Annotated in this window: 58 protein-coding genes and 4 pseudogenes (2 of these 62 running past the window's edge); 49 read left to right on the forward strand and 13 right to left on the reverse strand. The window is 31.9% G+C overall.

From position 1 onward, the window contains the following. The 7 genes in view from ACYVEC_RS15415 to ACYVEC_RS15445 are tightly spaced (at most 49 nt apart) and all read left to right on the forward strand, a layout consistent with a single transcriptional unit that may run on beyond the window. Nucleotides 1–340, forward strand: partial view of an acyl-CoA dehydrogenase gene (locus tag ACYVEC_RS15415; RefSeq protein WP_460507153.1) — the end only. Its footprint begins 806 nt before the window's first position; 340 of the gene's 1,146 nt are visible here — the last part of the coding sequence; its start codon lies off the left edge, out of view; the stop codon is at nucleotides 338–340. 15 nt (nucleotides 341–355) lie between these two features. After that, the gene (locus ACYVEC_RS15420; protein ID WP_063224866.1) at nucleotides 356–1,693 is read left to right on the forward strand and encodes an acetyl-CoA carboxylase biotin carboxylase subunit; all 1,338 of its coding nucleotides are present in this window, start codon (nucleotides 356–358) and stop codon (nucleotides 1,691–1,693) included. A 26-nt stretch (nucleotides 1,694–1,719) separates the two neighbouring features. Further along, nucleotides 1,720–1,935 carry an acetyl-CoA carboxylase biotin carboxyl carrier protein subunit gene (locus ACYVEC_RS15425; protein ID WP_001985297.1) on the forward strand — a complete coding sequence of 72 codons (216 nt, stop codon included), beginning with the start codon at nucleotides 1,720–1,722 and terminating at the stop codon, nucleotides 1,933–1,935. Nucleotides 1,936–1,956: 21 nt separating this feature from the next. Then, complete coding sequence (gene mvaB / locus ACYVEC_RS15430) at nucleotides 1,957–2,868, forward strand: hydroxymethylglutaryl-CoA lyase (RefSeq protein ID WP_063224867.1); 912 nt, start codon at nucleotides 1,957–1,959, stop codon at nucleotides 2,866–2,868. A 4-nt stretch (nucleotides 2,869–2,872) separates the two neighbouring features. Continuing rightward, complete coding sequence (locus tag ACYVEC_RS15435; RefSeq protein ID WP_063224868.1) at nucleotides 2,873–3,661, forward strand: enoyl-CoA hydratase; 789 nt, start codon at nucleotides 2,873–2,875, stop codon at nucleotides 3,659–3,661. Nucleotides 3,662–3,663: 2 nt separating this feature from the next. Further along, complete coding sequence (locus ACYVEC_RS15440; protein ID WP_000886753.1) at nucleotides 3,664–5,205, forward strand: acyl-CoA carboxylase subunit beta; 1,542 nt, start codon at nucleotides 3,664–3,666, stop codon at nucleotides 5,203–5,205. A 49-nt stretch (nucleotides 5,206–5,254) separates the two neighbouring features. Beyond that, entirely contained in the window at nucleotides 5,255–7,195 is a 1,941-nt protein-coding gene (locus ACYVEC_RS15445) for an AMP-binding protein (protein WP_063224870.1), read from the forward strand. Between the two features lie 280 nt (nucleotides 7,196–7,475). On the opposite strand, the gene ACYVEC_RS15450 is transcribed toward ACYVEC_RS15445, so the two are convergent. Continuing rightward, nucleotides 7,476–7,733 carry a hypothetical protein gene (locus tag ACYVEC_RS15450; RefSeq protein WP_063224871.1) on the reverse strand — a complete coding sequence of 86 codons (258 nt, stop codon included), beginning with the start codon at nucleotides 7,731–7,733 and terminating at the stop codon, nucleotides 7,476–7,478. 599 nt (nucleotides 7,734–8,332) lie between these two features. Between ACYVEC_RS15450 and exsK the strand changes: the two genes are divergently transcribed. From exsK to ACYVEC_RS15475, 5 genes are all read left to right on the forward strand, one after another. Further along, nucleotides 8,333–8,662, forward strand: coding sequence for an exosporium protein ExsK (gene exsK / locus ACYVEC_RS15455; RefSeq protein WP_063224872.1), 330 nt, complete (start codon nucleotides 8,333–8,335; stop codon nucleotides 8,660–8,662). 120 nt (nucleotides 8,663–8,782) lie between these two features. After that, entirely contained in the window at nucleotides 8,783–9,322 is a 540-nt protein-coding gene (locus ACYVEC_RS15460; protein WP_063224873.1) for a GNAT family N-acetyltransferase, read from the forward strand. Nucleotides 9,323–9,373: 51 nt separating this feature from the next. Continuing rightward, nucleotides 9,374–9,934 carry a nucleoside/nucleotide kinase family protein gene (locus tag ACYVEC_RS15465; RefSeq protein ID WP_063224874.1) on the forward strand — a complete coding sequence of 187 codons (561 nt, stop codon included), beginning with the start codon at nucleotides 9,374–9,376 and terminating at the stop codon, nucleotides 9,932–9,934. Then, on the forward strand, nucleotides 9,927–10,667 hold the full coding sequence (locus ACYVEC_RS15470) for an alpha/beta fold hydrolase (RefSeq protein ID WP_098556710.1): 741 nt from the start codon (nucleotides 9,927–9,929) through the stop codon (nucleotides 10,665–10,667). The genes ACYVEC_RS15465 and ACYVEC_RS15470 overlap by 8 nt, the downstream gene beginning before the upstream one ends. A gap of 2 nt (nucleotides 10,668–10,669) precedes the next feature. Beyond that, nucleotides 10,670–11,128, forward strand: a complete 459-nt coding sequence (locus tag ACYVEC_RS15475; RefSeq protein ID WP_098556708.1) for a DinB family protein — start codon at nucleotides 10,670–10,672, stop codon at nucleotides 11,126–11,128. Between the two features lie 58 nt (nucleotides 11,129–11,186). Here the strand turns inward: ACYVEC_RS15475 and ACYVEC_RS15480 are convergent, their stop codons facing one another. The 3 genes from ACYVEC_RS15480 to ACYVEC_RS15490 all read right to left on the reverse strand — a co-directional run bounded on the left by ACYVEC_RS15480 (nucleotide 11,187) and on the right by ACYVEC_RS15490 (nucleotide 14,227). Further along, on the reverse strand, nucleotides 11,187–12,203 hold the full coding sequence (locus tag ACYVEC_RS15480; protein ID WP_063224876.1) for a D-alanyl-D-alanine carboxypeptidase family protein: 1,017 nt from the start codon (nucleotides 12,201–12,203) through the stop codon (nucleotides 11,187–11,189). Nucleotides 12,204–12,384: 181 nt separating this feature from the next. Then, nucleotides 12,385–13,542 (reverse strand): sensor histidine kinase, encoded by a 1,158-nt coding sequence (locus ACYVEC_RS15485; RefSeq protein ID WP_098556706.1) that lies wholly within the window; start codon nucleotides 13,540–13,542, stop codon nucleotides 12,385–12,387. After that, nucleotides 13,532–14,227 (reverse strand): response regulator transcription factor, encoded by a 696-nt coding sequence (locus ACYVEC_RS15490; RefSeq protein ID WP_063224878.1) that lies wholly within the window; start codon nucleotides 14,225–14,227, stop codon nucleotides 13,532–13,534. Before ACYVEC_RS15490 ends, ACYVEC_RS15485 begins: the two co-directional genes overlap by 11 nt. Before the next feature lie 192 nt (nucleotides 14,228–14,419). Here ACYVEC_RS15490 and yqeK point away from each other — a divergent pair, with 192 nt between their 5' ends. The 15 genes and pseudogenes from yqeK (at nucleotide 14,420) to ACYVEC_RS15565 (ending at nucleotide 30,533) form a co-directional block, all read left to right on the forward strand. Then, complete coding sequence (yqeK, locus tag ACYVEC_RS15495) at nucleotides 14,420–15,028, forward strand: bis(5'-nucleosyl)-tetraphosphatase (symmetrical) YqeK (RefSeq protein WP_098555476.1); 609 nt, start codon at nucleotides 14,420–14,422, stop codon at nucleotides 15,026–15,028. Between the two features lie 31 nt (nucleotides 15,029–15,059). Beyond that, nucleotides 15,060–15,683, forward strand: a pseudogene (locus ACYVEC_RS15500) (DUF3885 domain-containing protein). Beyond that, nucleotides 15,680–16,417 (forward strand): phosphorylase family protein, encoded by a 738-nt coding sequence (locus ACYVEC_RS15505; protein WP_142332712.1) that lies wholly within the window; start codon nucleotides 15,680–15,682, stop codon nucleotides 16,415–16,417. Before ACYVEC_RS15500 ends, ACYVEC_RS15505 begins: the two are co-directional and overlap by 4 nt. A 16-nt stretch (nucleotides 16,418–16,433) precedes the next feature. Beyond that, complete coding sequence (locus ACYVEC_RS15510; RefSeq protein ID WP_098555473.1) at nucleotides 16,434–17,066, forward strand: SDR family oxidoreductase; 633 nt, start codon at nucleotides 16,434–16,436, stop codon at nucleotides 17,064–17,066. Nucleotides 17,067–17,158: 92 nt separating this feature from the next. Continuing rightward, entirely contained in the window at nucleotides 17,159–18,007 is an 849-nt protein-coding gene (locus ACYVEC_RS15515; RefSeq protein ID WP_275719351.1) for a GNAT family N-acetyltransferase, read from the forward strand. 108 nt (nucleotides 18,008–18,115) lie between these two features. Then, a complete protein-coding gene (locus ACYVEC_RS15520; protein WP_063224884.1) occupies nucleotides 18,116–18,490 on the forward strand; it encodes a hypothetical protein in 375 nt (124 codons plus the stop codon). Between the two features lie 170 nt (nucleotides 18,491–18,660). Further along, nucleotides 18,661–21,342, forward strand: coding sequence for a M4 family metallopeptidase (locus ACYVEC_RS15525; RefSeq protein WP_199677728.1), 2,682 nt, complete (start codon nucleotides 18,661–18,663; stop codon nucleotides 21,340–21,342). A gap of 278 nt (nucleotides 21,343–21,620) precedes the next feature. After that, the gene (locus ACYVEC_RS15530) at nucleotides 21,621–22,181 is read left to right on the forward strand and encodes a class I SAM-dependent methyltransferase (protein ID WP_063224886.1); all 561 of its coding nucleotides are present in this window, start codon (nucleotides 21,621–21,623) and stop codon (nucleotides 22,179–22,181) included. 173 nt (nucleotides 22,182–22,354) lie between these two features. Then, nucleotides 22,355–23,092, forward strand: a complete 738-nt coding sequence (locus tag ACYVEC_RS15535) for a hypothetical protein (protein ID WP_098555468.1) — start codon at nucleotides 22,355–22,357, stop codon at nucleotides 23,090–23,092. A gap of 89 nt (nucleotides 23,093–23,181) precedes the next feature. Next, nucleotides 23,182–23,661 carry an SRPBCC family protein gene (locus tag ACYVEC_RS15540; RefSeq protein ID WP_063224887.1) on the forward strand — a complete coding sequence of 160 codons (480 nt, stop codon included), beginning with the start codon at nucleotides 23,182–23,184 and terminating at the stop codon, nucleotides 23,659–23,661. Nucleotides 23,662–23,740: 79 nt separating this feature from the next. Continuing rightward, nucleotides 23,741–26,911 (forward strand): ATP-binding cassette domain-containing protein, encoded by a 3,171-nt coding sequence (locus ACYVEC_RS15545; protein WP_063224888.1) that lies wholly within the window; start codon nucleotides 23,741–23,743, stop codon nucleotides 26,909–26,911. Between the two features lie 432 nt (nucleotides 26,912–27,343). Further along, nucleotides 27,344–27,649, forward strand: coding sequence for a PadR family transcriptional regulator (locus tag ACYVEC_RS15550; protein ID WP_306475078.1), 306 nt, complete (start codon nucleotides 27,344–27,346; stop codon nucleotides 27,647–27,649). Next, the gene (locus ACYVEC_RS15555) at nucleotides 27,646–28,176 is read left to right on the forward strand and encodes a DUF1700 domain-containing protein (RefSeq protein ID WP_063224890.1); all 531 of its coding nucleotides are present in this window, start codon (nucleotides 27,646–27,648) and stop codon (nucleotides 28,174–28,176) included. Before ACYVEC_RS15550 ends, ACYVEC_RS15555 begins: the two co-directional genes overlap by 4 nt. Then, the gene (locus tag ACYVEC_RS15560; protein ID WP_063224891.1) at nucleotides 28,157–29,602 is read left to right on the forward strand and encodes a serine hydrolase domain-containing protein; all 1,446 of its coding nucleotides are present in this window, start codon (nucleotides 28,157–28,159) and stop codon (nucleotides 29,600–29,602) included. The genes ACYVEC_RS15555 and ACYVEC_RS15560 overlap by 20 nt, the downstream gene beginning before the upstream one ends. Before the next feature lie 121 nt (nucleotides 29,603–29,723). Then, entirely contained in the window at nucleotides 29,724–30,533 is an 810-nt protein-coding gene (locus ACYVEC_RS15565) for a MerR family transcriptional regulator (protein WP_063224892.1), read from the forward strand. A 92-nt stretch (nucleotides 30,534–30,625) separates the two neighbouring features. Here the strand turns inward: ACYVEC_RS15565 and ACYVEC_RS15570 are convergent, their stop codons facing one another. After that, nucleotides 30,626–31,855: an MFS transporter gene (locus ACYVEC_RS15570; protein WP_063224893.1), complete on the reverse strand. Its 1,230-nt coding sequence runs from the start codon at nucleotides 31,853–31,855 to the stop codon at nucleotides 30,626–30,628. Between the two features lie 125 nt (nucleotides 31,856–31,980). Between ACYVEC_RS15570 and ACYVEC_RS15575 the strand changes: the two genes are divergently transcribed. The 5 genes and pseudogenes from ACYVEC_RS15575 to ACYVEC_RS15595 all read left to right on the forward strand — a co-directional run bounded on the left by ACYVEC_RS15575 (nucleotide 31,981) and on the right by ACYVEC_RS15595 (nucleotide 35,562). After that, complete coding sequence (locus ACYVEC_RS15575) at nucleotides 31,981–32,529, forward strand: HAD-IIIA family hydrolase (protein WP_275719346.1); 549 nt, start codon at nucleotides 31,981–31,983, stop codon at nucleotides 32,527–32,529. Nucleotides 32,530–32,586: 57 nt separating this feature from the next. Beyond that, nucleotides 32,587–33,162, forward strand: coding sequence for an NUDIX hydrolase (locus ACYVEC_RS15580; protein WP_063224895.1), 576 nt, complete (start codon nucleotides 32,587–32,589; stop codon nucleotides 33,160–33,162). Between the two features lie 103 nt (nucleotides 33,163–33,265). Next, nucleotides 33,266–33,364: pseudogene (locus tag ACYVEC_RS15585) on the forward strand (winged helix-turn-helix transcriptional regulator); the annotation flags it as partial. Nucleotides 33,365–33,725: 361 nt separating this feature from the next. Next, the gene (locus tag ACYVEC_RS15590) at nucleotides 33,726–34,478 is read left to right on the forward strand and encodes a class I SAM-dependent methyltransferase (RefSeq protein ID WP_275719345.1); all 753 of its coding nucleotides are present in this window, start codon (nucleotides 33,726–33,728) and stop codon (nucleotides 34,476–34,478) included. 289 nt (nucleotides 34,479–34,767) lie between these two features. Further along, the gene (locus tag ACYVEC_RS15595; protein ID WP_275719344.1) at nucleotides 34,768–35,562 is read left to right on the forward strand and encodes a VOC family protein; all 795 of its coding nucleotides are present in this window, start codon (nucleotides 34,768–34,770) and stop codon (nucleotides 35,560–35,562) included. A gap of 41 nt (nucleotides 35,563–35,603) precedes the next feature. Here the strand turns inward: ACYVEC_RS15595 and ACYVEC_RS15600 are convergent, their stop codons facing one another. Next, complete coding sequence (locus tag ACYVEC_RS15600; protein WP_275719343.1) at nucleotides 35,604–36,011, reverse strand: tautomerase family protein; 408 nt, start codon at nucleotides 36,009–36,011, stop codon at nucleotides 35,604–35,606. 110 nt (nucleotides 36,012–36,121) lie between these two features. Between ACYVEC_RS15600 and ACYVEC_RS15605 the strand changes: the two genes are divergently transcribed. Beyond that, the gene (locus tag ACYVEC_RS15605) at nucleotides 36,122–36,994 is read left to right on the forward strand and encodes a LysR family transcriptional regulator (RefSeq protein WP_242253312.1); all 873 of its coding nucleotides are present in this window, start codon (nucleotides 36,122–36,124) and stop codon (nucleotides 36,992–36,994) included. Between the two features lie 150 nt (nucleotides 36,995–37,144). Then, complete coding sequence (locus ACYVEC_RS15610) at nucleotides 37,145–37,897, forward strand: phosphotransferase family protein (protein WP_275719342.1); 753 nt, start codon at nucleotides 37,145–37,147, stop codon at nucleotides 37,895–37,897. Nucleotides 37,898–37,979: 82 nt separating this feature from the next. On the opposite strand, the pseudogene ACYVEC_RS15615 reads toward ACYVEC_RS15610, so the two are convergent. Next, nucleotides 37,980–38,081 (reverse strand): annotated as a pseudogene (locus ACYVEC_RS15615) (protein kinase); the annotation flags it as partial. A gap of 324 nt (nucleotides 38,082–38,405) precedes the next feature. Between ACYVEC_RS15615 and ACYVEC_RS15620 the strand changes: the two are divergent. Beyond that, nucleotides 38,406–39,479 (forward strand): helix-turn-helix domain-containing protein, encoded by a 1,074-nt coding sequence (locus ACYVEC_RS15620; RefSeq protein ID WP_275719341.1) that lies wholly within the window; start codon nucleotides 38,406–38,408, stop codon nucleotides 39,477–39,479. A gap of 40 nt (nucleotides 39,480–39,519) precedes the next feature. Here the strand turns inward: ACYVEC_RS15620 and ACYVEC_RS15625 are convergent, their stop codons facing one another. After that, nucleotides 39,520–41,211 (reverse strand): M3 family oligoendopeptidase, encoded by a 1,692-nt coding sequence (locus ACYVEC_RS15625; RefSeq protein WP_275719340.1) that lies wholly within the window; start codon nucleotides 41,209–41,211, stop codon nucleotides 39,520–39,522. 182 nt (nucleotides 41,212–41,393) lie between these two features. Between ACYVEC_RS15625 and ACYVEC_RS15630 the strand changes: the two genes are divergently transcribed. The 3 genes and pseudogenes from ACYVEC_RS15630 to ACYVEC_RS15640 form a co-directional block, all read left to right on the forward strand. Next, nucleotides 41,394–42,764: an aminotransferase-like domain-containing protein gene (locus ACYVEC_RS15630; RefSeq protein WP_431168517.1), complete on the forward strand. Its 1,371-nt coding sequence runs from the start codon at nucleotides 41,394–41,396 to the stop codon at nucleotides 42,762–42,764. 113 nt (nucleotides 42,765–42,877) lie between these two features. Continuing rightward, nucleotides 42,878–43,123, forward strand: coding sequence for a carboxypeptidase regulatory-like domain-containing protein (locus tag ACYVEC_RS15635; protein ID WP_242253558.1), 246 nt, complete (start codon nucleotides 42,878–42,880; stop codon nucleotides 43,121–43,123). A 17-nt stretch (nucleotides 43,124–43,140) separates the two neighbouring features. Next, nucleotides 43,141–43,284 (forward strand): annotated as a pseudogene (locus ACYVEC_RS15640) (short-chain dehydrogenase); the annotation flags it as partial. A gap of 245 nt (nucleotides 43,285–43,529) precedes the next feature. Here ACYVEC_RS15640 and ACYVEC_RS15645 read toward each other — a convergent pair. Beyond that, nucleotides 43,530–45,209: a DUF6044 family protein gene (locus ACYVEC_RS15645; RefSeq protein ID WP_460507181.1), complete on the reverse strand. Its 1,680-nt coding sequence runs from the start codon at nucleotides 45,207–45,209 to the stop codon at nucleotides 43,530–43,532. 703 nt (nucleotides 45,210–45,912) lie between these two features. Here ACYVEC_RS15645 and ACYVEC_RS15650 point away from each other — a divergent pair. After that, nucleotides 45,913–46,116, forward strand: coding sequence for a hypothetical protein (locus ACYVEC_RS15650; protein WP_000290885.1), 204 nt, complete (start codon nucleotides 45,913–45,915; stop codon nucleotides 46,114–46,116). A gap of 27 nt (nucleotides 46,117–46,143) precedes the next feature. On the opposite strand, the gene ACYVEC_RS15655 is transcribed toward ACYVEC_RS15650, so the two are convergent. Further along, nucleotides 46,144–46,386: a hypothetical protein gene (locus ACYVEC_RS15655; protein ID WP_460507185.1), complete on the reverse strand. Its 243-nt coding sequence runs from the start codon at nucleotides 46,384–46,386 to the stop codon at nucleotides 46,144–46,146. 110 nt (nucleotides 46,387–46,496) lie between these two features. Between ACYVEC_RS15655 and ACYVEC_RS15660 the strand changes: the two genes are divergently transcribed. The 5 genes from ACYVEC_RS15660 to ACYVEC_RS15680 all read left to right on the forward strand — a co-directional run bounded on the left by ACYVEC_RS15660 (nucleotide 46,497) and on the right by ACYVEC_RS15680 (nucleotide 51,266). Then, entirely contained in the window at nucleotides 46,497–47,423 is a 927-nt protein-coding gene (locus ACYVEC_RS15660) for an alcohol dehydrogenase catalytic domain-containing protein (protein WP_460507189.1), read from the forward strand. Between the two features lie 223 nt (nucleotides 47,424–47,646). Continuing rightward, entirely contained in the window at nucleotides 47,647–47,814 is a 168-nt protein-coding gene (locus ACYVEC_RS15665; protein ID WP_242253321.1) for a hypothetical protein, read from the forward strand. A gap of 372 nt (nucleotides 47,815–48,186) precedes the next feature. After that, nucleotides 48,187–48,816 (forward strand): class I SAM-dependent methyltransferase, encoded by a 630-nt coding sequence (locus ACYVEC_RS15670; protein ID WP_275719338.1) that lies wholly within the window; start codon nucleotides 48,187–48,189, stop codon nucleotides 48,814–48,816. Nucleotides 48,817–49,097: 281 nt separating this feature from the next. After that, nucleotides 49,098–50,579, forward strand: coding sequence for a UDP-N-acetylmuramoyl-L-alanyl-D-glutamate--2,6-diaminopimelate ligase (locus ACYVEC_RS15675; RefSeq protein ID WP_242253325.1), 1,482 nt, complete (start codon nucleotides 49,098–49,100; stop codon nucleotides 50,577–50,579). 54 nt (nucleotides 50,580–50,633) lie between these two features. Beyond that, nucleotides 50,634–51,266, forward strand: coding sequence for a type 1 glutamine amidotransferase family protein (locus ACYVEC_RS15680; protein ID WP_242253326.1), 633 nt, complete (start codon nucleotides 50,634–50,636; stop codon nucleotides 51,264–51,266). Nucleotides 51,267–51,412: 146 nt separating this feature from the next. Here ACYVEC_RS15680 and ACYVEC_RS15685 read toward each other — a convergent pair whose 3' ends face one another. Beyond that, nucleotides 51,413–52,114, reverse strand: a complete 702-nt coding sequence (locus ACYVEC_RS15685) for a class I SAM-dependent methyltransferase (protein WP_275719337.1) — start codon at nucleotides 52,112–52,114, stop codon at nucleotides 51,413–51,415. A gap of 224 nt (nucleotides 52,115–52,338) precedes the next feature. Between ACYVEC_RS15685 and ACYVEC_RS15690 the strand changes: the two genes are divergently transcribed. Then, on the forward strand, nucleotides 52,339–52,509 hold the full coding sequence (locus ACYVEC_RS15690; protein WP_000551042.1) for a DUF2197 domain-containing protein: 171 nt from the start codon (nucleotides 52,339–52,341) through the stop codon (nucleotides 52,507–52,509). 119 nt (nucleotides 52,510–52,628) lie between these two features. On the opposite strand, the gene ACYVEC_RS15695 is transcribed toward ACYVEC_RS15690, so the two are convergent. Continuing rightward, a complete protein-coding gene (locus tag ACYVEC_RS15695) occupies nucleotides 52,629–53,057 on the reverse strand; it encodes a cell wall hydrolase (protein ID WP_460507196.1) in 429 nt (142 codons plus the stop codon). Between the two features lie 156 nt (nucleotides 53,058–53,213). On the opposite strand from ACYVEC_RS15695, the gene ACYVEC_RS15700 reads away from it, so the two are divergent. The 3 genes from ACYVEC_RS15700 (at nucleotide 53,214) to ACYVEC_RS15710 (ending at nucleotide 55,941) form a co-directional block, all read left to right on the forward strand. Then, the gene (locus ACYVEC_RS15700) at nucleotides 53,214–54,128 is read left to right on the forward strand and encodes an acetamidase/formamidase family protein (protein ID WP_275719336.1); all 915 of its coding nucleotides are present in this window, start codon (nucleotides 53,214–53,216) and stop codon (nucleotides 54,126–54,128) included. A 125-nt stretch (nucleotides 54,129–54,253) separates the two neighbouring features. Further along, nucleotides 54,254–54,961, forward strand: coding sequence for a response regulator transcription factor (locus ACYVEC_RS15705; RefSeq protein WP_063224909.1), 708 nt, complete (start codon nucleotides 54,254–54,256; stop codon nucleotides 54,959–54,961). Then, the gene (locus ACYVEC_RS15710; RefSeq protein WP_063224910.1) at nucleotides 54,958–55,941 is read left to right on the forward strand and encodes a sensor histidine kinase; all 984 of its coding nucleotides are present in this window, start codon (nucleotides 54,958–54,960) and stop codon (nucleotides 55,939–55,941) included. Before ACYVEC_RS15705 ends, ACYVEC_RS15710 begins: the two co-directional genes overlap by 4 nt. A gap of 322 nt (nucleotides 55,942–56,263) precedes the next feature. Here ACYVEC_RS15710 and ACYVEC_RS15715 read toward each other — a convergent pair whose 3' ends face one another. Continuing rightward, nucleotides 56,264–56,890 (reverse strand): DUF6518 family protein, encoded by a 627-nt coding sequence (locus ACYVEC_RS15715; RefSeq protein ID WP_063224911.1) that lies wholly within the window; start codon nucleotides 56,888–56,890, stop codon nucleotides 56,264–56,266. Nucleotides 56,891–57,257: 367 nt separating this feature from the next. On the opposite strand from ACYVEC_RS15715, the gene ACYVEC_RS15720 reads away from it, so the two are divergent. Then, a protein-coding gene (locus tag ACYVEC_RS15720) for a LysR substrate-binding domain-containing protein (RefSeq protein ID WP_063224912.1) crosses the window boundary here: on the forward strand, nucleotides 57,258–57,671 show its beginning. The gene runs 486 nt beyond the window's last position; 414 of the gene's 900 nt are visible here — the first part of the coding sequence; the start codon lies at nucleotides 57,258–57,260; its stop codon lies off the right edge, out of view.

Genomic DNA, 57,671 nt, shown 5'->3' on the forward strand with positions numbered 1-57,671 from the left:
TCAACAATTTGGAAAATCCATTTCTAATTTCCAAGCGATTCAATTTAAATTAGCTGATATGGCTACTGAAGTAGAGTTAGCGCGCAATTTAGTACATAAAGCAGCTTGGTTAAAAGATAACGATAAACCTTTCGGTAAAGAAGCGGCTATGGCAAAACTTTTCGCATCTGAAGCAGCAAGCCGTATTGCAAATCAAGCAGTACAAATTCACGGTGGATACGGCTATATGCGTGAATATGAAGTGGAACGACATATTCGTGATGCAAAACTATTAGAAATTGGTGAAGGAACTTCTGAAATTCAACGTCTCGTAATTGCAAGACATTTAGGATGTAGATAAAAAGGAGGAATCACTATGTTTCAAAAAATATTAATTGCAAATCGCGGAGAAATCGCAGTTCGTATTATGAAAACTTGTCAAAAACTTGGTATTCGCACAGTTGCTATTTATTCTGAAGCAGATGAAAATGCACTCCATGTAAAGATGGCAAATGAAGCTTACTTAGTAGGTGGGCCACGTGTCCAAGAAAGTTATTTAAACCTTGAAAAAATTATTGAAATCGCTAAGAAGACAAACACTGAAGCAATTCATCCGGGATATGGATTATTATCAGAGAATCCGTCTTTCCCGGTTCGTTGTAAAGAAGAAGGAATCGTATTTATCGGTCCATCAGAAGAAATTATTATGAAGATGGGAAGTAAAATCGAATCACGTATTGCAATGCAAGCTGCAGATGTCCCAGTTGTTCCAGGTATTACTACAAATATTGAAACTGCTGAAGAAGCAATTGAAATTGCGAAACAAATTGGTTATCCATTAATGTTGAAGGCATCCGCAGGCGGCGGAGGCATTGGAATGCAGTTGATGGAAACTGAGCAAACGCTCACCAAAGCATTTGAAAGTAATAAAACAAGAGCGCAAAACTTCTTTGGTAATGGAGAAATGTATTTAGAACGCTATATAGCTGATGCACATCATATTGAAATTCAGCTTTTAGCAGATACACATGGTAACACAGTGTATTTATGGGAGCGTGAATGTTCAGTACAACGCCGAAATCAGAAAGTAATTGAAGAAGCCCCTTCACCATTTTTAGATGAAGGTACGCGAAAAGCGATGGGTGAAGTTGCTGTACAAGCTGCCAAAGCACTAGGATATACAAATGCAGGTACAGTTGAGTTTCTTGTAGATGATCAGAAGAACTTCTATTTCTTAGAGATGAATACGAGATTACAAGTAGAGCATCCCGTTACAGAAGAAATTACTGGATTAGACCTTGTAGAACAACAACTCCTTATCGCAAGTGGCGAGAAACTATCGTTTACACAGGATGATATAAAGCGCAGTGGTCATGCCATTGAGGCTCGTATTTATGCTGAAGATCCGAAAACTTTTTTCCCATCACCTGGGAAAATTACAGATTTAACGTTACCGACAAACGTACGTATCGATCACTTTTTAGAGAATCATGTAACAATTACACCTTTCTATGATCCAATGATTGCAAAAGTTATTGCTCATGGTGAAACACGTGAAGAAGCAATTTCGAAATTACATGATGCTTTAGAAGAATTAAAAGTAGAAGGTATTAAAACGAACACGCCAATGCTGCTTCAAGTATTGGAAGACGATGTGTTCAAAAGTGGTATTTATACAACGGGTTTCGTAACGAAACAACTTGTTAAAAAATAAGATTTATGAATATTAAGGGGGAAAAAATGATGACGAAAGTATATGCATCGATGGCAGGAAATGTTTGGAAGATAGTTGTAGGAGTAGGAGATACAGTAGAGGAAGAGCAGGATGTCGTCATTTTGGAATCTATGAAAATGGAAATTCCAATCGTTTCAGAAGAAGCTGGCACAGTTATGAAAATTAATGTGCAAGAAGGCGATTTTGTAAATGAAGGAGATGTATTGCTAGAAATTGAATAGGGAGATATAGGGGGAAGCGAATTGAAACTACCTAATTTTGCTGTCATTAAAGAAGTCGGGCCACGTGATGGCTTACAGAATGAAAAAAAGATTGTTGGCACAAAAGATAAAGTAAAATGGATTCAACTACTTACAGAAGCGGGATTATCGTACGTTGAAGTTTCCTCATTCGTTCACCCTAAATGGGTTCCGGCATTAGCAGATGCAAATGATGTGTTTTCTGAGCTGAAAAGGGATCCAAATGTTACATATGCAGCGCTTGTTCCAAATCAAAATGGTTTGGAACGAGCTTTTTTGCAAAATGTAGATGAGGTGAATGTTTTTTTATCAGCAAGTGAATCTCATAATAAAAGTAATATTAATAAATCAATTAAAGAAGCATTAGTTGTAATTGAAGATATAACAAAACAGGCATTATTCGAAGGGAAAAAGGTAAGAGGCTATGTTTCTACTGTATTTGGATGTCCTTATGAAGGAGATATAAGTACCGCAGCAGTTGACGAATTATGTGATCAACTATTTTCATACGGCATTTATGAAGTCTCTCTTGGTGACACGATTGGTGTAGCGAATCCGCTACAAGTAGAGCGAGTATTAGAACATTTATTAAAGAAATACGATGCTTTGCAGTTTGCAATGCACTTCCATAATACGTACGGAATGGCTCTTGCGAATGTAATTAAGTCATTAGAATATGGTATTACAACATTTGATAGTTCTTGTGGTGGCCTTGGGGGCTGTCCATATGCACCAGGAGCATCAGGTAATGTTGCAACTGATGACTTAGTTCATATGCTCCATAAGTTAGGGGTCCAAACGAATATTGATGAAGAGAAGTTATGGAGAGCTAGTCAATTTATTCAAAGTAAATTAAATATCCAATTACCGAGTCATGTGTATAGAGCGCTTCAACATAAAACGATAAGTAGGTGAGAAGATGCTACAATTACAAAACATTTCAGTTAATTATGTAACACCTCACGTTGTAAAGATTTCATTATATCGTGAAAGACAAGCAAATTCATTATCTTTAGCGTTATTAGAAGAGTTACAAAACATATTAACTCAAATAAGTGAAGAGTCAAATACTCGTGTAGTTATTCTAACAGGTGCTGGCGAAAAAGCGTTTTGTGCTGGTGCTGATTTAAAAGAACGCGCCGGTATGAATGAAGAACAAGTTCGTCATGCTGTTAGTATGATTCGCACTACTATGGAGATGGTTGAACAATTACCACAGCCAGTTATTGCTGCTATAAATGGCATCGCACTAGGTGGTGGTACGGAATTAAGTTTAGCTTGTGATTTTAGAATTGCGGCTGAATCTGCAAGTCTTGGTCTTACTGAAACTACACTTGCAATTATACCAGGAGCAGGTGGTACACAGCGTTTACCAAGATTAATTGGTGTTGGGAGAGCGAAAGAATTAATTTATACAGGAAGACGTATTTCGGCGCAAGAAGCAAAAGAATATGGTTTAGTAGAATTTGTTGCACCAGCTCATTTACTTGAAGAGAAAGCGATTGAAATAGCAGAGAAAATTGCTAGTAATGGTCCTATTGCTGTTCGATTAGCAAAAGAAGCAATTTCAAACGGTATTCAAGTTGATTTACATACCGGATTACAAATGGAAAAACAAGCGTATGAAGGTGTAATCCATACGAAAGATAGATTAGAAGGATTACAAGCATTCAAGGAAAAACGCACACCAATGTATAAGGGGGAGTAAATATGTTAGACCAAAAACAACAATCGAATACATTTGAAGAACGAGTTGAAACGATTAAACAAGGCGGCGCACCAAAATATCATGAACAAAACAAAGCGAAAGGTAAACTATTCGTTCGAGATCGCTTAGCTCTTTTATTTGATAATGGTGAATATGTAGAAGATGCATTATTTGCAAATTGTGAACAAACAGGATTACCTGCTGATGGTGTTATAACGGCAACGGGTAAAATACATGGTCGAACTGCATGCGTTATGGCAAATGATTCGACTGTAAAAGCAGGATCATGGGGCGCACGTACAGTTGAAAAGATTTTACGTATTCAAGAAACAGCAGAAAAATTACGCGTACCATTATTTTATTTAGTTGACTCTGCTGGCGCACGTATTACTGATCAAGTTGAAATGTTCCCAGGACGCCGCGGTGCAGGAAGAATCTTCTATAATCAAGTGAAATTATCAGGTAAAGTTCCTCAAGTATGCTTGTTATTTGGACCTTCTGCAGCTGGTGGTGCGTATATTCCAGCCTTTTGTGACGTTGTAATGATGGTTGAGGGAAATGCATCCATGTATTTAGGATCTCCTCGTATGGCTGAGATGGTTATCGGTGAGAAGGTAACTTTAGAAGAGATGGGCGGAGCTCGTATGCACTGCTCTGTATCAGGATGCGGAGATGTTTTATGTAAAACAGAAGAAGATGCAATTACGCAAGCAAGACAATACATTTCATATTTTCCAAACAACTACTTAGAAAAGACTCCATTGGTTACACCTCAAGAACCGAAACAATTCGATAAAACGTTAGAACAAATCATTCCAGAAAATCAAAATGCTCCTTTCAATATGAAAGATCTCATTAATAGAGTTATTGATGAAGGCTCTTTCTATGAAGTGAAAAAATTATTTGCTCAAGAACTAATTACAGGTTTAGCACGTATTGATGGTAAGCCAGTTGGTATTATTGCAAATCAACCGCGAATGAAAGGCGGCGTATTATTCCACGATTCAGCTGATAAAGCAGCGAAGTTTATTAATTTATGCGATGCATATCATATTCCATTATTATTCCTTGCAGATGTACCTGGATTTATGATTGGTACAAAAGTAGAGCGTGCTGGTATTATTCGCCACGGTGCAAAAATGATTTCTGCAATGAGTGAAGCAACTGTACCGAAAATTTCTATCGTTGTTCGTAAAGCATATGGTGCTGGTTTATATGCGATGGCAGGTCCAGCCTTTGAACCAGATTGCTGCCTAGCATTACCGACAGCTTCTATTGCGGTAATGGGTCCAGAAGCCGCGGTCAATGCTGTATATGCAAATAAGATTGCAGCTTTACCAGAAGAAGAGCGTGATAGCTTCATTGCTGAAAAACGCGAAGAGTATAAGAAAGATATTGATATTTACCATTTAGCATCAGAGATGGTCATTGATGGTATTGTTCATCCAAACAATTTAAGAGAAGAGTTAAAAGGACGATTCGAAATGTATATGAGTAAATATCAAGTATTTACGGATCGTAAACATCCTGTTTATCCAGTTTAGAAGCCCTATTTAGGGCTTTCTTGCTCAAAAAGTCAAGGAGGGGAAAACATTGAAACAAGCAGTTTGGTTTCCAACAGAAGAGTATAAAGAAAAAACGCGTTTATATGGTTGGATGAAATCATTGGGCTATGAAGATTATGAAACGTTTTATAATAAGTCAATCGAAGAAACAGCTTGGTTTTGGGGAGAAGCTGAGAAAGCGGTTGGCTATCAATGGATGAAACCTTATACAGAAGTGCTAGATTTAGAAAATGGTACGCCGTTTGCACAGTGGTATAATGGCGGAACATGTAACGTTGTAGAATCAGTTTTATCACGCTGGCTTGCAGATGATGAAACAAGAACGCAACCAGCGCTTCAATATGAAGGGGAAAATGGAACTTCAAAATCATTTACATATGAAGAACTTGATAGCTGGGTAAGTCGCGTTGCAAACGGATTGAAACATGCGGGTATTGAAAAAGGTGACCGTGTAACAATTTATATGCCGATGATTCCAGAAACAGTTGTTGCGATGCTAGCTGTTATGAAAATCGGAGCAATTATTTCACCAATATTCTCAGGATTTGCGTCAGATGCAGTCATGACACGTGTGCAAGCGGCAGGGGCTAAAATGATTATTACTGCCGATGGTTTTTCACGCCGAGGTAAGATCGTTTCATTAAAAGATGAAGTAGATAAAGCTTGTGAGCATTGTCCAACTGTTGAAAAAGTTGTTATCGTGCGTCATGCAGGAAATGAATTTACACCGCATAATTATGATTTCTCATGGAGTACGTTAGAAAAAGAAAAGCCATTTGTACATGCTGAAGAGATGAAGAGTGATGATCCGTTAATGCTCATTTATACATCAGGTACAACTGGGAAACCGAAAGGAACAGTACATACACATGCTGGTTTCCCTTTGAAAGCTGCATTTGATGCAGGATTTGGAATGAATATCAAACAAGGTGACCGCGTATTATGGGTAACGGATATGGGATGGATGATGGGACCATTTCTACTATTCGGCTCTCTCATTAATGGAGCAACGATGGTTATGTATGAAGGTGTTCCGGACTTCCCAGAAGCAGATCGTTTATGGGAGACGGTTGATAAATATGAAATTACACATCTCGGTATATCACCAACATTAATTCGTGCGTTAATGGCAAAAGGTGATGAGTATGTAAATAAACATTCACTAAAGAGTTTAGAAGTATTCGCATCAACAGGTGAACCTTGGAATCCAGACCCTTGGATGTGGCTATTTGAAACAGTTGGAAAAAGTAATGTACCAATTTGTAACTATTCAGGCGGTACTGAAATTTCTGGTGGAATTTTCGGAAACATCCTTATTAAACCAATCGCACCGATTAGTTTTAACTCTTCTTTACCAGGAATGGCAGCGGTTGTACTCGATGATCAAGGTAATCCAATTCGTGATGAAGTTGGAGAATTATGTTTAGAGAAACCTTGGGTTGGTATGACGAAAAGCTTCTGGGAAGACGATGAGCGTTATGTGAACACATATTGGTCACGTTTTGAAAATAAATGGGTTCATGGTGACTGGGTGATTTATGATGGTGAGCAATATATTATTACAGGACGCTCAGATGATACGCTAAACATTGCCGGAAAGCGTATTGGACCCGCTGAATATGAATCTATTCTTGTGAAGCATAATGATGTCATAGAAGCTGCCGCGATTGGTGTACCTGATGATGTAAAAGGTGAAGTTTGTCATTGTTTTGTAGTATTAAGGGACAATGTAACATTTACAGGAGAGTTAAAGAAAGAATTAATGAGTTTAGTAAACTCTCATATTGGAAAAGCATTATGTCCAAAAGATATTCACGTTGTAGAAGATTTACCAAAAACACGGAATTCTAAAGTAATGCGACGCGTCATTAAAGCTGCTTACTTAGGAAAAGAATTAGGTGATTTATCATCACTTGTAAATCCTGAAGTAGTTCCGTTTATTCAAGGGTTACAGTCTAGTAAATTATAAAATTAAAAAGGAGCTCTATTTAAATAGAGCTCCTTTTTAATGTTTATAAATAAAGAAGAGAGAAGAAGTAAATTTGAAGTAGAAAAATTCTACTATTAGTGTTAAGTATGTTTGTTTTATAGTTTTTATCAAAATAAGCTACTGTGGCATGCCTCTTCAATGGAGAGAAACTAATTTACAATAACAAGGTGATGACATAGAGTGACAGCTTATATGTCTGTTTAAATTTTTACATGTTAATATACAAAAAGCTGACTATATTCAGTCAGCTTTTTATATATTACATTCTAGTATTTATCGGTTCCAAAAGACATTTTCTTTCCTCTAAGTTGACATTCAAAATGTTACCAATTATTTCTTTTACAATGACAACAAATAAAGAAACATTTACAACGACACTTATTTCGTTTAGAACTCCAATCATCATCACAATGATGCTTTTCTTTAGAACTCCACCAATCATCATCACAATGATGCTTTTCTTTAGATTTCCACCAATCATCACAACAATGCTTTTTCTTAGAACTCCAGCAATCATTTTTCCAGGACATTCTTTTATACCTCCCTCCAATAGGATTCATATTATTCTATGTTTTAATAAAAAAGTGGCTTGTTTATTAACCTATTATTTTACCTTTATATGATAGAGTGCTTTCTACTAGATATTGAATTCATTCAAACTATGCTAATTTTCAAGAGATAGTGGTGAGAACTACTAGTTAAGATATTGATCAATAAACACTTGTTGAAGAAAACGTACTGATTATAAATAATATCTTATTTTGGAGTATGCTTTACTGAATGTATACTTCACAATTGGAAAGGAAAAACATACTATATTACTGCAAACACAGTCTAAGTATATGTGAAGTGATAAGAAAATCTAGTGCCTCTTTAAGGGGTGGCTTATAAAAAAAATTTGTTTGAGAAAGTGGTGTCTAACCATTAAATTCAGCAGGATAAAATCCAAGTCACCTTATTAAACAAGCCCTTAATTATTAGAAGTTTGTTTTTATAATTAATAATGAAATGGATATATAGTACAATTGTTTGTTTTTTTCTTTCTATGCTTTTACCTCGTACACTTTGAAGCTAGTGGACATACTATATTAATAGAAATGATTAGGGGGTGAGATTTTGGGATATCGTTATAGTAATTCTAGAAAAAAGTGTTCATGTAAACAGTGTTCATGTAAACAGGATGATTGTTGGGACGTTTTTGAAGAGTGTAAAAAAGAACATGAAGAGCAAAATAAGGCATGTGACTGTTGCTGTGTACAAGGAATTAGAGATGAACTGAGAAAGTTAGTAAACAGATCAGTGCGCATTACAACAGGAAGTAATAATTATGCAGGAACTGTTTCTTCAGTCACTTGTGATGTTCTAAAGCTTGCTAATAGTGCTGGGGTAGTTACAGTAATTATTTCAGTTTGTAAAATTGAAGCGATTGAACCATTGTTAACATAGGAAACATAGCATAATTAGGCTATGTTTTTTGTAAAGCCATTCTTATGAATGGCTTTATTTTAATTTCGTATAAAAGGAGAATATATTCTATATATAGAAATAAGTTTGAGGATATATAGAATGGTGTATGAAAGGAGAATGAAGTTGATTAAATTAGAACCCTTTAAAAGATCCGATTTCAAACAATTAATAAATTGGATTGATTCCGAAGAGTTTTTAATACAATGGTCAGGAAATGCATTTGCATACCCTTTAAATGAACAGCAATTAGAAAAATATATAAAAAGCACAAATACACTTGCATTCAAAGTAATAGATGAAGAGAGTAAAGAAGTTGTGGGGCATATTTCACTTGGGCAAATAGACAATATAAATAAGTCTGCAAGGATTGGAAAAGTGCTAGTTGGTGATACGAAAATGAGAGGACGTTCTATAGGAAAGCATATGATGAAAGCAGTACTACATATTGCATTTGAAGAATTAAAACTACATAGGATAACTCTAGGTGTTTATGATTTTAATACGTCGGCCATTTCATGTTATGAAAAAATAGGATTTGTAAAAGAAGGCTTACTAAGAGAGTCGAAAAAAGTAGGGGAAACGTATTGGAATTTATGGGAAATGAGTATGTTAGAATATGAATGGAGCGTTAAAAAATAATTGTTTTCTATAATTATGTTATGTTAATTAAAAGGGGTTTGGTGGGAAATTATGAATAAAAAGACGAAAATCATTACAATTGCAGCTGTTTCAGGAGGAGGTAAAACTACTGTTACAGAAAGATTAACTCACAAGTTAATAAATTCAAAAGCACTATATTTTGATAGCGATAACTTTGATAACTGTCCTGCTGATATTTGTAAATGGATTGATGATGGAGCAAATTATGATGAATGGGTACTCACACCATTAATTAAGGATATTCAGCATCTTATACGAGATAGTCATGTAGATTATATTATTGTAGATTATCCTTTTGCATACTTAAATAGTGAAATGCGACAATTCATTGATGTAACCATATTTATCGATACGCCTTTAGATATTGCAATGGCTAGAAGAATTTTGCGAGATTTTAATGAAGATACAATGAGTGAAATACATAATGATTTAAAGCATTATTTAACATATGCTAGAAAAGCCTATTTGGAGGTGCTTCATACTGTAAAGCCAAATTCAGATATTGTTTTGGATGGATCTTTATCTGTCGATGAAATAATTAATCAAATTGAAGAGGAACTGAATCAGAGAGAAGTGATCGTCAATGGTTAAATGTATAGAGGAATATGTACAAGTTGATGATTTTAAAATGTATTCAAAAGTATTCCAAGGAAAGAAGTTGCAACCTGTTATTATAATGGAAGCAGGTTATGGAGATTATTCGAAGGCATGGGAGCATATTGCTGAAGAGCTGACTGAATTCGGGACGGTACTTACATATGATCGAGCTGGATTAGGAAAAAGTGAGAAGAGTTCCAAGCGACGGATTAGTTCTGAAATGGTAAGAGATTTAAGAGGTTGCTTAGAGCAATTACAATTGAAACCACCTTATATTTTTGTAGGACATTCTTTTGGTGGTATAAATGCACGTTTATTTGCGACTTTTTATCCCGAAAATTTGTTGGGAATCGTTTTGGTTGATTCGACACCGGAAAATTATAAAGAAGATTTTTTGCGAAACATGTCTCCAGAGTTTCAAGAAGCTTACTATAAACAGTTTGTATATGAAAGTTCTTATGAAGAGTTTATGTTTAGTCTAGGTGAAGTAGATAAACATCGTCAGTCAATGAGAAATATTCCACTTGCCGTGTTAGCTGCGGGTAAAAAAGCTTTTTATTCACCAGATGCACAAATGAGGTGGTTACAATTGCAAGAAGAATTATTACGATTATCAAGCAATAATAAGTTTGTAATTGCAGAACAAAGCGGCCACTATATTCAAAAAGATGAGCCATATTGTGTACTAGATGCTGTTAAGTGGATTATTGAGGTAGGGGAGAGATAAATATGTATACTTTATTTCGATACAATTGGCAAGTAAGAGACGATTGGTTTAAGTGGTGTGAGCAAGTTTCTGAGGAAGAATTACTCCGCAAGCGTGTTGGTGGTGTTGGAAGTATTTTAGAAACATTATTTCATATTGTAGATGTTGAGTATAGCTGGATTAATGCCCTTCAAGAAAAAGAAGATACTGCACCACAGTTTAAAGAGTATCAATCAATCCAAAAAGTGAAAGCGTTATCTGATTTATATAAACGAGAATTAGAAGATTTTTTACAAGTATGGTCAGCTAACTTAGAAGTTAAAATATTAAAAGCTTCGTGGACAGATAAAACATATACATATGGTGAGGTTTTAAGACATGTAATTGTGCATGAAATTCACCATATTGGTCAGCTATCTATATGGGCAAGAGAGTTAAACCTTCAGCCTATTTCAGCGAATTTAATTGGAAGAGGACTGTAGATTTAGAAAAGGGCGTGCACTGTACATGCAAGCCCTTTTTTATATATAAGAAGATTTCCTAGTTGAAATCCTCGGATTTTTTCTGACGTATATGTAAAAACATTAAAATTGTAATAATAAAGAAAATCAACAATGTTTGTATAATCAAATTTTTAAACTGAAGCAAAACTGTCCAAGATATAACAGCATCTTTAAACGCTTGGAGTGCAGAGTACGAGGAAGGGTCAAAACCGTACTCTAGTAATTTTTTTGTTTCAATAAAAGTACTGTTTTCTTCACCGGCATCTAATATCACTGAAATAAGTCTAATATCTCCTCGTTTTGCTGTACTGACAAAACTATAATTACCATTTGTTGAGAAACTAGTTTGTAAGCCGTCAACACCTTGGAGTTTAATGTTTTTATTAAGGGAATATATCATCTTATTGGTGTTGAAAACTTTTGAATCTTTGAAGGTAAATTGGTAAGAGGTTAGTTTTGTAATGTTCAGTACATCTGGAAAGTCTGTTACTAATTGAGTTGCTAGTTTAGCAACGTCGATTGCTGTTGTAGTTGATAGTTTATTTGTATCGTTATTCATTCCAGTAGCGTTTAGAAACGGAGAGGGTTGTAATAACTTTAGTTGTTTTGCTTTTTCATTCATTAAATGTGTAAAGTTATCTTCGTTTCCAGCAATGTGCTCTGCAAGGGCAAGTGTGGAACGATTATTCCCTGTTAAAAAGATTGCATGAAGTAAATCACGAACCGTCGTTTTATCTTTCGAAGTTACTTGTATAGGACTTGTTTCTGTTCGGAAAACTTCATTACTTATTTTTACCAATTCATTTAATTGTATTTTTCCTTCATTCAGTTGTTCCAGTGCGATATACTCTGTCATTAATTTAGACAAAGTTGCTGATTGTATAGGAGTTTCTTCATTTTTTTTATAAACAACTTCACCTGAATTAGCATCTATTAAAATAGCCGATTTAGCTTGAATAATTGGACCATTTACATAAAGGTAAAAATATAAAACGATAAGTGCTGTAATAACAAAAGATAACAATAAAATTGCGAACTTTTTCAAGAATTGCATGAGTGATCCTCCTATTATGACATCAATAATAATATTGTAAAAAGAAATGCTTAATTAGGGAGAAAGAAAAGGTAAAGAATTTCTAAAGAATTAAAAAGTATTATTAAATTTTGGATGTTAATGGAATATAAAAGGTCCAATTTCTTATTTGGTAAGAAATTGGACCTAAAATTAAGCTATATTAACATTTATATGGTTGTAGTTTTACAGTGAAAGTTGTTTTTTTATCATCACTATATACTTCGATTGTTCCTTTATGCAATTCGACAATACTTTTTGCAATTGCTAATCCGAGTCCAGATCCACCAGTGTTTGTAGAACGCGATTTCTCAACGCGATAAAAACGTTCAAAAATATGAGGTAAATCGGTACTTGGAATAGGTTGACCATAATTTGTTATATCTATAGTAATCATATTATTGCTTTCATAGGCAACAAGGTCGATATATCCACCATCGTTTCCATAAGCGATAGCGTTTATAATAAGATTTTCAAACACACGCACTAGTTTGTCACCATCAGCTAATACCATGAGTTTTTGAGATGGGAAAGAAGGTCGACATTCTATATTTGCTTCTTGAACTTGTATGCGGAATTGAACAGTTAATTGTCCAAGTAGCTCTACAATATCAATGGGGACAGAATATAAACTTAATTCTTTATTTTGAACACGTGTATATTCAAACAAGTCATTCATTAATGCATTAAGACGGGTTACTTTATCGTAAATGACTTGTATATAATGACGTAATTCCACTTCATCTCTATAATTATCATGGTGGATTAAATTCACGTATCCAACTATAGAGGTAAGAGGAGTACGTAAATCATGTGATACATTTGTAATAAGTTCACTTTTTGCTTGTTCCGCCTGTCTTTCTTCATCAATTGAGACTTTCAATTGTTCAATAATTTGATTAACCCCAGTCGCTAGCTCTTCCAGATGATTATGGTTTACGATAGAAACCTTATGATTGAAGTTTCCATTTGCAATATAACGAATCTCTTCAATCATTTTTTTAATACAAGTTTCATAGTACATTTTTCTTTCATGACGATAAAAAATGTATAGGTAGGATGAGAAAATAGAAAATAAAAATAAATAAGAGACAATCATCATCCATAGAGATTCCTTTATTCCTTTATATTTTTCATAACCAAAAATTCTAATGAATTCTTTTCCGAGTTCGCTTAAAGTAAGTGAACTTTCAATTACACTTGTAACAAGACGATATATAATTAATTCAGTTATAGGGGTAAGTATGATAGCTAACGAGAACCAAAAAATTAACTTCCATTTAGGGATATCTTTTAATATATCAAATGCTTCATTTCTCAATTTTATAGCCTACTCCCCAAACAGTATGAATAAACTTCTCTCCATTCATTACTGTTTCAAGTTTATCCCGTAAATTACTAATGTGAACCATTACAGTTTTATTTGAACCATAACCATCTTCATTCCAAACACGTTCAAAAATTTCTTCGGAGCTAAATACTCTTCCAGTATTACTCGCAAGTAAATATAAAATATCAAATTCAATAGATGTAAGTTTAATATATTCTCCATTTACTTTAACAGTATGATTATGTTTGTGTATTTCAGCAGAACGAATATGAAGAATGCCATCTTCATTCTTTTGAGAAGTAGTATTTTGGAAAGATGATCTTCGTAGCAAAGCTTTCACTCTAGCTACTAATTCTAATGGATTGAATGGTTTAATCATATAATCATCTGCACCTGTCATAAGACCTAATATTTTATCCATATCTTCTGCTTTTGCACTCAGCATAAGAATAGGTACAGTGTTATTCTCACGAACTTCCTGGCAAACTTCTAATCCATTTCGTTTTGGCATCATAATATCCAAAATCAAAAGGTCAACTTCATATGTAGAAATCATTTGCAATGCCTCGTCGCCATCGTATGCTTTATAAATGTTATAGCCTTCATTTCGCAAATAAACAGCAAGTAATTCAACAATTTCTTTATCATCATCAATAATTAATATGTTTTTGTTCATTATGTAGTTCCTTTCCTTACAAATCATTAACATTACTATAATATCAAACATTTATGTATTTTGTAGCAATGATTCCACATAAAATTTCATGTAACGTATTAAAAAGGGATTAAAACCTTCATAGCGAATACAAAACATAAGGATATTAAAATTACATATTATATTGAAAGTTAGTTTTAAGGGGGATTTGCTATGTTATATAAAGATATATATTCATTTTCTCCAACTGAAAAAATAGAAAATGATATTAAAGATTTTTTATTAATATACAATCAAGAATTTACATATAAACATTCAATTCGTGTAGCAAATAAGGCGAGAAAAATTGCAGAAATGTTTTATGGTGATGAAGAAAAAGCAGCGATCGCGGGATATTTACATGATATTAGTGCAATATTTCCAAATGATGTGCGGATTGCAGTTGCTGAAGAATTTGGAGTTGAAATCATAGAAGAAGAGCGAGAGTTTCCGATGATTATTCATCAAAAATTGTCGAGGGTAATTGCAAAAGAGATATTTAAAGTAAAAGATGAAGAGATTTTAAATGCAATCTGTTGCCATACCACGCTGCGTAAACATGCAAAGAAGATGGATTTAGTGTTATTTGTTGCCGATAAAATAGAATGGGATCAAAATGGAACACCACCATTTTTAGTAGAAGTAAAAAACGGATTGGAAAAATCGTTGGAACATGCTGCATTTGCATATATTTCATATTTATGGGAAAGAAAAGATACATTGAAAGTTATACATCCGTGGCTAGAAGAAGCATATTGGCATTTAAAAGAAATTGTAGAGTAGAAAGGATATGAAAATGTAATTAAAAGGATATATGAATCAAACATTTCTAGGTGTTACATTAAGACCATACATATACTCTCAGTGGGAAATATCAAAATGTAGAAGGAACCCGCGATTTAAATATGGAATACTTCTCTCAACTTTATACATATAATAAATACTTATTTGAAGATATATTTTCAGAGGAAGATGAAGTGTTTTTAGTAACAAATGCTTATCGATTTAAAAAGGAAAATGCGAAAAATCTACAGAAAATAATTATATATAGACGATTATTCAGAAAAGAGATTTAAAGTATCATATAAGGCAAGAAACAATGCCATTTTTATTTTAAGATGAAGGATCTGACTTGTATTGTACATATCAATTTTCATTAAAATGTTTCGCTAGTGATATAAAGCAAAACCGGCTTATTCAAGCAGCGAATCATGAAGATTTTCCAGGTCTTTATCCTCGTCTTGGACGTAAAAAAGAAATTTCTTATCTAGATGTATTTCTCATAAATACAACAAAAGATATTATCATGTTTATGTACGATGATAGAGGATGTGAAGTAATTACGAAGAATAAAGAAACAATACGAAATTTATATAAAAAATATAAAGAGTGGATTCCAAATTATGAACAAGAAAGTATAGATAACTTATTTAAATGACAGTGGGGGAAGTGAAGCGTGTAATGAAACGTATTGCAATCGTAGCCGCATGGGAACCTGAACTTAATTATTTGCAACAATATTATCCAAGTGAACGCATTGAAAAAAGAGCAGCTTGGGAATTTCATTTTCATACTATAAATGATCTGGAAATTATTTCAGTTATAACTGGTGTTGGGAAAGTTAGTTGTGCTAGTTGTGTTCAATTATTAATTAGTGAATTTCAGCCTGATGAGTTGTTTATGACAGGAATATGCGGAAGCCTATCAAACAAGGTAAAAAATGGTCATATTGTAGTGGCACTAAACGCAATACAACACGATGTTACTGCTGCTGGTTCGGGCGAAGATGTTTTTAACTTATATAATGGTAGAACAGCACCTATTGAAACAACAAAGTCACTTGTAAGAAGAATAAAAAAAATACGATCTTATGATCCGATCCACTTCGGTACATTCTTATCTGGAGATCAACGTATTCGTAGTTCGGAAATGAGATATTTACTCCATACTGTATATGGAGCATTGGCAGTTGATCAAGAAGTGGCAGCTTTTGCTTATGTGTGTCATATAAACCAGAAACCATTTCTAAGTTTAAAAGCCGCTTCAGATCAAGCGAATGATAAAACGAAAGAGGAACAAAAAATATTTAAAATGTTAGCATGTGAAAGAGCATGTGAGCATTTAATTGCTTTTTTACGTGTGTATGAGATTAATGTAGTAAATCATAGATAGTAAGAGGGGTTTAATATTGGAAAGTACAAATAAAATAGCTATTCTGGGCGCGAATGGAAAAGCTGGGAAATTCCTTGTGAACGAAGCGTTAGAAAAGGGATATCAAGTGAAAATATTAACGAGAAATTCTAATAATATGACGATAACTAATGAAAATTTAGAGGTTATTATTGGGGATGCACGTGATTTTTTTGCAATATGCGAATTACTTAAAGGTTGTCAAACTGTAATAAATGCGGTGGGTCAACCGAAAAATGAACCTTACATTTTTAGTACAGTAACGAAACATATTTTGAAAGTAATGAAGGGATTTGAAATTAAGCGTTATATTCTTATTTCTGGTGGTTCTGTAAATGTCGCAGGAGATCAGAGAATTGTGAATAAAATAGGGGCCCACTTGTTTAAAGTATTTTTACCAAAAATGATGCAAGATAAATATAAAGAATTACAAATTATTCAAAGTAGTGATGTAGATTGGACAATTGTTAGATTACCATTTGTTATGGATGGGAAGGGCATTGGAAAAATAAAAGAAAGTTTAGTAGATATGCCAGGAATCAAAATAAAAAATGGGGATATTGCACCATTTGTTATAAAACAAATTAATAGTGAGAGGTATGTAGGGAAGTGTCCGTTCATTTCAAATTAAGTGGTAGAATTTAAAATTAAACTACGATGTAACTAGTACATTTTATGTATTTGAATGCTAAGTTTAACAGGAGTAAGTGGGGGAGATTTTATATGATTCAATACAAAAGATGCAGTGAAGTGAGTATAGATTTAGTATATGAGGCTTTTAGGGACGGATTTTCAGATTACATCATAAAAATGGAAGTTTCAAAAGAGGATTTTATAAAAAGATTTTTGGGACCAGAAGGTAACTTGCTAGAGCACTCTTTTCTGGCTTTAGACGGTGACAAATCAGTTGGTGTAATACTTGGTGGGATAAAGGATTATGAAAACATAAAAACAATGCGCTGTGGAACATTAGCGGTTCATCCTAATTACCGTGGTATTGGTGTGAGTCAAAAGTTATTTGAACTACATAAAGAAGAGGCGCTTCAAAACGAGTGTAAGCAACTTTTTCTTGAAGTCATTGTAGGCAATGACCGAGCAATTCGTTTTTATAATAAATTAGGCTATGAAAAAGTGTACGATCTATCCTATTATAATTTAAAAGATTTGACTAAAATAATAAGTAAAGGCGGTAAGGGAATTGAAGTAAAACAATTAGAATTCCCATCTTTTAAAGTTGAAATTCAGAAATGGTTACATTTCCATATTAATTGGCAAAATGATATGGATTATATCGAAAAAACAAATAATACATTTTACGGTGCATATGTAGGAAATGAATTGAATGGTTCTATATGTATAAATGAACAAGGTAAAATTAGTTTTATTTTCGTAGACAAAGATTATAGAAATATTGGCATTGCAACGAGTTTACTACTTAGGGCAAGTGAAGAATTGAATATAGCAAGTTTATCAATTGGATTTCCAAATAACAATTTACTAGAAGGATTTTTAAAGAAAACTGGATTTGAAAAGAATTCTTTAGCACAATATGAAATGTATTTATTGCTATAAAAAGTGGAAAGGATTATTCTTCCGCTTTTTATTTTTGTACTATATTGATATTTTACTTTGTATAATATCCTTTTTTTATGTAGAATAGATAGGATGGGAGGGGATGAAATGAATAATGTATTAAAGTTTAAGATTTTTGAATTGCATTGTTTCGTTCAAAAGACTTATTCTGATATTAAAATAGCATGTGATATTGCTATTTATCAAGAAAACGCTTCTAAATATTTAATTTCATTAGGATTTTTAAATAAATCATACATGACTTATATAGAAGCAAAAAGATTTTATCGAGAAAATGAAGAACTTGTAAGTGTAGAATTTGATAATTTCTTTGATACATATGATAAATTAGAGAATGAATTAAAAAAAGTTATTTCAACTGAAGATAAAAATCCTTCATTGCTACATAGTAGATTTGATCAGTTTCAGCAGAAAGTTGAAAATATAAATGACCTAATAAAAGTATTGCAAAATGCTCGTTAATGAATGCTTTTTTCTTTTTATATAGAAATTATGCATTGAAAATATATTAGGGATATTACATATTGAAGGGATGACTTTTGTTAATTACAGAAGTCATCTTTTTATGATAGGAATAAATTGTATAAATTTTAGCAGTTTCATATTTTAGAAAATTATACGAGGAAAATAACATGAAAAATAAAAAAGAAATAGCTATAGTTGCATTAACAACAGGATTAGCTTTAACAAGCGTAACACCATATGGAGTAAGTTATGCAGAGGAAACGGGTAAAATGCAAGTTGATATTCAAGAGGATTCGTTCCGTACAGGTGAACTTACACAACCATCACAAAAGACGCCAGAGAATGTAGTCAAAGATGCACTTAAGGAAAAGACGGAGCATGCTTTGTCTCCAAAACAAGTTAGTGGAGACAAAGGAGTAGATTACAAAGTGCTTCAAAAACGTGGTTCATATGATGGGACTACACTTGTGCGTATGCAACAAATATATGAAGGAAAAGAAGTATATGGACACCAATTGACTGTTCATGTAGATAAAAAGGGTATTATTAAAAGCGTTTCAGGAGATAGCGCACAAAATTTAGCAAAAGAAGATTTAAAGAATCCTATTAATTTATCAAAAGAAGAAGCAAAACAATATATTTATACGAAGTATGGGAAAGATATTAAATTTATTTCTGAGCCAGAAGTTAAGGAAGTTATTTTTGTTGATGAAAATCATGGGCAGGCTACTAACGCATATCAAGTTACATTTGCAGCCGCAACACCAAACTATGTATCTGGAACTTATTTAGTGAATGCTCAAAATGGTGATATGTTGAAAAACATGGTACAAGAATCAGATTTAAAAGTAAGTGAAGAGCATGTTGAATCTTTAAAGGAGAGTAAAAAAAATAATTCCATTTCATTAACTGGAACAGGAAAAGATGATTTAGGTATAACTCGCTCATTTGGTATTTCTAAACAAAGTAATGGGAAATATGCGCTTGCTGATTATACAAGAGGGCAAGGAATTGAGACCTATGATGTAAATTATAGAGATATTAATTTTGAAGAAAGATATTATCCTGGTATATTAGCAACTAGCACTTCGACAACATTTAATGAACCAAAGGCGGTAAGTGCTCATTTCTTAGCAACAAAGGTATATGATTTTTATAAAGACAAATATAAGCGTAATAGTTTTGATAATAAGGGGAAAAAAGTAGTATCAGTTGTACATGCATGGCATTCAGGAGAAACAGATGATCCTAAAAATTGGGGGAATGCATTTAATGCTAATATTAATAATGTTAGTATGCTTATATATGGTGATCCAATGGTTAGAGCGTTTGACATAGCGGGCCATGAATTTACACATGCGGTTACATCTAGCGAATCTAATCTTGAATTCTTTGGGGAATCTGGAGCCATTAATGAGGCATTATCTGATATTATGGGAACGGCTATTGAGAAATATATAAATAATGGCGAATTTAATTGGACAATAGGAGAACAAAGTGGATCAGTTCTCCGTAATATGAAAAATCCATCTTCAGTCAAATTTTTTGATGGAGTACCGTATCCGGATGATTATAGTAAATTCAGTGATTTAAACGGAGAGGATAATGAGGGCGTTCATTTCAACTCAAGTATTATTAATAAAGTCGCGTATTTAATTGCACAAGGTGGCACTCATAACGGTGTAACTGTAAATGGTATTGGTGAAGATAAAATGTTTGATATTTTCTATTATGCAAATACTGATGAATTGAACATGACTTCTAATTTCTCTGAATTAAGATTAGCGTGTCTTAAAGTTGCAACAAACATATATGGGGCAAATTCAACTGAGGTTGAAGCGGTCCAAAAAGCTTTTGATGCAGCAAAAATTAATGGAGAAGTGAAAGAAAAAGAAAAAACTGAGGAAAACCAAGTCCCAGAATTAACTGTACCACCTACAATTACACTACATGTCGGTGATACGTTCGACCCGATGAGAAATGTAAAAGCTGTTGATAAAGAAGATGGTGATTTAACAATTAGAGTGAAATATAAAGGTGATGTAGATACTTCAAATCCAGGTAAATACATTGTAGAATACTCGGTCATTGATTCTCAAGGAGGGAATGCAACGGCAACACAGACTGTAATTGTAGAAGAAAATGGAGAAGCATCAGATCTAAATCCTATATTAACAGTGCCTACTGCAGCGACAATTCGTGTAGGAGATTCATTCGATCCAATGGCAAAAGTGTTGGCTATTGATAAAGAAGACGGCGATCTTACTTCTAAAGTAAAGATTGAAGGTGAAGTAGATGCCTCTAAAGCCGGTACATATGTATTAACGTACAAAGTTACAGATTCAAAAGGTCATGAAGTAACTGCGAAACAAACTGTAACGGTCGAAGCTAGAGAAGAAGTGAAAAATGAAATGCCGATGCTAAAAGTACCTGCTACAACTACAATTATTAAAGGAGATCAATTCGATCCAATGATAGGAGTGTCAGCTACTGATAAAGAGGGCGGTGATCTTACTTCTAAAGTAGTGTATGAAGGAACTGTAGATACATCTAAATCTGGTACTTTTGAAATAATATATAGTGTCAGAGATTCCATAGGCAATGAGGTAAATACAATACAAAAAGTATTTGTGAAAGATAAAGACACTGGAAAAGCTAATGGCCTTGCTAATAACACTAATAAGAGTAATATATCGAACAACAATAATTTCGAGAAAAAAGATTCTATATATAAAGAGCTGCCTAATACAGGTGCAAGTACAACTAACAGTGCAGCAATGGGTATATGGATGGTTATTACAGGTACAGTACTCACTTTAATTCGTAAATTTAGAAAGGTACAAAAATAATAGTAAGGATTATTCCTTTTAAAAAAAGTTCATTATCTAGAAGAAATAAAAGGGTTGTGTATCATGAACTGATTCCATAAAGTTAGTTAGATTGTTGCATTAAGAAATTTTTAGTGTTTGAATTCAGATATTGTTCTGGACTCATGATACTGAATTTTTTCCTTAATTCGTTATGTTGTTATTACTTTCATTATATTTTTCTTAATTTGTTGAAGAAGGAAAGATAATACTAAACATAGAACATATTAATAAATTAAAATGTTTATGAGGTGAAAGTGTTGGCAATAAAACAAGACGAAATTAAAGTAGTAGTCGGAGCTGGAGTGTTTAATAATAATCCAGGTTGGATTCAAACGCAAGAAGACGAACTTAACTTACTAGATAAAGCTACGTGGGAAAATAGATTTGAATACAACTCTCTTTCAGCTATTTTAGCGGAGCATGTATGGGAACACCTTACGTTTGAAGAAGGTGTAGAAGCAGCTGAAATTTGTTATGAATTTTTAAAGCCAACAGGGCACATTCGCTGCGGCGTTCCTGATGCATTTTTCCGAGATGAGGCGTACCAAAATATAGTTCAAATAGGTGGACCTGGCCCGAAAGATCATCCAGCAGCAAGCCATAAAATTGTTCATAATTATAAAACTTTAACGAAAATGTTTGAAACTGCTGGATTTGAGGTAGTATTACTTGAATATTGTGATGAAAATGGTCAGTTTTATTACAATGAATGGGATGCAAACGACGGTGTAATTTTCCGTTCGAAAAGGTATGATTCTAGAAATAAAGGTGATAAACTTGGTTTTCCATCGTTAATTGTCGATGCGATTAAGCGGTAAATCATTAAACTAAATTAAGTGCTTATAATATTAATCTATGAATTGTAGTGGAGTTTATTTGTATACACTATTGTTTTATATTCAATTTGAACATACGAAATATATTATTTTATTATAAAAATCGCAGAAAGTACTCTTTCTGCTTTTTATTTTGCAAAGGGGATGAATATACTATGCAACCTATAAAACAAGTGGCATTAACATGCATTACTCATGATCCAACAGGGAGCTTATTATCTACTATAAAAGAGCTAAAAGAGGAATTAATGAATTTAAATTATGATAAAAAATATATAACAATTAGTAATGTAACAGCTAAAGAAATTGTAAAAGAACTGGAGGAATGTAAATTCCATATAAATATAGTAGAAAAATCAGGGGCAGGGAACGCACGTAGGGATTGTTTGAAGTTTGTTAGAAACTATGATCATGATTACTATCACTATTGTGACTTTGATCGTTTACTAACTTGGATGAAAGAATATCCAGTTGAGCTTAATTCATTCATTCAGAATATAGTAGATGTAGATTACTTAATCATTGGCAGAACGGAGAAAGCTTTTCAGACACACCCTGAAGAATGGCAAGTTACAGAAACAGTATCAAATAAAATTATTTCATTACAATTAGGGAAACAAGTAGATATTACAGCTGGTTCATGTGGGCTTTCAAAACAAGCAGCTGATTACATAATAAAATATTCTAAATGCAGAATGACTGATGGGGAATGGCCGATGATTATAAAAGAATTTACCGATTTTAAAATCGGGTATATTGCAGTAGATGGTTTAAAATATGTCAATAGTCTTAATCAAGATAATATTATTGATCCAATAAAAGCATGGTCAACCAGATTAGAACTTTCATATATAATCAGTCAATCAATTTTGAATCTAACAAAAAATCCTTAAACTAAGTGGGGTGGAATAGAGATTTCTTTTTTTTATGAAATCATGTAAAATAGAACGTATATTCGTTTTTTGGAGGGGGTTAATTAATAATGTTAGCTGTAATAGATAAACAAGATAATGAATACGTAGTACAATTTGATCGTCATTTTTCATATTCAATAGAAGAGGTTTGGTCAGTTTTAACAGAAAACAGTAAGTTAAAAAAATGGATGTCTAATTTGCAGATTGAAAGCCTTAAAACAGGTGGAATCATAAAGTTCGACATGATGGATGGTTCATTTATAAATATTGATATTTTAGAGTGTCAACTAAACTCAGTACTTGAATTTACTTGGGATAAAGATCGGGTTCGATTTGAAATACATAAAGAGGAAAATGGTTCTCTTTTACTCCTTAAAGAATACATTCATGAATTAACTGATCATACACCGAAAGATATAGCAGGTTGGCATATTTGTTTAGATCTTTTTTCTTCCATTCTAGAAGGAGAAGAAAAAGAGTTTTCTAAAGATGAATGGCAACAATGGTTTGAAATATATAAGGATAAGCTTCTTGAAGTAAGAGGATAATTATATAAGAGGTTATATTCATTGTGTAATTATTATACTATAAAAATGATTTTAATGAAAAATAAGAATAGAGGTTAATATGAAAGTAAATCAATTAATTGCTAATAACATAAATAAATTAGATACAGTCATTCCATTTAATAAGTCGTTTGGAGTCGCTGGTTTATCGGGATCGGGTAAAACAACTTTTTGTCAAACGATTGGTGAAGAATCAAAAAAACGATTAGTTTCTTTATTGCCAAAGGCTGAATATCAATATTTATTTCCTAATATTATGGAAACGAATTTTAGTGCGATTAAGATGGAGGATATGCCTTTAGTACTTTTTCTAGGAAAATCATCGATTTCTTCCAATCCACGTTCAACGATAGGTACACATACCGGTGTTTTCACTGAAATTCGCGAAAAACTTGCTGAAGTATTTCATCTTTCTCCTGAGGTCTTTTCATTCAATAACCAGTTAGGTTGGTGTACTGGTTGTAAAGGCCGAGGTACTACTAAAAATATTGAGTGTAAAAAATGTAAGGGAAAACGTTATAGCGAAGAAATTGAACAACATACTATAGATTTATTTGCTAAACCACATACCATTTCAAGTATTAATGATTTAAGTGTTGAATCTATTCTTGCGTTAGCGGAAGAGTTACATATTAGTGAAGCAAAGCAACATATACTACAAAATATAATTAATATGAACATTGGTTATTTAACATTAAATCGAATAATGGGTACGTTGTCAGGTGGAGAGTTAACACGACTATATTTGGCTGAATTCATGGCAGTAAGTGAAAATGCTGTAATTATTATTGATGAGATTTCAGTTGGACTTGATCATGAAACATTATTACAAATATTAGAAGAGATCAAGCAATTAGGGTGTAAAAATCAAATTTGGCTTATAGATCATTCAGATACAGTACTGGATACAACAGATGAGCAATTGTTCTTTGGACCTGGTAGCGGAAAATATGGTGGACAAATTGTGAAAGAATCACCAAGACCAAAATCAATCCTGTGCGATCTAAATAAAGAAGTGCCAACAGAATATTATACATTCCAAGAATTATATTGCCGTAATATCCAAATGGTGGAGTTTCAGATTCCTAAAAATAGGCTTGTAACAGTTACAGGAGAATCTGGTTGCGGGAAATCTACACTTGTCAATGAATGTTTAGCTACAGATTTCTTGAAACGATATCCAAAAGATAAACTAGTTATGGTAGGGCAAGATCGAAATCAATCGATAACAAGTCGATCAACTGTAGCCACTTTCCTAGATATTAAAAAGAAACTAACAAAGTATAGTGAAGAAATCGATGATATTTTCGAGCGCTCGATTGAAGATATTATTGATGAACTTCCAAATGAAGATATTGCGTATAAACGCTTGAGACTATTAATTAAACTAGGACTTGGCTATTTAACATTAGAACGAAAAACACAAACATTATCAACGGGTGAGTTTCAATGTGTTCACTTAGTTTCGGAGTTATTTGCAAACACAAAAAATCCACATACATTATTTATTTTTGATGAACCTTCAAAGGGGTTATCACAAAATATTTTAAATCAATTTATAGATAGTGTTAGAGGGATATTGCAAGATGAATCAGTCTCGATCATCATGATTGAACATAATAGTTACATGTTAGAAAGCTCTGATTATATTGTAGATTTCGGGAAAAGACAACTTGAATCTATAAACCATCTGGATGTAGTAAGTCATGATGATTATTATCGTCAAAAAAGTAGTGCGAATAATGCTGAACAAATTCATATTTCTTCAGCGCTTAAGCAGAAGGAAGGAGTTCACTATTTAGAAGATAATCATATTAACTATTTTAAAAATGCCGAAAACATTTATAAGGGTGGTATTTTAAAAAGTTTATCATCAATGGCTAGGTTAATATATGGTGAATATGAATCAGATACAATTGCACCTGTTGTTGCTATTGATCTTGAAAGGCATTTATATAGTCAATATAGTTTCTTATATGAAATTGGTGGACTAATTAATCATGTTGTAGCTGCTCATTCAACTAATAAAGATACGAGAAGTTTTGATTTCTATTCACAGGACAATCATTGTCCATCTTGTTCTGGACGTCTTCAAATTGAAGTTTTCGATAAAGATATTACAATTCAAGATAAAAATGTTCCATTTTGGGACGGTTTATTCGATCCAGAAATTATGAAAGTATTAAAATTTTATCAATATGAAAAAATAGAATTTCTATTCGAAGAAATTAAAAATGAGCTTGGTCACAATTTGTCAAAGAGCTATAATGATATGTCAGAAGAAGAAAAGCATACGTTTTGGTACGGATATTTTGAAAAATCATTTTATGATAAAAAAGGAAAGACACGCAGAACATGGGTAGGATTTAATACGATTATTGGTGGATATATTGTTATTTCAAAAGCAGCTATTAAAGAAGAAATTAAGACTTCTAAAGAAATGATGACATGCCCAATTTGTGAAGGGACTGTTTTAAATCATCATAAACCACTTGAATTTGGTAACTCAGATATTCGTGAAATTATCAATCAGCCAATTGATGAAGTGTTGAAAATAGTCAGTGATTTACCTGCACTTCATAAATTGAAGGATATAGTTGGTGGCGATATGAGATTGACAGAAGATGTTTCTTTATTGCCAAGAAAAGCACAAGTTGCACTAAAAATGTTTGAGTTAGAACAAGCAAGCTTTTCAAACTATGAAATAGTGTTACAAAATGTCTTACCATTCTGGGATGAAATAAAAGGAAATATCGAATCCATTAGTGTTAATAATCAAGTAACTGTTTGTGATTTCCCTAATGTTTATGAAACGAGAGAAAACATTATAGATCAGTATTTCACAAATGGTAAATATAAAAAACTTACGTATGTATACGAAGCATTTGGATATAAAAAGTTAGTTACCCAAATTAATAAAATTAAACAAAGTAATCCATGTCCATTTTGTAAAGGAAAGAAAGTTATCACTGAAGATAATTTGCACGATGGTGTCTTTAAACTAACGATTCCATGTGTAACTTGTAATGCAAGTGGTATTAATGACGAAGGACTAAAAGAAGTTGTTGATGGCATGGATGTAAAAACATGGTTAACTGGAAAAGTTAGTGATGTTGTGGATGAGAGTTTATTAACAGAGGCTGTTGTGCAAATACCAATTTTTAATCGCATTCGTGAATTGGATAAACGAGATATGATGGCGGTTTATGAATGTCTTGAGCGTAATCAGTAAAGTTTTATTAGCTTATGTATTATTAACATAACTTATATAAAACGTATATTCTTTATAATGTATATATTAACGCAGTATGATTGATACAAGGTAATGAAAGAAGATCCAATTTCTTAATATCAAAATTAAGAAATTGGATCTTTTATTATTTTTATGTCCCGCATACGATATTTTTCACTAAGAGAAGAAGTATAAGGCAAGGAGATATAAAAAGCTAATAGGGATAAATAGTTGATATATTATGTAATTATTATATTATAAAAGTGATAAATAAGGGTAAAAACAGTTCATAAGTGATATTGTTGTTTGTTAATCTTTCTATTTTATTATCTTATTTTTTTGATTTAACAGAAATATATACTTGAATGAAGTATATATTTCTGTTAAATTTATCCTATGGATAGAACAAGTTTAATTAAAGGTCATTTAGAAATGTGTGTATTATCTATTTTGTCGAAAAAGAAAAGTTATGGTTATGAGATTATGAAAGAACTTGAAGTAAACAATTTAAAATTGAAAGGAGTAGGAAGTATTTACCCCATTTTAACTAAGTTGAAAAATCAAGAATGGGTTAATACTTATCAAGAAGTAACAGACAGTGGTAAAGTTAGGATTTATTATGAAATTAATGAAAATGGGAAAATACGTCTTGAGAAGAAAATTAATGAGTGGTTAGAATTGCAATCGGATATTCAAACATTATTAAAAAGCGGTTTGAAAGGAGACCTTCTGAAATGAGGAATAGATTGATAGGTAAAGAAAAGCAATTTTTAACAGACGTACTTAAGGAATTAAAGCAATACGATATAAGTTTAGAAGAAAGGGATAATATTAAGCGACAAATATTAGAACATATTCAAGAATGTCGTGAACATGGTGAAGATAGTATAGGTGATTTAGGTACACCTCAATTATTTGTTCAAGATTTTTTAGAAATAAATGAAATTGACTTACAAGTTAAAATGAAACAACTTCAAAATAAAAAGGGAAAATTCAACACAATTATCTTAAGTGGCATATTCATCGCAGTTATTACTTACCTCATCTCGCAAACTATATTTTCAATATTTTTAACTGAATCATTTAATCCAATTATTAGTAAAAATGCATTTGAGTATAATCTTCTATATCGTATTTCAGAGAATCAATGGTGGAACGCATTATTAATATTGACTAGTTTGACGCTCTCTGTAGTAGTATATATTAGTTTAGTAAGTTATAAAAAAAGAAAGCATCTAAAGTATAATGAAGAATACGATCTATAAACTGTCTCTAATTTGTATTCTTTGTAATGTATTAATATTATGTATCATACCTCCAAAAGTTTACGCTCAGCAAAATATTAAAGTTACATTAGATAAGTATATTGAAAAATTTATAAAGGAGCAGAATATTCCGGGAGCTTCAGTTGCAATTGTATATAATAAAGATGTATTCTTCACAAAAACGATGGGGATTACTGGAGAATCTGAAAAAAAGGTCACTAGTAAAACGCCATTTGCAATTGGCTCAATAAGTAAATCTTTAACAGCTTTAGCTATAGTGAAATTAATAGAAGATAAAAAAATAAAATTAGAGGATCCAGTTCAACGATACCTCCCCTGGTTTAAACTAAAAGATTCTCAAATATCCTCAACTATAACAATCCAACATCTAATAACTCATACAAGTGGAATAAGCACATATGAGGGCTTAGCATTATCAGATAAGCAATCCAAAAATTCTACAGCATTAAAAGAAAATGTAATGAGGCTTTCAAATGTAAAAGTAACTGCTCCACCAGGAGAAAAATATCAATATAGTAATGCGAATTATATTGTTTTAGGTGCGCTTATTGAAGAAGTCACAAATGAAACATATTCATCATATATGCAAAAACATATTTTTCAGCCATTAAATATGAATGGCGCGGCAGCAAGTAAAGAAACTGCATATGAAAAAGGTTATTTAACAGGTTATCAGTCTTGGTTTGGCATTCCAAGAAAAAGTGTAGTGTCCTATGATAATGCCGGGGCACCGTATGGCTATATTACTGCAAATTTAGAAGATATGATTCAATATATTATGTTTTTGAATCGTCCAGAGGATGCTCAATTTTTAAAGCAAGAAAACATGGATCTTTATTTATCACCACTTTATAAAATAAATTCAGAAAAAAGTTATGGTTTTGGATTAAGAACAACAAATATAAATGAAAGTGAAACGATGATTTGGCATTCAGGATCAACGCCCGATGCTCGTGCAGAATTATTTACTTTAAACAAAAGTGGCTGGGGTGGTGTGATTTTAACGAATAAAAATCATGTATTAGAAGAAACCGCACTATCAGTACTGAAAAATGGGATTATTAGTATTTTGAATGGAGAAGAACCGGTTGATATCCCTAAAAACATACCATTAACACAAATTATTTTGTTGATAGTTACACTCATACTTTTCATAATATCAATTATATTAATTAAAAAGTATAAACATATAAAAACTGTAAAAAAGCTAATTTGGTTATTCATAGGGAGTCTATCCCTACTAATATCTATTGTTTTCATCCCACTGCTTACATATAGTACAAGTTCACCATGGCGTACGATTAGAATATTTGCGCCAGACGTAGCTTTAGTTACAAGTATTATTGTAACTTTATTAGCTGTTAACGGACTAATATCAATTCTTATAGCCTTAAGAAGGAAGTAAGTATAAGGGCAAAGAATTAAAGAAATATAATTTAAGTGTTATAAACAGTTGACTCTCACACAATGTCATTGTTTAAGATGAAGTTGAGCTTCGAAGTAGATGTAACTTATAGGAGGAAATCATGTTTAAAATAGGGGACTTTTCAAAATTATCTTCCATTAGTATACGGATGTTGAGACACTACGATAAAGTAGAATTATTACAACCAGTAAAAGTCGATGAACAAAGTGGTTATCGATACTATTCAGCAGCCCAATTAAAGAAAGTAAATCAAATTCAAACGTTAAAAGATATGGGATTTAATATCGTTACCATTAAAGAAATAATAGAATGCGATAATATAGATGGTATTAAGGAGCAATTTTTAAATCGTAGTGCTCAAATTAAAGAAGACATGACTAACCTCCAAAAACAATTGCGTCTCCTCGAAGATTCAATGAAAACGATGAGAGAGGATGTTGTTGAGATGAATTACCACGTTTCAATAAAAGAAATTCCAGAAAGAAATGTAGCTAGTGTTAGAAAGATTATTCCATCGTATAATTGTGAAGGCGATTTATGGAGTATATTGATGCGAGAAATTCATATTAAAAATATTAGTATGGCCCATCCGAGTTATAGTATCGCTGTCTTCCATGATCAAGAATACAAAGAAAATGATGTAGATGTAGAAATACAGCTAAATATCTTAGGAAAGCATGAAAATACAAAAGATGTTCATTTTCAAAAAATAGAGCCAATCAAAGTAGCTTCTATAACAGTAAGCGGAAGTTATGAACAAATGACAAACGTAAATGAAGCAGCCGCAAAATGGATTGAGACAGAAGGTTACGAATTAGCAGGACCGATGTTTAATATTTATCATGTGAGCCCAGCGATGGAATCGGATTCTAGTAAGTGGGTTACAGAAGTTTGTTATCCAGTTAAATGATTGTAAAGAAAAAAGGCATTATGATATGCCTTTTTTCTTTATAAACTTATCCGTAATTGCAATTAACCAATCATACATAATTATTTTTCCTTCTATTGTAGTTTTCGTATCGGACTATATAAAGCAATAAAGACTTCAATTAATTTAGTAAAAGCAGCTAAAGCAAATACAAAGACAGGATTATAAGCTGAAATAATGCCTCCTACTAATGCCCCGAGTGGCATAGCTAATCGTGTAAGTACACGTGAAAATCCTAAAACTCTTCCTTGCATATTTGATGGAACTGTTTCCTGACGAACTGTGGCTACAATTGTATTCCATGCAATATTACAAGTCATTGCAACACCGAAAGCAATTCCGGGAGCGAGCCAATATGTGCTCCAAAGCGCAAAAGTTAAGCCAATTGCCCCAACAAATAGGAGTAAAGGAATTAGTATGCCGCGCTGCAACCTCTTTTCTAAAGGAACTGCAATCAAGCTTCCTAAAAGACCACCTATTCCAATTAATGAATAATTAACCCCACTTTGTTCTGGGGTAAGTTGTAATGTGGATAATAAATAATACATGAATATACCTAAAACTGCACTTGCTCCAAAGTTTCCTATCATAGCTTGAAAAGATAAAGCTAAATTTAAGCGGTCATTTTTGAGCCATTTAAATCCATTAACCAAATCAGATAGTACATTTTGAAGTGTATTTTTATCTTCACATTTTTTATTTGTGGTTTTCATAGACGGTAATAACATCACAGCAACTAATGTTGCAATAAATGAAAGAACATTAATCCAAAGCAACTGAAAGCCGCCAATAAAAGAAATGAAAACCCCAGCTATCATTGGACCAAATAAACTAGCCAATTGATTGACCATTTGATAGAAAGAATTGGCCTTCGTTAAGGATGCTCCAGCAATTTGCGGAATGACTGTAACAGTTGTTACATCAAAAAGCATGGACATAACTGCTAACATAAAAGTAATTATGTATAAATGCCAGATTTCTAATAGATGTAATGAATGTAGTATTGGAACAAGACTTACTAAAATAATATTGGTAATATCCGCTACCAAAAGTAACTTTTTTCGATCATAACGATCAATTATTACACCAACTAAAGGACCAAATAAAACGATTGGCAATACGTTAATAGCAAATAAAGAACTCATAATTACAGCTGAACCGGTTAATTGATAGGCAATCCAAGGTAACACAAAAGTATACAATGAGTCCCCAATTCGTGAAATGAGTAAACCAAAAATAAAAATCTTGTATTCTTTAGAAAAAGTTGTCTTTACGGTAAGGCTACGTTCTTGTATAGGTTTCACACTGTTTATACCACCTTTATTATAGAGGAATTTGAAAATAATCCGTCCAATACTTGTTATATATAGAATTCTGTAATTTTTTGGTGAATCCTACTTTTTACATGTATTTTAAGGAGGAAATAAAAATGAAGGCAGTTTTTATAGATAGAGATGGAACAATTGGAGGGACAGGAGGGGGAATACATCCAAATGAATTTATGTTATTTGATTTTGTACCTAATGCAATTCAACGGTTAAATAAATTAGGACTAAAGGTATTTTTATATACAAATCAAACTAGAATTGGTCGGGGATATTTTACTGAAAAAGAACTGCTTAAAGGATTTCAAAAGATGCAACAAATTTTAAAAGATGATGATGCTTATATAGATGGAATGTACTATTGTCCACATAAAATGAATAGTAGTTGCGACTGCCAAAAAACGAATATAGATTTACTTATAAAAGCAGCGAAAGAACATAATCTATGCTTAAAAGACTGTTTTCTTATTGGAGATACAGGGAGTACGGATATGATTGCAGCCAAAAGGGTGAATATGAAAAAGATTTTGGTACGAACAGGATGGGGAGAAAGCTCATTAACAAAGTATAGAAATTCGTGGATAGAAACGGCGCCAAATTATATAGCGGAAAATTTAATTAATACCATGTGTTGGATTGAAGAGAAATTATAAACATAATAAAATTATAGTTAACTGGTTTGTGAGATTGTTAATTTAGGAGGGAAAATATTGATACATATAGATAAGAATGTACGAACATCTGGTGCGTACGTGATATATAAGAATTTATTTGTTTTTCAAGTTGGCCCAACGAGTAAAGGTGATACATTAGGTGTAGTAAGGCTCGGAGGACATAAAGAATCCGATGAAACAGCAGTAGAAACCGCTAAAAGAGAAGTGAAAGAAGAAGCTTCTATCGATACTACTATATTGAATTCACTAACTACATATTATAAAGAGAATTGGAATGCACAATCAAAGGAAATAAAAGTAGAAAATGAAGTCAATCCAATATTAATTATTGATAGTCCAGATGAAAGTTTATCTATCATGTATGTTGCCTATTCAAAGATGCTACCTAAACCATCTTCTGAAACGAATGGACTACTGTTACTTTCATTGAATGATATTGAATTAGTTTGCACTGGGAAAATAACATTAAATGATTATATAAATCAAGGCGGAGTTGCTATATTGAAAGAAAAAATGGATAAAGAGTTAATTTTACAACCTTTCCCACAACTTATGTTTTTAGCAGAACTTTTAAAAGAGGATCCTGTATTACTTCAGCAGTTTCTAAATTAGCAACAAAAGCTACTTTAATAAGGGGCTTTTATTGCTAATAATTTAGTGGTATGTGTATCCTCCATCAGGAAACAAGACAGTGTCAATAGTAAATCTATTTTGTATAAAATATAGTTTATCTCAACATGGAAAAACAGTTAGTATTGTGTTGGATAGTATGTGTAGAGGACATTTAGAATATACAGTTAGAAATAAACTATAAAATTATTATGTAAATTAAGTGCGGTATAGAATAGGGTTTTCTTGTAATCTTTATTTTATTATATTTTAATTAAATAATTTCACACTTACTATTATTGTTATTATTTATAATAGTAAGTAAGAATATTTTGGTAGTTATTGAATGTAATTAAAGGCGGTTATTTGGAAGGAGTGATGTTTTATAAACAAACAGAACAAAACAAAATATGTAAAAAAGCTCTATATAAAGAAAAAAGTAAAAGATATCGCCTGTTCTAGCGTTTTATAAGGCTTGGCTTGCATATTTAGAATAAATAATTGATGACTCATTTTCATTAAGAATCTATAGAATATATAAGCATCAACAAAGGGGAAAGTATAAAGTGAACGAATTAGAGTACAAAAACTTTTATGATAAAGTAGGAAGATTAAATGGATGGGATTTTAGTAAAATAAAATGTGAAACTGTAGGAGATACATGGGACTTTTATGGAGAAGTGAAAGAAAGAAATAAACCATCAGACACTCTACTTGATGTTGGTACAGGTGGAGGAGAGAATGTACTTAACATAGCATCTTCAGCTAAATTGTTAATTGGAATTGATAATTCTAATGGCATGATTGAAACGGCACATTCCAACTTGAAAATATCAGGTATACAAAACGTTGAGTTTTTTCAAATGGATTCTGAAGCGTTAATGTTTCAGAATGCCCATTTTGATATCGCTTCTAGTTGTCACGCACCGTTTATAGCATCTGAGTTAGCAAAAGTAATGAAACAGGGTGCTTTTTTCTTAACACAACAAGTTAGCGAACATGATAAATTAAATCTTAAAGAAGCATTTGGCAGAGGACAATGCTTAGGTGAAAGAGACGGAACTTTAAAAGAAAAGTATATGAGGGAACTTATTATTGCGGGATTTGAACTCGTACAAGTACGTGAATATGATGTTACTGATTATTACAGTACGCCTAAGGATCTTATTTTCTTATTAAAACATACGCCTATTATTCCTAATTTTGGAGAAGAGGAAGAGGATTTTAATATTTTGCAAAAGTTTATTGAAGCTAATAGTTCGGAAAAAGGTATTCGTACGAATTCAAAAAGATTTCTGATTATTGCTGTAAAATCTTAATATATTTTATTGTAAAAGCTGCTTTTCATTTAAGGAAAGACAGCTTTTTTATATGGAAACAATTCAGGAGAAACTTGAAAAAATAGAGATAAGTAAAATGTTAATCAAAAAGACGAAATATGGAGGGTAATTGTTTTGAAACGTTACTGTACTCACAATGAAAGAAGTTAACATATTCATACTAAAGTTGTAGTTTTTAAATGAAAAATCCATTCTTCCGTTTGATTTTATCTGTTTATAAGTGTAATACAATACGAATAGATGGTAAGAAACAAGGGAGGAATGTAACGTGATTACACATATATCAGATATAAAACTACAAACGGTTTCCATAGAAGGGGTAAAACAAGTTTATAATGATATATTATCTTTTCCAATAAAAAAAGAAACAGCAGCATTTATTCAATTTGAAATAACGCCATACACAACAATTAGTTTTCAAGAAGTATATGAACCAATTGCACCTGCTCACTTTGCTTTTGAGATTCCATATTCAAAATTTCATGAAACTGCAAAATGGCTTGAAGAGTCTGGATTACTCATTGTGAAATGGAAAGATGGTCATACAATTGATGAAGAGAGCGGCCGATTCAACTTATATTTCAGAGATGGTGATGGAAATCTTCTCGAAATTATCGCGCATAGTTATGTTAAAGAAGATGTATTAGTACCGCATTCACCATTATACGTTTTATATGTAAGAGAAATCGGTCTTCCCGTTAAAAGTGTACCTGTTTTTACGGAATGGTTGAAATTAAATCTAGATATGAAAACAATGGAAGATGGGGATATTTTCAACTTTGTTATAGGTGGAACTGCATACATTGTTGCAACTTGGTGGCAGCGACCGTGGATTCCAATTGCGATGAAAGCTTTACCACCGAAAGTACACGTTTCTTTCGGAACACCTGATCAAGCATTTTTACAGCGCATACAAAATAATTTGAAGAAAAATAGTGTTCCATATGAATGTAAACATAATGAATTATTGTTTATTCAACTAGGATACTCATTTACTGTTTTGCATACATCAAAGTTTCCTTCCGATATTCCTAGCAAAATAAACTTACCGCTTTCTATATAGTTATAGAAGGTGGTAAGTTTATTTTTTGAGAAAAATAAAGCCTATTTATTACGCTGATTTAACATTTGAGCTATACCTTGACCGAATGACCAATTCTCTATAGGTGTCTCGTGTAGTGTAATAAAAACATCAGCAGTAGAGATTTGTAATATATTAGCTGTACTAGTGGCTATAGCTTTATATAAATCCTTTTTTTGATTAATTGTTCTTCCTGGTCCACAAGTAATAGAAACATAAATCATATTGTTGGATCGTTTTACTGAACCTTCTAAAAGATAAGATGAATCATAAAACAGTTGATGAGGAGGATAAGGTAAAAACATTTGAAAATAATCACTTTCGGGAATATTGAAATGCTCAATTAACGAATGGTGAATTTGATTGCTTACATTCTTTAATAACGTATTATCGAATAATTTTTCAGGATGATAAACAGTGACAAATGGCATAATATAGCACTCCTTTTCTTTTGATTTCATTTTACTTCCAATACTTCCATTTGTATAATTGAAAATATATTGAGTAACTATCAATAAAACCGATGAAGATGGTGTTGGAAATGGAAATGAAAGAATTACTTACATTCAAAAAAATTATTGAAGAAGGAACATTTTCACAAGCTGCTAAACAATTAAACTATGCACAATCAACAGTTACAACACATATAAAAAAGCTGGAAAATGAAATTGGTTTTCTTTTGTTTGAAAGAGGATGGGATGCAAGATTAACAGAAGAAGGAAAACTTTTTGCGGAAGAAGTAGAAAATTTATTAACTCATTGGGAATATTCCATTTCTCAAGCTCAACGAATTAGTAATGAAGAGAAAGGCAGTTTGAGAATAGGTCTATTAGAATCAGTTGCTAAAAGGTTAATACCGATAATATTAAAGTTTTTAAATGCTGAAAAACCATATATACATTGTGATTTTGTAGTAGGAAATACAGCACTTTTATCAGAAATGATAGATCATAATAAGATTGATTTTGCGGTATGTGGTAATAATGAAAATATATCAAATGTAAAATTTATTGCAATATGTGATGAACAGATTGAATTTATAGTGAATGATCCAGAGCATCCTTTATTACAAAAAGAATTTGTTGAGGCATTTGATATTATAGATTATCCCGTTATTGTAGGTGAAAGTAATTGTTATTCCTACCAATCTGTAAGTTCTTTCTTGTTGGAAAATAATTTGTCTTTTAAAAGAATTTACAATTGTAGTGCGTTAAACCTCATTCCACAAATGCTTTTTGGAAATGCTATAGGGATTATTCCGAAAGGTACAATTTTGAATGATGAAGTACTATCTTTTAAGATTAAGGATTTTAATTCTAAAATTCCAATTGGTATACTCATTTCTACTAAAAATAAAAATTATTTAAGCCAAACGAAACAAAAAATTATCAACATTATTAAAGTCGCCTTATAATTATAGAGCTGTTTTCAATACGTGTTTTTCTTTTTTTCATTTCAGATATTTTTGTAATGATAGGATTCATATGAGTAGAAGGAAATACTATCATTGAAGTGAAGTTAAAATAAGGTTGTAGAATACTACATGGTTTAAGGAGGGGAAAACTTGAATTTAGGTGAGCCAATAGCTAAAGGAAATACAGCTAAGATATATCTTTATGAAAATAAAGTTATTAAATTATTCAACGAATACCTTCCAAATACAGAGTCTATGAATGAAGCAAAAAAACAAAAATACGCTTATTCATGTGGGCTACCAGTTCCAAACGTATTTGAAGTGACAAAGATACAAAATAGACAGGCAATTATTATGGAATACGTAAAAGGGGACAGTATTGGTAATCTCCTGCTTAATAATCTAAATGAAGCGGAGCATTACATAAATATTTGTGTTAATGAACAAATAAAGATTCATTCTATTTGTATGAACACAGATGAAATAGAATCAATGAGAGAAAGGTTAGAGCGTCAAATTAAATCTGTACAGAAATCGGATGGAAAACAAAAGGAAAATATATTAAATAAGTTACATTTAATCAAATTTGAACCTAGATTATGCCATGGGGATTTCCATCCATTTAATCTAATTTTGACTAAGGAAGAGAATGTGAAAATTATAGACTGGGTAGATGCCAGTTCAGGTGATATTCGTGCAGATGTATTTCGTACATATTTATTGTTTGCGCAGTCTCATATAGACTTAGCGGAAACGTATTTACAAATATATTGTAGAAATACTGGCCTCACACGAGATGAGATCTTTCAATGGGCTCCTATTATTATTACAGCTAGATTTGCTGAGAAAGTATCTCCGCAAAATGAACTGTATTTGAACAGACTTTTGAATCAGTATTTATAAGTTATAAAAAAGGTTGTCTAGTAGATAATTAATAAATGCTGTTGTTTAACTACAAGGAAACTTAGTTAAACAACAGCATTTTTAAACATTGATACATTTCATTCGTTATAGGTTTAATGTTAATAAAATTCAACGGATATTGTTCATTTATTAATTGAAGTATTTCTTTATCTATCTCGTTCATTGTAACGTCCTTTCCAAAGTTTAATTTTTTACTAGAGAATTAAAAGAATCTTATTTTACAAAATTCGAGTTTAATTTTTGAACTCCTTTAAAATGAAATATAATGTAAATTGACTTTTAATAATTGGTAAGGTGTGTGAATCATACTAATTAACGTTAGATTGAAAAGTTAGTATAAGGTATGACAAAATAAGATAGCTAAAAAAAATTAATACTTACATATAGAGTTTAAAGATTATAGAAAATGGCTCATGTTATAAAACACAAGAAATATCAAAAGAAAGTAATGAACATCTCTTATAATGCTTAATAAGGGGGGAAGTAAATGAATGAACATATACAGCAGATGATTGATTGGATTGAGATCAATTTAAAAAAGGAATTTTCATTAGAGGATTTATCTCATTATATGGGGTATTCTCCGTATTACTGTTCTTTTAAATTCCACCAAGTAACAGGTATAAGTATTAGACGCTATATTCTTTTAAGAAGATTGTATTTATCTACGGAGGATTTAATAAACGATAGAAAGATAATAGATATTGCATTGGATTACGATTATTCTTCGCAAGAGACTTATAGTAGAGCTTTCAAGAATGTTTTTGGAATGAACCCAAGAGAATTTCAACTTAACAAATTGCCTATTCAATCTTTTGTTAAACTCAATATAAATAAAGAGGGAGAGTTTAAAATGAATATTTCTAGAAAATTAGAGGTTGAGCAGTTACGAAATGCGAAGAGTGAGCTGTTTGATAAAGATGTATTAAACATATTGAATGGTCAAATGATGCATGAAGAATTTAAAAATGAAAAGCTAATGGGGAAGTCTGATTATGCACCATTTAATGAGGCAATGTGTGTAAACATGGCTACAACGCAAGTTTTTGATAAAGAGTTTATTAAAACAAGAGCAGAAGGGCATAATAGTTCAATAGAAAGTTACACAAAAAAGGTTATAGGCCCGTTAGAAAACCTTTTTACGAAAAAGTATAAATGTATTGTTTTATGGTTTGGTGAAGATATGTTCTGCCAAATGAACCTACTTACCATACTTTCTTACCTTGAACAGTCAGCTTATGAAGGGAAGGTATACTTAAATAGTTTCAGAGAGGATGAATTTAAAGTAAATCAAATTGAACTTGAATTAGGAAATTATTCTTCTGTATACAATGAAGTATTAGTAAACCATAAAAAGATTTTCTATAAGGTACCACCAGTAATGTATCAGGCTATAGACTTATATTTAGAAATGCTAAAAGAAGATAATACTGTAATGAAATTCATCTCTAAAAATAAAGATTTATCAACGCAAGAATTATTAATAAAGTTGTTTCAGCTATTTCCAACAATCGGATATGGGGATTCTCAGTACATAGAACTGATAAATAAAATAAAATAAAAAAGAAAGCTGTACCTAAAATATAGGAACAGCTTTCTTTTTACAATTGTTCAAGTAACTCTAATTCACCCTCTACAAATAACATTAGTTCTTTAATCGTTTCTCCAGAAAAATCAAAACGAATTCCAGCAGCTTCATATACTTCAGTTAAAGGTTTAGAGCTACCTAATGATAAAGCTTTTTTATAATTTTCTAGTGCTTGTTTAGGATTTTGTTTATATTGCTTATACATTTGCAGCGCACCAAGTTGTGCGATTGCATATTCGATGTAATAGAATGGTATTTCGAATATGTGTAGTACGGGTAACCAGCCAGTTGCTATCCAATTTTCATAGCCTTCAATATTTACGATGTTCGATTGGTAAGTGTTATGCAATTCTAGATACTTTTCGTTTCTTTCCTTAGCGGTATGATTAGGATTTTCATACATCCAATGCTGGAATTGATCAACGATAAGCAGTTGTGGTAAATACTTAACAATATCCTTAAAGAAGTCTAATTTTGCTTCTATAAATTCTTCTTTATTTTCATAAAAAGTATCCCAATACTCCATCGAAAACAATTCCATTGTCATGCTAGCAAGCTCAGCTGATTCTGAAGGGATTTCTAAATACTTTTGAAGCTCTAATTGCTTCATACACTCATTATGAATACTATGGCCCATTTCATGGAGGAAAGTAGTAACATCATAATGTGTATGATTGAGATTCATAAAAATAAAAGATAATTGAGAAGCAGGTAAATATTCACAAAATCCTCCTGGACCTTTTCCTTTACGGCTTTCTAAATCTAAGCAATTATTTTTCTGCATACGATCCAGTAATGCGGAAAATTCAGGGTCTAGTTTATGTAAAATATGAGAGCTTTTTTCGATTAAATCACTCGCGTCTTCGATAGGTTTTAATGCTTTTTGATTTGGTGCGGTTGCTTTTAGATCCCATGGACGAAGGCTATCTACTTGAAGTGCAGATTTTTTCTCATTAAATATTTTATCGATGAGAGGTACTACATATTTACGAATAGATTCAGCAAGCTCATAGCAGTCTTCCGCTGTATAGTCAAAACGTTCATGTTTTTTAAACATATAATCACGATAATTATCTAAATGAATATTTTTTGCTTTTTGGTGACGGATTACAATTAATTCATTTAATATATTTTGTAAAGTATCTTCAACAGATAAGAACTTCTCAGAAATAAGCGTTTTTGCTTTTTTTCGTATATGACGATCCGGAACTTGTAAGTAAGACTGTAGTTCAGTAATTGTTTTTTCTTCACCGTCCCATAGCGCGGTTAAACCACCAGTAATTTCGAAGTACTCAGTTACTAGTTTGTCTTCTCTTACTTCTAAATCAATGTTCTTTTCAGAAAATAATATCTGCGCATTCTTAATTTTTTTATCTAGTAAGCTATACGTTTTTGGATCAAGCTCCATTCGAAAGGGAGACTCTAAATATTTATTATCAAATGAATTTTGATAACGTTTCAAAAGAGGTCGTACATATTGTTGATCATATTCAAAAGTATCTTTTATTTTTTTATTATCTGTATTACATTGAAAGGCGATATAGTGCGATCTTAATTGTTCTTCAATTTCCCAAATGAATGTAGATTGTTTTTTTAACCAGTTTTCAAGTTCTAGTTTTGAAGAAATCACTTCATTTTCTAAAGTAGAAAGAGTATTTTCTAATTCTAGAACGTTACTAATATCAATCGTATTTAAGTGCTGCATGACATAACCCTCACTTTTTATTTATTCATGAAGATATTCTATTTATTAATTGTAATTTCCTTGTTAAGAGACGGAAATGTGAAATAATGTTAAACTTTAAAGTGATTGAAGGGATGAATTTCCTTTTGCTTTATTATGAGAATGAGGAATCCTTTTTAGTTCTTCTATAAGGGAGTGAAAGAATGTATAAGTATTTACATATTTTTAATGATATAGAAAACATGATTCAACATGGAGAGATAAAAGAAGGACAGAAATTACCATCAATACGGTCATTCGTTACGCAATATGAATGTAATAAGGCAACAGTCATACGTGCGCTTCATGAATTAGAAAAGCGTCATATTATATATTCTGTCCCTCAAAGTGGATACTACGTTGTTAAGAAATCTGGGAGTATCATAGAAAATAACGCAATAATTGATTTTGCTTCTTCAGCACCGGATCCAGATGTTTTTCCGTATTTAGAATTTCAGCATTGTATTAATAAGGCTATTGATACTTATAAAAATGATTTGTTCGTATACGGAACACCGAAAGGGTTACCATCTTTAATTCCAGTTATTCAAAAACAGTTGGCAAATTATCAAGTGTTCACGAAAGAAGAAAATATTTTTATAACGTCAGGTGTGCAGCAGGCACTTGCAATATTAACTTCTATACCATTTCCGAATGAAAATGAAACAATATTAGTTGAACAGCCAACGTATCATTTATATATAGAATATTTAGAAATAAATAAAGTTCCTGTAATCGGTATTAAACGTACGAATGAAGGTATTGATTTAAATGAATTGGAGCGTATTTTTCGAACTGGTAAAATAAAATTCTTTTATACAATACCAAGATATCATCATCCACTTGGAACTTCTTATTCTAAAGATGAGAAAGAAAAAATCGTACTATTGGCGAAGAAATATAATGTATTTATAGTAGAAGATGATTATTTAGCAGATTTAGAAACTGATTCAAAAGCCGATCCTTTATATAGCTTGGATTATAGTAATCATGTCATATATTTGAAAAGTTATTCGAAGATTATTTTTCCAGGTTTACGAGTGGGTGTAGCGATAATTCCACTGGTTATTGCGAATGCTTTCCATACATATAAAAAGGTTTTAGATATTGATAGTCCCATGATATCTCAAGCGGCTTTAGAAATTTATATAAAGAGTGGCATGTTTGACCATCATAAAAGTAAAATTAATTCTTCCTACTACAATAGATCAAAAAAACTAGCAGAAACATTAGAAAAAGTGCAAAATGAAAATCCATCGTTATTTACATATAATAGACAAAACACATTGGTAATACACACTTGTTTAGAATTACAGAAAAACATAGTTACAGAAACATTTATAAAAAAATTAAGAGAAAATAAAGTAAGTATCGATTCAGTTGATAGAAATTATTTAAATAAATTTCATAAAGAAAAGTTATTAAAGTTAAACGTATCGAATGTAAAGGAAGCAAGGATTGAAGAAGGAATTCGTAAAGTAATTGAGGAAATCAAACTATTAAGACGTTTAGATTTTCAATTTAAAAAAGAATAAAATGAATAAGGAGCTTTGTTGTGAGGTGCAAAATAATTCTCTTGTTTGTGTGTATCGCTGTAATAATTGGAGCTATAGTTGTGAATAATTTTTATTAAAAAGATGATAAATGCATTGCAGTTGGTAAGTATTCAAGAGGTATTATCATAAATCAAAATAACGAACCTATATTTAATGTGAAAATTTATGAAGATTCTATTAAAGGTAAGGAACGCAGTATTTCAAATGCAGAAGGTGAATTTGAAGTGCTGCATGGTGTTTGTGGTGAGATTGTATTACAATTCGTTACTCCAGATGGTGAAATCTATACGAGAAAATATGATAGAAAGTATATACCAGAAGTTATAAAAATAAAATGAAATCGGTCTAAGGAAAAATAGTAGTTATAGCCGAAGTAACTGTATATGTAACAAGAACAAGTACAAGAGGGAATTTATCTTGTATGGGGAGAACCGAATCAATTGTAGAAACTAAAGAGCTTGTTACAAAGCAGGATGGCATTGAAATTGCGGTTCTTATTTTGAATTGGGAAATTCTTAAGAACATCGATATAACCAACAATAATCTTAGTAAGTGCTGTTCATAAAGACCAGGGGCAAAGAGGAGATAGTTATTAAAAAAAGTAAAAAGCGCTTAAGTGTAGTTGGGGATGTGGTGAGTAGTTCAATTTCATACAAAATAGTAAAAACCAAACTAATATTGCAGTTAAATATTGGTTTGGTTTTTTATAAATTTATATCGAGAGATGTAATCTAATGTACTTATCTATATTGCTTTATATAAATAAATTTTCCAAGCGGATGTCTTTGATATAAATATTTTCTCGAGGGATAAATTGTTTTTCACTGCATTTTCAATAGGGACAGCAGAAAATATGTAACGACCACCCATTTTTTTAAAATGATTTATATTTAGCTCTACATTTTTTAAACGTTTTTTCGAATTTTTCTTAAACATATAGTGTTTTCCAAGTTCATCGGTGAAAATATAACAACGGCCACCCCATTCGTCAAAATACGTACGAATCGTTTTATTTTTCGCTAGTTCCTTCTCAATTATTTTTCGGAATTCATATTTGTAAGATAGAGGATAAAAGTTGTTGTATGTGTCAAGTGTATAGAACCCATTGTACTGAGCGATAGCTGGATGTAAACCAATATTAGCGATACGGTACTGTTCCAAAGGTAAACCAATATAATCTTTTATTTCCTTAAATTGTTTTTCTGCAAAAAATTCCTTTACTGAAGGTTTATTTTGATAAATAATTTCTTCATTATAAAAGCATAACAAAATAATTTGGGCTATTATAAAACTTGTTGCAGCGTGTCTCCATACTTTCCCTTGTAACCATAAAACTTTTAATCCAAGAGCGAATAGAACATAAATAACTAACGGACGCAAAAAATGATAACGTGCAAAATTAAATGTATCTAAAATGTGAAATCGTTTTGTTAATGGAAGCCAGCCTTTATAAAACCAAAAAGCATACCAAATTGACAAAACTATGTTAAACCAGAACAAAAAAATAAAGACTTTTTCTTGCTTCCATCGTTTTGTAGTAATGATAAAATACAACGCAATAAGTATGGCAGGTAAAATAACAAATGTATGGACTGTCATGACATGGGTATGTCCGTAAAGAAAATTTTTCACTGTAAGTCGGAGAGACCGCCATAACGATAATCTTGCATGAAAATATTCATCTCTACTGTTAGGTGCAATTGATAAAAAGAAGGAAGTTACTAAGCGATATTCTACAATCATGTAAATGAGCGTCATATAAATAATTGAAAAAAGAAAACGAAAGTTCCATTCTTTTTTAACTACTAAGTCAATTAACCAGAGTATCCCTATGCTACTTAAAAAAAAGAAAAAACCTAATACAATACTCGAATATAGAGGGATTAGAGTAAGTACGAAATAGTTCTTCCACAATTTTTCACCTTTTCGAATATTTAAAAATGCCCAAAGTGCAAGAGGCATTCCCAGAGTACTAAGCATTCCTGATGGCCAAAAAGGGGTAAGAGCAAAAGCTAATGAAACTCCTATTGAAATGACCAGCCATTCCTCTCTTGGTAAAAAATGATGTTTTAAAAGTACATACATGCCTATAAAAGCAACCACTCTTGTAATCGTCTGACTTAATACATAAGCAACCATATTTGGGAAAAAAGCATACAACCACACAATACCACTAAACTCCGTGCTAAATGCGTTTCTTGACAATTGATTATTTATCACCTGTGGAATTGTACCATTAATCGGACCTTGTATCTCTCCACTACATGTCAAAACCTTATACCAGGACAAATTGGAATCAAGGTTATCATGAATGCGAATATGCGCATTTTCTCCAAGAATAAATAAAGGAGACAAATAGAGAATGAGTATAATTGTCGCAAAAACAAACAACTTTCTTTCTTTTTGATTTTGGTTTAAAAACATTGGTCGCACCTCAAAGGATTCTCAAAAAGTTTACTTATAAAATTTCCAAAATGGAAGAAATTATCCCTGGTTAATCAAGGTGCTATAAATTTAAGTGGTGGATAGGAGAGGAAAACAACGGATGAGAATGGTATTGTTTTATAATCCTGATTAATTTTATAAAAAAGAAAAGTCTATCCTTATTGTTTAAGTAAGGATCTATATATTACGGAGAAGATTTTTTGTATAAGAAAACAATAAACCTAACAATTTGTATAGCCCCTACTTTTTTAGTTGCAGTTTTTTTGTGGGGAAAGAAATATAACAGTTGTGAATATTGATACTATGCAACAATCCCAAAAAATTAAAAAGGGAGTTAACATTTAAGTGGTTCAAAGGCTAAATTGCAGTCATCATTTAATTTAGATTATGGAAATTTCAAAATAATTATTATTTTTAAAATTAAAGAGCGTTTGTCAAGGCCCCCGGATTAAAACTAATAAGGAAAAAGAATAACACATTATATTTATAAATATATTTATTCGGATTTTATGTATTTGTTGAAAAGTATTATTTTTTACCAATTAATGGTATTGTTAGATTGTAGAATATTCCGCATTAACTGCTCGTAAAAGCTTGGTTGGTTCAACTAATAATCAGAGGGGAAAGGCCCCTTTGGATTATCTTTTCACTTTATATTGTAAATAGGAGGATGATGAAGTTTATGGCAGTACGTATAGTCGATGATTTACAACAATTATCGTTGTTACTTATGTTTTTAAGTACATTTATATTTTACAGATACTTAAAGAAGGTTAAACGAGATAGAAAATTGACTGGTTTTGAATGGACAATGTATTTTGTCACTCAGTTTGCGACATTAATTTGGGCAATGACTTATTTTATTAAACACTTAGCTGAATCGTAATTTCTATTCACTCGATCTATTTTACTGTTATCTAGTAGGGATATAAATATAGTCTGTATCTAAATCAATGACAACATTGCTTAAGACGTCTTCTTGTAATAACTTTGGGATTTTTTCATAATGATACCGTACACAAAATAAGTTTAGAAGATCTTCATTAGATATCTCTTCATTTTTTACATTTAAATACATTATTATTAACTCGTTAAGAGAAAAGTTACGGCCAAAAACATACTTATTTATTCCATATCCATCAAATTCAATTATCATGTTATCACTGTTGGGTGCTAGCCAACGTTATAGCTTAAATTTTAGTTAAATCTATTATACATTGTTTGAAATTTTGTGAGAATATATTTTTATAAAGTGAGAGGATATAAATGGAACAAAATAAATTAGTTTTAGAAGGACCAAAACGGCTTAAGTGGGAAACGCGTGAAATTAAGTTTATACAGGATGATGAAATTATCGTTAAAACAATTGCAGGTGCAATAAGTATCGGAGCAGAGTTACCGCAGTTTAAAGGATCCGATGTTACAGATATGACTCCTATTTATCCAAGCAAAACTGGATATGAAAGTTATGGTGAAGTTGTTCGAGTTGGGAATAAAATAACAAATTTAAATGTAGGTGATAAAGTAGTTTCTTTTTATGGACATGAAACTGTAGGAATAGTTAAGGGGGATAAAGTAATTCGAGTGCCTAGTTATATAAAACCTAAAGTTGCTTTATTATCTATTCTTTCGTGTGATGCTGCTAAAGGAGTATTAAAACTAAATCTGCGACAGGATGAAAAAGTACTTATAACTGGAATGGGAGTTATTGGTTTACTCGCTTGTTATTTTTTAAAATACTTTGTAGGTGTTAAGCATGTAGATGTTGTTGAACCTAATAAAAATAGAAGAGATTCTGCAAAGAATTTTGGTGCGAGAAACATATATGAATCAGAAGAACAAATAATAGAAACATATAATTACGGTTTTGAATGTTCTGCTACAAATATCGAGTTTCATACATTACAAAAAGCACTTTACAGTAATAGTGAAATATGTATACTTTCTGATGGGAATTTAGAGGAACTAACATTAACCGCTGATTTTTATGAGAAAGAACTGCGGATCATTGGTTCAAGTGACGGATATAATTATCAAAAACATGCAGATTGGTTTTTTAGTCAAATAGAACAAACACCATGGATAGAAGAGATTTTTCAACATGAAATACAATATACAGAACTCATTCAATGTTTTGAGGAATTAAGTCAAGGAATAATTACCCCTTTAAAAGTATTTGTCTCATATGAATAATGAACAAAATTACCAGGTACTTGTCACATAGCCCACATATGTTTCGACACTAATATGATAACAGAGCGCGGAGTAACATGTACGGGGATTTTTTAATAGGTACAACGGGTTGTGAAAACAGAGAATGGTTTTTGCTCTTTCATTATGTACAAACAGTATATTATCTTTCTCAATGTACATATTAAGTAAAATGTTTAATATCAAACATAAAAGGGGGGATAATATGAATGAAAATAAGAAAAATGAAGAATTGATTAAATTTAAAAAACAATGGTTTAATGAAGATAATCAACCAGTAGCTGGTATAGAGTTAGCTTTACCACCGGATATAGGCAGCATGTTAGACTCGAAATCAGTTGATGATGAAAGTGAAAAAATTAATAATGAATAAGTTTAATCTATACGCATCCATTCGGGTGCTTTTTATTTTTTGAAAATAGAAGATGGATCATCAAATCCTTATTGAAAAAAGATTGAGCTAAATAGATCTATTTTCAGTATATATAAGTTTTGATTTTCACAAAAAAGTTTATTTAAAATTCATTTAGAATGATAAAGGGTTAATAAAAAAGAGTGGCTTTTACACCAATCTTTATATTAGATATATGCTTATTATTATGCTATATTCAATGGAGCTACGATGACTAAGGTAAGTGGTATAAATAGAAGAAAAACTATATAGCAACACTATATAACAACAGCACAAAAAACTTGTCTTTAATTTGATACTAAAATGGATTGAAAATAAGGAGATAGAAATATAATGGAATTTTGGGAATCAAGCTTTATTGAGAAACAAACGATGTGGGGATTTGAACCTACAGAATCTGCAATTTTGACAAAGGATTTTTTTATAGAAAAGAACGTTAAGGACATATTAGTTCCAGGTATTGGATATGGCAGAAACGCAAAGGTGTTTATCGATAATGATATAAATGTAACAGGTATTGAAATTTCAAAAACAGCTATTGATTTAGCGAAACAAAACGGATTAGAAGATATTAGTATATATCACGGCTCGGTAAACGAAATGCCTTTTGATAATAAATCTTATGATGGGATATTTAGTCATGCTCTTCTTCATTTGTTGAATGAGCAGGAAAGAGAGAAATTTATTAAAGATTGTTATAATCAGTTAATACCAGGCGGGTATATGGTTTTTACAACAGTTTCTAAAAAAGCTCCAATGTACGGAAAAGGAAAACAGTTGGAGCAAGACTATTATGAGATAATGGAAGGCGTAAAAATGTTCTTCTATGATTCTGAATCTATAAAACAAGGTTTTGAAAAATATGGATTAGTACAAGTTTCGGAAATTGATGAACCAAATAAAAACATGGCAAATAAACCTTCAATTAATTTCTTAATGATAAAATGTATGAAAGAACTATAACTAAAAGTTATTAAAAATTATTAAAGATGTTTATATATTGATTATGCACAAATAAAAAGGACAAGCATATAATATAAATACCTTTTAACTTTAAGTAACCTTAACTTTCGTTAATAGGGTATCTCAAAATCCCCAAAAAGAGCACTTGCGGAAACAAGTGCTCTTTTATTTTTTGTTTATGTAAGATGATTAAATTTTGTTCGACTGAAATGTAATTTTAAACCACTATTTTGTATAAAGTGGTAAAATGAATGAGGGGAATGTGTAAGGAGGCGGGGAGTTTGAAATTAAAAGAGCTGGCGAATTTGTTATTGATTAAAGAAACTATTGGCGATATGAATGTAGAAATTACGGGATTAGAAATGGATTCTAGAAAGATAACTAATGGAAATCTATTTATATGTGTATCAGGTATCGATGGTTTTCTTGAAGATCGACATCAATTTGTTGAAGATGCAGTGAAAAATGGCGCTGTGGCGCTAATTGTAGAAAGAGATGTAAATATTGAAATACCTAAAATAATTGTTAAAGATGCAAGGTACGCTATGGCAGTTATTGCTTCACACTTCTATAGTTATCCATCTAATAAAATGAATCTAATTGGAATTACAGGAACAAATGGCAAAACGACTACTTCTTATTTACTTGAAAAGATTTTAACAGACTATGGATTTCAAACAGGGCTTATGGGGAATAACGGAGTCAAAGTCGGTTCGAAATGGTATCCTACTGATATTAATACGCAAGAACCACCGACACTTCAGCGGAATTTGAAAATGATGAAAGATCAAAATGTAAATTGTTGTGTTATGGAAGTTACATCACAAGGTTTACATATGGAGAGAGTTAAAGGGTGTAACTTTAAAATAGCTGTTTTCACAAATTTAACACAAGATCATTTGGATTATCATGGAACATTTGATGAATATAAACATGTAAAAGGTCTGCTTTTTTCAAGACTAGGAAATGATTTTTCTACTACGAATAAAAAAATTGCTATTTTGAATGCAGACGATCCATCGGTAGAATACTTTAAAAACATTACTTCAGCTGAGGTTATTACTTATGGGGTACATAATGGAGCGAATGTTCAAGCGAAGAGCATAACTTTAAGCTCAAAAGGAATTCGATTTTTAGTTTCATCCTTTAATGGAGAAATAGAAGTTAACCTAAATCTAGTAGGACGTTTTAATGTATATAATGCATTAGCAGCAATAACTGCTGCATTGGCTGAAGGTATTCCGCTTAAAAACATTAGTGAAAGCTTATCTAACTTAAAGAGCATTGAAGGTAGAATGGAAATCATAGACGAAAATCAAGATTACCTTGTAATAGTGGACTATGCTCATACACCGGATGCGTTAGAAAATGTTCTTTCTACAATTAGCGAGTTTTCAAAAGGGAAAATTATTACTGTTTTCGGTTGCGGTGGAAATAGGGATGTAAAAAAACGATCTATAATGGGTGAAATTGCTGGCAGTTATAGCGATTTTGTTTTTATTACTTCTGACAATCCCCGTTCGGAAGATCCGCAGGCAATAATGAAAGATATTGAAATAGGATTTTTACAGAATAATAATTTGAATTATAAAGTAGAAGTAGATCGTGAACTAGCTATAAAACGCGCAATAAAAATGGCGTCTTCTAATGATATTGTTTTAATTGCGGGTAAGGGACATGAAACGTATCAAATTTTAAAAGATACAACAATTCATTTTGATGATAAAGAAAAAGCTCGACAAGCAATTATAAATAATAGATAGCTTATCTTTTAGAAAAGATGGGATTAGATAAAGTTGTGAATGGAGTGTTATTGAATGCAAACAAGAAAAGCTTATTTATATGTATTTGATACGGTGTCCGATTGGGAATACGGATATTTAATTGCCGAACTAAATACAGGAAGATATTTTAAAAAGGGAGTAGCACCTTTTAAAGTAGTTACAGTAGGAATAAATAAAGAAATGGTTATATCAATGGGCGGATTGAACGTAAAACCAGATATTTCTTTAGATGAATGTGCATTTGAGAGTAACGATCTATTAATTTTACCTGGAGGGAACACTTGGGGTGAAGATATACATAAACCCATTTTGCAAAAAGTTGATGAGGCTTTAAAGGTTGGTGTAATTGTGGCCGCAATTTGTGGTGCAACAGTAGGCCTTGCAAATTACGGATATTTAGATTCTAGAAAGCATACAAGTAATAGTTTAGATTATATGAAAATGGTTTGTCCTACTTATAAAGGAGAAAATTTATATGACATGGGACCTGTAGCGTCTAGTGAAAATCTTATTACTGCCTCTGGAGTAGCTCCTTTGGAATTTGCGATGGAAGTACTGAAAAAATTAGATGTATTTGCACCGGATACACTCCATGCATGGTATGAATTAAATAAGACACATGAACCTGAACATTTTTTCCAATTAATGAATTCATTAAATAGTTAAGTAGCTTTGTATGAACACTAATAAAAACCATGCTTCTTATGATATTGAAGCATGGTTTTTATATTTTGTTTAATATATATATTAAGTTGCAAATCTTGTACAATAAAAATGAATCTAAGGGAAAGAGTCACATCTTTATAATACGATTATTTCTGAACGACAAACGTAATAGCATTTGTTTTTAATTGAATGTGTCTTTCGTTTCGGACTATATCATAAGCTAATTCTTTTATTTCAACTTTTATTTTTTGCCATTCCTTATAAATACTTTTTAATAGATCTATCATATCATCAGTAGGAAGGTTAATTTCAATTAAAGCATCTAATTCTTCATTCGTATGTAAGTCAATTTCTTGTATGTTTGAGTTAATAATTAAACAATTGATACCACCGGTTTTTGTACCTTTTTTCATAGAATGGAGCACGCATGTTAAATCTTCTATTGATTTAACATGCTCTAAACTTGATACTGCAACTATATAATCATAAGTATTAGGTTGGATGTAGTAGTTTTCAATTGCTGCTTGTTCTGTTTTAATATTATTAATTAAACCATATTTTTTACTATAAATTTGTAATTTTGTTAAAGCAGAATCAAGTAAATCGACACATGTAACAGTGCCGCTAGTATTTTGTATCTTTTGTGCAATTGGGATGCTATTTCTTCCAACGCCAGAGCCGAGGTCAAGTATTTGCAAGTTGTTTTGTCCTTCAAAGTGATCCATTAAGTCCATAACTGTATTAACCGGTTTGTAAAGCCAAGAACCAGTTTCAAATAGTTTATATTGTTCATAGCAAAGGTCATGATATTTCTTTTCTTCTTGTCTTATGTAATTAATACGATTCATACTGTTTCAACCCCAATACTTTCATTGTAACTGGATCCTTCAGTTAAACTTTCGTTAGCATCAATCACTAATTTTAAATTGTTGAAAAAGATGTACACCTCACTTTCAATGCTATTTACATAATTCGATAATAATTTAGATAAACCTTTTATTAATAATATACGGATATGGGAAAGAAGCCTTCTCAAGTAACTTGATAAAAGGTTATAAATCCGAGGAGGAAAATGCATATGATGTTTTATGAAATTGTTTGCTTTTCTTGTAAAAATATATTTCGCGTTTATGAAGGTAGTGAAAAATATAAGCGATTTAAAGAGAAACCAAAAGGGGCATATTGTTGTGATGAGTGTAGCCACAAAATTCAATTAGAAGCGATAAAGAATTTTTTTAGGTAATTATATGATTTTAATTTAGAAAAGCGTATCGAAAAATCCATCACATTATTAGATTTCTAAAACACAGTTAAAAGCAACGCAAGTACCCAAAGTTCTAAGCACTTGCGTTGAAAATTTTACTACCGTGAATACAATTTCGGGCATTCATCGCCAGTAGGTTCATAAAAACAATGGCTTTTAAACTGTCCTACAAACGGCTGATTATACCATTCAGGTGGGCAAGCCCCAACTGGACGGAAATACCAAAGAGCCCATCGTGCAGGCCAGCGCCATTCTCCTTGTAAAACTTTTCTTGCAATTTCTTTTTCTGATTCTCGAGCGCGCTGATAAAAATATCCGTATTGCACGGCTTCGAATCCACCGGGGCTTTGATATACTGCATCACGTACAGACCGAATTTGTTTAAAATCTAAGCAATCACAAAATACACGGTTTACGAGAACGCAACCAACCAGTTGTTCACCTTGTCGACCTTCTCCTTCAGCTTCAGCACGAATTAAACGAGCTAGTAAATCGACATCGCTTTCGTTATATGGAATAAGGGGCATAGTGATACCACCTTTCTTTACCTGTTATAGTAAGGAGTGTATGTATTAAAATAAGCTAGGTGCTTTTCTATATGTAAATTCATTGATTTTTAAAAGGAGCTTTTATGAAAAAAGCTAATTAATAATTGTAGACCAATATAAAAGGGGAGAGATAAAATGTATCGAATTCATAAAGATCATATTATTTACGCAATGTCGCCGGAAAATAAGCCGTGTATGGAAGTAGAAATTGGAAGTCGTCTTGTATTTGAAACATTTGATTGCTTTGAATATCAAATTGATTCTGAAGATGTTGCGTTTCAAGAGTTAGATTGGAATCGAATTAATCCAGCGACTGGACCTGTATATATTAAAGGTGCAGAACCTGGTGATATATTAGTTGTAACGATTGAAAAGATTCAAATTGCAGAGCAAGGTGTTTTAACTACAGGTGCGAATCTTGGTGTAATGGGTGGAGAGCTACATGAAAATACAGTGAAAATCGTCCCAATACATAATGAACATGTTTTGTTTTCAAATGAACTGCAAATACCGATTAATCCAATGATCGGTGTAATTGGTACTGCGCCGAAAGAAGAGAGCATTTCATGTGGCACACCGCATGATCACGGCGGGAATATGGATTGTAAAGAGATAAAAGAAGGGGCAACTTTACTATTATCTGTAAATGTTCCCGGTGCTCTATTAGCATTAGGAGATTTACACGCAGCGATGGGTGATGGTGAAATTGGTGTTAGCGGGGTAGAGGTTGCGGGTGAGGTAACTGTAACAGTACAGACTATAAAAGGAAAGAAATGGCCTTTACCAATGGTTATTCAAAAAGAAAAAATAATGGCGATTGCTTCAGAGAAATTGTTAGATGATGCAGCGAATCGAGCTGTACGTAATATGGTAACATTTTTACATGAAGAATTTGAAATGCCTAAAGCTGATGCAACTCTTTTATTATCAGCAGCAGGAGATTTAAAAGTTTGTCAGGTTGTTGATCCGTTGAAAACAGCACGGATGGAAGTAGGTATGGGATATGTGGAGAAGCTAGGTTTTAATTGGAGTAAATTTAATATTAAATAAGAATAATAGAAGAAGGATGCTGTTGTATAAAAGTATCCTTTTTTCATTTACGGATTTTGTGAAAAGAGGTAGTATTTATTTTGTATAAGTATATTTGAGATTGTGGATTAAAAAGGAGTTCAATAATGGTCAAAATTATGATTGTAGAAGACGATATGAAAATTGCAGAACTATTATCAACACATGTTGCAAAATACGGGTATCAAGGAATTATTGTATCGGATTTTCAAAATGTATTAGACATTTTTTTAGAAGAACAACCAGAGTTAGTTTTATTAGATATTAATTTACCGAGTTTTGATGGCTACTATTGGTGTCGTCAAATTCGTGGGGTTTCTACATGTCCGATATTATTTATTTCAGCCCGTGAAGGCACGATGGATCAAGTTATGGCGCTAGAAAACGGTGGTGATGATTTTATTTCAAAGCCTTTTCATTATGAAGTGGTAATGGCTAAAATTCGAAGTCATTTAAGACGTGCTTATGGAGATTATGCACCGAAAGTAGAAGAACGGATGGTTGAGCAACAAGGACTATGTTTATATCCCGAAAGGCTTGTATTGAGGCTTAAGAATCAAGAGATTGATATAACGAGAAACGAAGCTATTTTATTAGAAACGTTAATGAAAAATTATCCGCGCATTGTGAGTAGAGAGGTGTTATTAAATAAATTATGGGATAGCGAATCCTATGTTGATGATAATACATTAAGTGTAAATACAACACGTGTGCGAAAAAAGTTAAAAACGTTACAGATTGAGGATGCGATTGAAACGATTCGTAGTGTTGGTTATAGACTACATATTACTTGGGATACTGGTATGGAAAAATGATAAGATTGTTTATTCGTGATCATATACCTCTTATTTGTTTTACAGCAATCCAACTACTATCCATATTTCTCGTATATTGGTTTGATGGGCATAAGCATATCGCGACGGCATTGTATGCAATGTTTTTAGGTGTCTTTTTTATGGTAGGCTATTTAGTATTTCGTTACTTTACTCATCGTACTTTCTATGAACGATTAGCAAACCCGATGCAATCTTTAGATGAATCTGTTCAAAAATCTGATTTTGCAGCTGTGTCGACTGCTCTTCAAGAACTACTTGAGATGCAATATCGCCATTATCAAAATCAGCTTCAGATGCAAGAGAGAAAAAATAATGATCATTTAACCTTTATGAATCAGTGGATTCATCAAATGAAAACACCTGTATCTGTAATAGAATTAATCACACAAGATGAAGTCGATCCTCGTTTTGAAAGTATAAATGAGGAAACAGATAGGCTGAAAAAGGGGTTAGAGATGGCTCTTTATGTCGCACGTTTAGAAGCATTTACACAAGATTTTTATGTAGAAAGAGTACAACTACATAAAATAGTAAATGATTCCGTACATGAACATAAACGATTCTTTATCCGGAACTTTGTATATCCTGAGCTTAAAATTGAGAAGGATATTACAGTAGAAAGTGATGCGAAATGGTTACAATTTTTAATTGGACAACTACTATCAAATGCAATTAAATATTCATCAGGTAATAGAGAGAAGATTAAAGTGAAAGCTTGTAAGGAAGGTAATACAGTTATACTTGAAATTGCCGATAATGGCGTAGGAATACCGAAGCAAGATTTACCAAGAGTGTTTAAACCTTTCTTTACAGGAGAAAACGGTAGAGATTTTAAAGAATCGACTGGAATGGGGCTATATCTTGTATATGAAATTACGAAACAATTAGGTCACAGTGTAGAAATCCATTCAGAAGTTGGTAAAGGTACCGTTGTACGAATTAAATTTTTAAATGTGTAAAAATGACTCAGGCTAAAGAACTTGAAATATAAGTTTTTTAGCCTTATTGTATAGTCATTATTTGCAATGGTAAAAAGTCATATTGGTATGTATAATAACACACTAATAAATACAGCTGTTAAATTAGAAGGGTTTAATAATAGGCTGATAAATAAATAGTTTTTGTAAGAAAAAAGCCACCCCCTTTGAAAGTGGTAGCTTTATGTATCCATCCTATGATTGAGCGTATTAACATTGATCAGTATAATGTTCGAATTCGCGGTATGTTTTGTGGATTATAAAAGAATTAGTCTTTTATTTTTTTCATGATTCAGTATTGTAATTAAGTAAACAAACTTAATACTTTATATCCAATTAAACCTAAAATAATGATAGGAATCACCATTAAAAAAGAAGAAATTCGATTAGCACTAGAGCGCTCTAATACAAGAATCAAGATAATCCCGACTATGACTTCGGTATATCCAACAGGTAACATGTGACTATAGTCTTCAAAATTTAAAAGAATGTGAAGTCCATCCGTTACAAAAACTCCACTAATAAGCGCACTTCCGAATTTATGAAGTGGATTTGTAGTATCTTTCCATAGAAAACCTGCAATTCCAAAGATAGTTCCTCCTATACATGCACATACAATCCATACAGATATAAAATAAATAGAGTGAGCTACATTTTTAATAACTATTGCATAACCATAGTAGCCTAATACCATACCGAGTAGTGCGAGGATACCAGAAAGTATAGCTGTACGCTTAGAATAACTAAAGCTAGCCACAAAAAAGGATGGAACTAACCACACGCTTCCTAGATTAGCTAATGAATGCCAATGTCCTGGAAGTATACCTTGCCCCAATTTCGTTAGTATACCAACAATTATCCCTACTATAATCGGGATGAGAAAAATCCTTAAAAACATATTTAACTTTGTGATTTTTAATGTCCTGTCCATAAAATCAATCCTTACATTTATATTTTCTGCAAGCATATAATAGCTTATTACAGGGGAATAATCAATAAAAATTTATCGAAAAACAATAAGTGGTTATTGGATAACGAATAACATTTTGTTTTTATAATTAGGTGAATAAAATATCAAGAACTCGTTACTCAATCAAATGGTAAATCAAATAATATATGCAAGTAATGAAATTGCCCAAAACATGCAATTCAACTTAGTATAAATCTCTCGTATTTTTATGAATTGATTTATGATAAAAAAGAAACGAAAAGGGATTGATATAGTTTCCTCTTGTTTTTATTTACAATTTATTAGAAGGAGGGCTTTTTTACTAGTTGTGAATGTTAGGGGGATTGTAATGGATATTCGTAAAATGAAATATTTCATAACAGTGGCAGAAGAATTAAACTTTAGTCGTGCGGCAGAACGTCTTATGATGGCACAACCGCCTTTAAGTCAAGAAATTCGAAAGTTGGAAGAAGAATTGGGTGTTCAACTTCTTCATAGGACAAAAAGGATGGTTGAACTTACCGGTGCGGGGAAAATCTTTTTAGAAGGTGCTCGGCAAACGTTACTTCAAGTAGATAGAATCATTAAAGAAACACAGCTCGCGGATGAAGGGAAGATCGGGCAATTAATCATTGGTTTTGTCGACTCTACAGAAACAGTTATAGACATATTAAAAACATTTCGAGAACGATTTCCTAAAATACAGCTTATATTACGCGAGATGACAACAGACCAGCAAATAAAAGCGCTCTATGAAAAACAA

It is taken from the genome of Bacillus sp. MN7755 (assembly GCF_054771475.1).

Excerpts from the sequence above, each read along its gene's own strand:
- ACYVEC_RS15420 (WP_063224866.1), top strand. The coding sequence starts at position 356 with ATGTTTCAAAAAATATTAATTGCAAATCGCGGAGAAATCGCAGTTCGT.
- ACYVEC_RS15425 (WP_001985297.1), top strand. The coding sequence starts at position 1,720 with ATGATGACGAAAGTATATGCATCGATGGCAGGAAATGTTTGGAAGATA.
- ACYVEC_RS15435 (WP_063224868.1), top strand. The coding sequence starts at position 2,873 with ATGCTACAATTACAAAACATTTCAGTTAATTATGTAACACCTCACGTT.
- ACYVEC_RS15440 (WP_000886753.1), top strand. The coding sequence starts at position 3,664 with ATGTTAGACCAAAAACAACAATCGAATACATTTGAAGAACGAGTTGAA.
- ACYVEC_RS15450 (WP_063224871.1), bottom strand. The coding sequence starts at position 7,733 with ATGATTGCTGGAGTTCTAAGAAAAAGCATTGTTGTGATGATTGGTGGA.
- ACYVEC_RS15460 (WP_063224873.1), top strand. The coding sequence starts at position 8,783 with ATGGTGTATGAAAGGAGAATGAAGTTGATTAAATTAGAACCCTTTAAA.
- ACYVEC_RS15465 (WP_063224874.1), top strand. The coding sequence starts at position 9,374 with ATGAATAAAAAGACGAAAATCATTACAATTGCAGCTGTTTCAGGAGGA.
- ACYVEC_RS15470 (WP_098556710.1), top strand. The coding sequence starts at position 9,927 with ATGGTTAAATGTATAGAGGAATATGTACAAGTTGATGATTTTAAAATG.
- ACYVEC_RS15475 (WP_098556708.1), top strand. The coding sequence starts at position 10,670 with ATGTATACTTTATTTCGATACAATTGGCAAGTAAGAGACGATTGGTTT.
- ACYVEC_RS15480 (WP_063224876.1), bottom strand. The coding sequence starts at position 12,203 with ATGCAATTCTTGAAAAAGTTCGCAATTTTATTGTTATCTTTTGTTATT.
- ACYVEC_RS15490 (WP_063224878.1), bottom strand. The coding sequence starts at position 14,227 with ATGAACAAAAACATATTAATTATTGATGATGATAAAGAAATTGTTGAA.
- yqeK (WP_098555476.1), top strand. The coding sequence starts at position 14,420 with ATGTTATATAAAGATATATATTCATTTTCTCCAACTGAAAAAATAGAA.
- ACYVEC_RS15505 (WP_142332712.1), top strand. The coding sequence starts at position 15,680 with ATGACAGTGGGGGAAGTGAAGCGTGTAATGAAACGTATTGCAATCGTA.
- ACYVEC_RS15515 (WP_275719351.1), top strand. The coding sequence starts at position 17,159 with ATGATTCAATACAAAAGATGCAGTGAAGTGAGTATAGATTTAGTATAT.
- ACYVEC_RS15520 (WP_063224884.1), top strand. The coding sequence starts at position 18,116 with ATGAATAATGTATTAAAGTTTAAGATTTTTGAATTGCATTGTTTCGTT.
- ACYVEC_RS15525 (WP_199677728.1), top strand. The coding sequence starts at position 18,661 with ATGAAAAATAAAAAAGAAATAGCTATAGTTGCATTAACAACAGGATTA.
- ACYVEC_RS15535 (WP_098555468.1), top strand. The coding sequence starts at position 22,355 with ATGCAACCTATAAAACAAGTGGCATTAACATGCATTACTCATGATCCA.
- ACYVEC_RS15540 (WP_063224887.1), top strand. The coding sequence starts at position 23,182 with ATGTTAGCTGTAATAGATAAACAAGATAATGAATACGTAGTACAATTT.
- ACYVEC_RS15545 (WP_063224888.1), top strand. The coding sequence starts at position 23,741 with ATGAAAGTAAATCAATTAATTGCTAATAACATAAATAAATTAGATACA.
- ACYVEC_RS15550 (WP_306475078.1), top strand. The coding sequence starts at position 27,344 with ATGTGTGTATTATCTATTTTGTCGAAAAAGAAAAGTTATGGTTATGAG.
- ACYVEC_RS15555 (WP_063224890.1), top strand. The coding sequence starts at position 27,646 with ATGAGGAATAGATTGATAGGTAAAGAAAAGCAATTTTTAACAGACGTA.
- ACYVEC_RS15560 (WP_063224891.1), top strand. The coding sequence starts at position 28,157 with ATGAAGAATACGATCTATAAACTGTCTCTAATTTGTATTCTTTGTAAT.
- ACYVEC_RS15565 (WP_063224892.1), top strand. The coding sequence starts at position 29,724 with ATGTTTAAAATAGGGGACTTTTCAAAATTATCTTCCATTAGTATACGG.
- ACYVEC_RS15575 (WP_275719346.1), top strand. The coding sequence starts at position 31,981 with ATGAAGGCAGTTTTTATAGATAGAGATGGAACAATTGGAGGGACAGGA.
- ACYVEC_RS15600 (WP_275719343.1), bottom strand. The coding sequence starts at position 36,011 with ATGCCATTTGTCACTGTTTATCATCCTGAAAAATTATTCGATAATACG.
- ACYVEC_RS15605 (WP_242253312.1), top strand. The coding sequence starts at position 36,122 with ATGGAAATGAAAGAATTACTTACATTCAAAAAAATTATTGAAGAAGGA.
- ACYVEC_RS15620 (WP_275719341.1), top strand. The coding sequence starts at position 38,406 with ATGAATGAACATATACAGCAGATGATTGATTGGATTGAGATCAATTTA.
- ACYVEC_RS15625 (WP_275719340.1), bottom strand. The coding sequence starts at position 41,211 with ATGCAGCACTTAAATACGATTGATATTAGTAACGTTCTAGAATTAGAA.
- ACYVEC_RS15630 (WP_431168517.1), top strand. The coding sequence starts at position 41,394 with ATGTATAAGTATTTACATATTTTTAATGATATAGAAAACATGATTCAA.
- ACYVEC_RS15645 (WP_460507181.1), bottom strand. The coding sequence starts at position 45,209 with ATGTTTTTAAACCAAAATCAAAAAGAAAGAAAGTTGTTTGTTTTTGCG.
- ACYVEC_RS15650 (WP_000290885.1), top strand. The coding sequence starts at position 45,913 with ATGGCAGTACGTATAGTCGATGATTTACAACAATTATCGTTGTTACTT.
- ACYVEC_RS15655 (WP_460507185.1), bottom strand. The coding sequence starts at position 46,386 with ATGATAATTGAATTTGATGGATATGGAATAAATAAGTATGTTTTTGGC.
- ACYVEC_RS15660 (WP_460507189.1), top strand. The coding sequence starts at position 46,497 with ATGGAACAAAATAAATTAGTTTTAGAAGGACCAAAACGGCTTAAGTGG.
- ACYVEC_RS15665 (WP_242253321.1), top strand. The coding sequence starts at position 47,647 with ATGAATGAAAATAAGAAAAATGAAGAATTGATTAAATTTAAAAAACAA.
- ACYVEC_RS15670 (WP_275719338.1), top strand. The coding sequence starts at position 48,187 with ATGGAATTTTGGGAATCAAGCTTTATTGAGAAACAAACGATGTGGGGA.
- ACYVEC_RS15680 (WP_242253326.1), top strand. The coding sequence starts at position 50,634 with ATGCAAACAAGAAAAGCTTATTTATATGTATTTGATACGGTGTCCGAT.
- ACYVEC_RS15685 (WP_275719337.1), bottom strand. The coding sequence starts at position 52,114 with ATGAATCGTATTAATTACATAAGACAAGAAGAAAAGAAATATCATGAC.
- ACYVEC_RS15690 (WP_000551042.1), top strand. The coding sequence starts at position 52,339 with ATGCATATGATGTTTTATGAAATTGTTTGCTTTTCTTGTAAAAATATA.
- ACYVEC_RS15695 (WP_460507196.1), bottom strand. The coding sequence starts at position 53,057 with ATGCCCCTTATTCCATATAACGAAAGCGATGTCGATTTACTAGCTCGT.
- ACYVEC_RS15700 (WP_275719336.1), top strand. The coding sequence starts at position 53,214 with ATGTATCGAATTCATAAAGATCATATTATTTACGCAATGTCGCCGGAA.
- ACYVEC_RS15705 (WP_063224909.1), top strand. The coding sequence starts at position 54,254 with ATGGTCAAAATTATGATTGTAGAAGACGATATGAAAATTGCAGAACTA.
- ACYVEC_RS15710 (WP_063224910.1), top strand. The coding sequence starts at position 54,958 with ATGATAAGATTGTTTATTCGTGATCATATACCTCTTATTTGTTTTACA.
- ACYVEC_RS15715 (WP_063224911.1), bottom strand. The coding sequence starts at position 56,890 with ATGGACAGGACATTAAAAATCACAAAGTTAAATATGTTTTTAAGGATT.